The 57,671-nt window shown below is 59.3% G+C and carries 48 protein-coding genes and 4 pseudogenes (1 of these 52 running past the window's edge); 33 read left to right on the top strand and 19 right to left on the bottom strand.

Annotation, left to right across the window (positions count from 1 at the left end; all coding sequences use genetic code 11):
• From RHIBR816_RS0129600 to RHIBR816_RS38920, 3 genes and pseudogenes are all read left to right on the top strand, one after another.
• The coding region (locus tag RHIBR816_RS0129600; protein WP_018240201.1) for a putative zinc-binding metallopeptidase at positions 1-402 on the top strand (402 nt) is incomplete at its 5' end.
• 126 nt (positions 403-528) lie between these two features.
• Positions 529-735 (top strand): CsbD family protein, encoded by a 207-nt coding sequence (locus RHIBR816_RS0129605; protein WP_018240202.1) that lies wholly within the window; start codon positions 529-531, stop codon positions 733-735.
• A 28-nt stretch (positions 736-763) separates the two neighbouring features.
• Positions 764-1,655, top strand: a pseudogene (locus RHIBR816_RS38920) (sulfate/molybdate ABC transporter ATP-binding protein); the annotation flags it as partial.
• Positions 1,656-2,011: 356 nt separating this feature from the next.
• Here RHIBR816_RS38920 and RHIBR816_RS38630 read toward each other — a convergent pair.
• Together RHIBR816_RS38630 and RHIBR816_RS0129625 are read right to left on the bottom strand one after the other, a co-directional pair.
• Positions 2,012-2,128 (bottom strand): annotated as a pseudogene (locus RHIBR816_RS38630) (carboxymuconolactone decarboxylase family protein); the annotation flags it as partial.
• A 162-nt stretch (positions 2,129-2,290) separates the two neighbouring features.
• Positions 2,291-2,992 carry a type 1 glutamine amidotransferase domain-containing protein gene (locus tag RHIBR816_RS0129625; RefSeq protein ID WP_018240207.1) on the bottom strand — a complete coding sequence of 234 codons (702 nt, stop codon included), beginning with the start codon at positions 2,990-2,992 and terminating at the stop codon, positions 2,291-2,293.
• 213 nt (positions 2,993-3,205) lie between these two features.
• Between RHIBR816_RS0129625 and RHIBR816_RS0129630 the strand changes: the two genes are divergently transcribed.
• On the top strand, positions 3,206-3,709 hold the full coding sequence (locus tag RHIBR816_RS0129630) for a TetR/AcrR family transcriptional regulator (RefSeq protein ID WP_026187580.1): 504 nt from the start codon (positions 3,206-3,208) through the stop codon (positions 3,707-3,709).
• Between the two features lie 175 nt (positions 3,710-3,884).
• Positions 3,885-4,097, top strand: coding sequence for a carboxymuconolactone decarboxylase family protein (locus RHIBR816_RS36585; protein WP_245262763.1), 213 nt, complete (start codon positions 3,885-3,887; stop codon positions 4,095-4,097).
• A 77-nt stretch (positions 4,098-4,174) separates the two neighbouring features.
• Here the strand turns inward: RHIBR816_RS36585 and RHIBR816_RS0129640 are convergent, their stop codons facing one another.
• The 3 genes from RHIBR816_RS0129640 to RHIBR816_RS35370 all read right to left on the bottom strand — a co-directional run bounded on the left by RHIBR816_RS0129640 (position 4,175) and on the right by RHIBR816_RS35370 (position 6,014).
• Positions 4,175-4,507, bottom strand: a complete 333-nt coding sequence (locus RHIBR816_RS0129640) for a cupin domain-containing protein (protein WP_018240211.1) — start codon at positions 4,505-4,507, stop codon at positions 4,175-4,177.
• A gap of 70 nt (positions 4,508-4,577) precedes the next feature.
• Positions 4,578-5,069, bottom strand: coding sequence for a FadR/GntR family transcriptional regulator (locus RHIBR816_RS37690; protein WP_052522759.1), 492 nt, complete (start codon positions 5,067-5,069; stop codon positions 4,578-4,580).
• A gap of 249 nt (positions 5,070-5,318) precedes the next feature.
• The gene (locus tag RHIBR816_RS35370) at positions 5,319-6,014 is read right to left on the bottom strand and encodes a GntR family transcriptional regulator (RefSeq protein ID WP_198294191.1); all 696 of its coding nucleotides are present in this window, start codon (positions 6,012-6,014) and stop codon (positions 5,319-5,321) included.
• Positions 6,015-6,365: 351 nt separating this feature from the next.
• On the opposite strand from RHIBR816_RS35370, the gene RHIBR816_RS0129655 reads away from it, so the two are divergent.
• The 8 genes from RHIBR816_RS0129655 (at position 6,366) to pyc (ending at position 16,879) form a co-directional block, all read left to right on the top strand.
• A complete protein-coding gene (locus RHIBR816_RS0129655; protein WP_026187581.1) occupies positions 6,366-7,367 on the top strand; it encodes a dioxygenase in 1,002 nt (333 codons plus the stop codon).
• A 110-nt stretch (positions 7,368-7,477) separates the two neighbouring features.
• Entirely contained in the window at positions 7,478-8,302 is an 825-nt protein-coding gene (locus RHIBR816_RS0129660) for an alpha/beta fold hydrolase (protein ID WP_018240215.1), read from the top strand.
• Between the two features lie 29 nt (positions 8,303-8,331).
• On the top strand, positions 8,332-9,408 hold the full coding sequence (locus RHIBR816_RS0129665; RefSeq protein ID WP_018240216.1) for a substrate-binding domain-containing protein: 1,077 nt from the start codon (positions 8,332-8,334) through the stop codon (positions 9,406-9,408).
• A gap of 10 nt (positions 9,409-9,418) precedes the next feature.
• Positions 9,419-10,945: a sugar ABC transporter ATP-binding protein gene (locus RHIBR816_RS0129670; protein WP_018240217.1), complete on the top strand. Its 1,527-nt coding sequence runs from the start codon at positions 9,419-9,421 to the stop codon at positions 10,943-10,945.
• The gene (locus RHIBR816_RS0129675) at positions 10,942-11,931 is read left to right on the top strand and encodes an ABC transporter permease (RefSeq protein ID WP_018240218.1); all 990 of its coding nucleotides are present in this window, start codon (positions 10,942-10,944) and stop codon (positions 11,929-11,931) included. The genes RHIBR816_RS0129670 and RHIBR816_RS0129675 overlap by 4 nt, the downstream gene beginning before the upstream one ends.
• Before the next feature lie 70 nt (positions 11,932-12,001).
• A complete protein-coding gene (locus RHIBR816_RS0129680) occupies positions 12,002-12,889 on the top strand; it encodes a fumarylacetoacetate hydrolase family protein (protein WP_018240219.1) in 888 nt (295 codons plus the stop codon).
• Positions 12,890-12,918: 29 nt separating this feature from the next.
• Positions 12,919-13,326 (top strand): RidA family protein, encoded by a 408-nt coding sequence (locus RHIBR816_RS0129685; protein ID WP_018240220.1) that lies wholly within the window; start codon positions 12,919-12,921, stop codon positions 13,324-13,326.
• 94 nt (positions 13,327-13,420) lie between these two features.
• Positions 13,421-16,879, top strand: coding sequence for a pyruvate carboxylase (gene pyc, locus RHIBR816_RS0129690; RefSeq protein ID WP_018240221.1), 3,459 nt, complete (start codon positions 13,421-13,423; stop codon positions 16,877-16,879).
• A 112-nt stretch (positions 16,880-16,991) separates the two neighbouring features.
• Here pyc and RHIBR816_RS0129695 read toward each other — a convergent pair whose 3' ends face one another.
• Positions 16,992-17,954 (bottom strand): LysR family transcriptional regulator, encoded by a 963-nt coding sequence (locus tag RHIBR816_RS0129695; RefSeq protein ID WP_052522760.1) that lies wholly within the window; start codon positions 17,952-17,954, stop codon positions 16,992-16,994.
• A gap of 249 nt (positions 17,955-18,203) precedes the next feature.
• Here RHIBR816_RS0129695 and RHIBR816_RS0129700 point away from each other — a divergent pair, with 249 nt between their 5' ends.
• The 6 genes from RHIBR816_RS0129700 (at position 18,204) to RHIBR816_RS0129725 (ending at position 23,721) form a co-directional block, all read left to right on the top strand.
• Positions 18,204-19,049, top strand: coding sequence for an ABC transporter substrate-binding protein (locus tag RHIBR816_RS0129700; protein ID WP_026187585.1), 846 nt, complete (start codon positions 18,204-18,206; stop codon positions 19,047-19,049).
• 106 nt (positions 19,050-19,155) lie between these two features.
• Positions 19,156-20,100: an amino acid ABC transporter permease gene (locus RHIBR816_RS0129705; RefSeq protein ID WP_018240224.1), complete on the top strand. Its 945-nt coding sequence runs from the start codon at positions 19,156-19,158 to the stop codon at positions 20,098-20,100.
• Positions 20,097-20,894, top strand: a complete 798-nt coding sequence (locus tag RHIBR816_RS0129710; protein ID WP_018240225.1) for an amino acid ABC transporter ATP-binding protein — start codon at positions 20,097-20,099, stop codon at positions 20,892-20,894. The genes RHIBR816_RS0129705 and RHIBR816_RS0129710 overlap by 4 nt, the downstream gene beginning before the upstream one ends.
• Before the next feature lie 39 nt (positions 20,895-20,933).
• Positions 20,934-22,154, top strand: a complete 1,221-nt coding sequence (locus tag RHIBR816_RS0129715) for a MalY/PatB family protein (RefSeq protein ID WP_157628266.1) — start codon at positions 20,934-20,936, stop codon at positions 22,152-22,154.
• Between the two features lie 144 nt (positions 22,155-22,298).
• Complete coding sequence (locus tag RHIBR816_RS34720) at positions 22,299-22,721, top strand: RidA family protein (protein WP_052522761.1); 423 nt, start codon at positions 22,299-22,301, stop codon at positions 22,719-22,721.
• Positions 22,722-22,749: 28 nt separating this feature from the next.
• The gene (locus RHIBR816_RS0129725) at positions 22,750-23,721 is read left to right on the top strand and encodes a 1-aminocyclopropane-1-carboxylate deaminase/D-cysteine desulfhydrase (protein WP_018240228.1); all 972 of its coding nucleotides are present in this window, start codon (positions 22,750-22,752) and stop codon (positions 23,719-23,721) included.
• A 118-nt stretch (positions 23,722-23,839) separates the two neighbouring features.
• Here RHIBR816_RS0129725 and RHIBR816_RS36590 read toward each other — a convergent pair whose 3' ends face one another.
• Positions 23,840-24,610, bottom strand: a complete 771-nt coding sequence (locus tag RHIBR816_RS36590; protein WP_026187586.1) for a helix-turn-helix transcriptional regulator — start codon at positions 24,608-24,610, stop codon at positions 23,840-23,842.
• A 373-nt stretch (positions 24,611-24,983) separates the two neighbouring features.
• Between RHIBR816_RS36590 and RHIBR816_RS36595 the strand changes: the two genes are divergently transcribed.
• The 3 genes from RHIBR816_RS36595 to RHIBR816_RS34735 all read left to right on the top strand — a co-directional run bounded on the left by RHIBR816_RS36595 (position 24,984) and on the right by RHIBR816_RS34735 (position 28,191).
• The gene (locus RHIBR816_RS36595; RefSeq protein ID WP_084811348.1) at positions 24,984-25,826 is read left to right on the top strand and encodes a helix-turn-helix transcriptional regulator; all 843 of its coding nucleotides are present in this window, start codon (positions 24,984-24,986) and stop codon (positions 25,824-25,826) included.
• Between the two features lie 291 nt (positions 25,827-26,117).
• Positions 26,118-26,846: a siderophore-interacting protein gene (locus tag RHIBR816_RS34730; protein WP_018240233.1), complete on the top strand. Its 729-nt coding sequence runs from the start codon at positions 26,118-26,120 to the stop codon at positions 26,844-26,846.
• A 136-nt stretch (positions 26,847-26,982) separates the two neighbouring features.
• Positions 26,983-28,191 carry an MFS transporter gene (locus tag RHIBR816_RS34735; RefSeq protein ID WP_052522762.1) on the top strand — a complete coding sequence of 403 codons (1,209 nt, stop codon included), beginning with the start codon at positions 26,983-26,985 and terminating at the stop codon, positions 28,189-28,191.
• Between the two features lie 678 nt (positions 28,192-28,869).
• Here RHIBR816_RS34735 and RHIBR816_RS0129760 read toward each other — a convergent pair.
• A complete protein-coding gene (locus RHIBR816_RS0129760; protein WP_018240235.1) occupies positions 28,870-29,160 on the bottom strand; it encodes a hypothetical protein in 291 nt (96 codons plus the stop codon).
• A gap of 116 nt (positions 29,161-29,276) precedes the next feature.
• Positions 29,277-29,357: pseudogene (locus tag RHIBR816_RS39095) on the bottom strand (XRE family transcriptional regulator); the annotation flags it as partial.
• Positions 29,358-30,283: 926 nt separating this feature from the next.
• Between RHIBR816_RS39095 and RHIBR816_RS0129765 the strand changes: the two are divergent.
• The 3 genes and pseudogenes from RHIBR816_RS0129765 (at position 30,284) to RHIBR816_RS0129770 (ending at position 31,666) form a co-directional block, all read left to right on the top strand.
• On the top strand, positions 30,284-30,889 hold the full coding sequence (locus RHIBR816_RS0129765; RefSeq protein ID WP_026187587.1) for a hypothetical protein: 606 nt from the start codon (positions 30,284-30,286) through the stop codon (positions 30,887-30,889).
• Between the two features lie 55 nt (positions 30,890-30,944).
• Positions 30,945-31,115, top strand: a pseudogene (locus tag RHIBR816_RS37700) (transposase domain-containing protein); the annotation flags it as partial.
• Positions 31,112-31,666 (top strand): UPF0149 family protein, encoded by a 555-nt coding sequence (locus tag RHIBR816_RS0129770; RefSeq protein WP_018240238.1) that lies wholly within the window; start codon positions 31,112-31,114, stop codon positions 31,664-31,666. The pseudogene RHIBR816_RS37700 and the gene RHIBR816_RS0129770, both read left to right, overlap by 4 nt.
• A gap of 360 nt (positions 31,667-32,026) precedes the next feature.
• Here RHIBR816_RS0129770 and RHIBR816_RS0129775 read toward each other — a convergent pair whose 3' ends face one another.
• The 9 genes from RHIBR816_RS0129775 to RHIBR816_RS0129820 all read right to left on the bottom strand — a co-directional run bounded on the left by RHIBR816_RS0129775 (position 32,027) and on the right by RHIBR816_RS0129820 (position 46,220).
• On the bottom strand, positions 32,027-35,167 hold the full coding sequence (locus tag RHIBR816_RS0129775; RefSeq protein WP_018240239.1) for an efflux RND transporter permease subunit: 3,141 nt from the start codon (positions 35,165-35,167) through the stop codon (positions 32,027-32,029).
• A gap of 5 nt (positions 35,168-35,172) precedes the next feature.
• Positions 35,173-36,237, bottom strand: coding sequence for an efflux RND transporter periplasmic adaptor subunit (locus RHIBR816_RS0129780; protein ID WP_026187588.1), 1,065 nt, complete (start codon positions 36,235-36,237; stop codon positions 35,173-35,175).
• A gap of 857 nt (positions 36,238-37,094) precedes the next feature.
• On the bottom strand, positions 37,095-38,111 hold the full coding sequence (locus tag RHIBR816_RS0129790) for an AraC family transcriptional regulator (protein ID WP_018240243.1): 1,017 nt from the start codon (positions 38,109-38,111) through the stop codon (positions 37,095-37,097).
• Positions 38,112-38,457: 346 nt separating this feature from the next.
• Entirely contained in the window at positions 38,458-39,897 is a 1,440-nt protein-coding gene (locus tag RHIBR816_RS0129795; protein WP_026187589.1) for a glycosyltransferase, read from the bottom strand.
• A 33-nt stretch (positions 39,898-39,930) separates the two neighbouring features.
• Entirely contained in the window at positions 39,931-40,671 is a 741-nt protein-coding gene (locus RHIBR816_RS0129800; RefSeq protein WP_245262766.1) for an HAD-IA family hydrolase, read from the bottom strand.
• On the bottom strand, positions 40,641-41,888 hold the full coding sequence (locus RHIBR816_RS0129805; RefSeq protein ID WP_018240246.1) for an aminotransferase class III-fold pyridoxal phosphate-dependent enzyme: 1,248 nt from the start codon (positions 41,886-41,888) through the stop codon (positions 40,641-40,643). Before RHIBR816_RS0129805 ends, RHIBR816_RS0129800 begins: the two co-directional genes overlap by 31 nt.
• Before the next feature lie 12 nt (positions 41,889-41,900).
• Entirely contained in the window at positions 41,901-43,385 is a 1,485-nt protein-coding gene (locus tag RHIBR816_RS0129810; RefSeq protein WP_026187590.1) for a GMC oxidoreductase, read from the bottom strand.
• A complete protein-coding gene (locus RHIBR816_RS0129815; protein ID WP_018240248.1) occupies positions 43,382-44,749 on the bottom strand; it encodes a condensation domain-containing protein in 1,368 nt (455 codons plus the stop codon). Before RHIBR816_RS0129815 ends, RHIBR816_RS0129810 begins: the two co-directional genes overlap by 4 nt.
• 514 nt (positions 44,750-45,263) lie before the next feature.
• Positions 45,264-46,220: a sulfotransferase gene (locus RHIBR816_RS0129820; protein WP_018240249.1), complete on the bottom strand. Its 957-nt coding sequence runs from the start codon at positions 46,218-46,220 to the stop codon at positions 45,264-45,266.
• 1,291 nt (positions 46,221-47,511) lie between these two features.
• Here RHIBR816_RS0129820 and RHIBR816_RS0129830 point away from each other — a divergent pair.
• Positions 47,512-48,909: an insulinase family protein gene (locus RHIBR816_RS0129830; RefSeq protein ID WP_018240251.1), complete on the top strand. Its 1,398-nt coding sequence runs from the start codon at positions 47,512-47,514 to the stop codon at positions 48,907-48,909.
• Positions 48,906-50,249: a pitrilysin family protein gene (locus RHIBR816_RS0129835; RefSeq protein WP_018240252.1), complete on the top strand. Its 1,344-nt coding sequence runs from the start codon at positions 48,906-48,908 to the stop codon at positions 50,247-50,249. The genes RHIBR816_RS0129830 and RHIBR816_RS0129835 overlap by 4 nt, the downstream gene beginning before the upstream one ends.
• Before the next feature lie 197 nt (positions 50,250-50,446).
• Here the strand turns inward: RHIBR816_RS0129835 and hemN are convergent, their stop codons facing one another.
• Entirely contained in the window at positions 50,447-51,799 is a 1,353-nt protein-coding gene (gene hemN, locus RHIBR816_RS0129840) for an oxygen-independent coproporphyrinogen III oxidase (RefSeq protein WP_018240253.1), read from the bottom strand.
• Positions 51,800-52,412: 613 nt separating this feature from the next.
• Here hemN and RHIBR816_RS0129845 point away from each other — a divergent pair.
• From RHIBR816_RS0129845 to RHIBR816_RS0129875, 6 genes are all read left to right on the top strand, one after another.
• Positions 52,413-53,495 carry a hydrogenase small subunit gene (locus tag RHIBR816_RS0129845; RefSeq protein WP_018240254.1) on the top strand — a complete coding sequence of 361 codons (1,083 nt, stop codon included), beginning with the start codon at positions 52,413-52,415 and terminating at the stop codon, positions 53,493-53,495.
• 23 nt (positions 53,496-53,518) lie between these two features.
• Complete coding sequence (locus RHIBR816_RS0129850; protein WP_018240255.1) at positions 53,519-55,309, top strand: nickel-dependent hydrogenase large subunit; 1,791 nt, start codon at positions 53,519-53,521, stop codon at positions 55,307-55,309.
• An 11-nt stretch (positions 55,310-55,320) separates the two neighbouring features.
• On the top strand, positions 55,321-56,040 hold the full coding sequence (cybH, locus tag RHIBR816_RS0129855; protein ID WP_018240256.1) for a Ni/Fe-hydrogenase, b-type cytochrome subunit: 720 nt from the start codon (positions 55,321-55,323) through the stop codon (positions 56,038-56,040).
• A gap of 4 nt (positions 56,041-56,044) precedes the next feature.
• Positions 56,045-56,650, top strand: a complete 606-nt coding sequence (locus tag RHIBR816_RS0129860; protein WP_018240257.1) for a HyaD/HybD family hydrogenase maturation endopeptidase — start codon at positions 56,045-56,047, stop codon at positions 56,648-56,650.
• Positions 56,651-57,179: 529 nt separating this feature from the next.
• Positions 57,180-57,476 (top strand): HypC/HybG/HupF family hydrogenase formation chaperone, encoded by a 297-nt coding sequence (locus RHIBR816_RS36600; RefSeq protein ID WP_084811349.1) that lies wholly within the window; start codon positions 57,180-57,182, stop codon positions 57,474-57,476.
• A gap of 125 nt (positions 57,477-57,601) precedes the next feature.
• On the top strand, positions 57,602-57,671 hold the beginning of the coding sequence (locus RHIBR816_RS0129875) for a hypothetical protein (protein WP_018240260.1). Its footprint extends 371 nt past the window's final position; the window shows 70 of its 441 coding nt (coding positions 1-70); the start codon lies at positions 57,602-57,604; its stop codon lies beyond the right edge, outside the window.

Raw genomic sequence — 57,671 nt, forward strand, 5'->3', positions numbered from 1 at the left:
CATCATGGCGAGGGACCTGCTGCGGATTGGCAGCAAAGCTTCATTTCGGCCTATGCGGGCTGCCATCCGGCCGAGGATTTTGCGGAGTGCTGGGCGCACTTCTTCCATATCGTCGATACGCTGGAATCCGCACGCGCTTTCGGCCTGTCGATCGAGCCCTTCCGGCATAGCGATCTCGAGGCCGAGGTGACGTTCGATCCGTACCGCGCCGACAGCGCCCGGCAACTTGTCGACGCCTGGGTTCCGATCAGCTTGGCGCTGAACACGTTCCAGCGCTCGATGGGACAAGGCGACATCTATCCCTTTGTTCTGGCGCCGCCCGTGATCGAGAAGCTGGACTTCATCAACAGGCTGATCAAAGCCGCACGGGAAGCCAGCTCGTCGATAGCTGGAGGAAAATGAGCGGAGAGGGAAGGAGGCTTGTCGTTTGTGCTGAGGCCACAGCAGTCAATTCATGCCCGGCAAGGGTGAACCAAATCGGCGCTGGCGAGTTCAGAAGAACATACAGTAATCGCAGGAGGATCCGCCATGGATTGGAATCGCGTCGAAGGCAACTGGAAGCAGATCAAAGGCAAGATCAAGGAGCAGTGGGGTAAGCTCACTGACGATGATCTCGACCAGATCGCCGGCAACCGTGACCAGCTCGAAGGCAAAATCCAGGAACGCTATGGCATCGAAAAGGACCGAGCGCACCAGGATCTCGACGACTGGTGTAATCGTCAGACCTGGAATTGAACACGCCGCGACGGGCCTATGGAAGTAGGAATTCGGCGGCGTAAAAGCGCTCGCCGATGTAAGTCTTGAGATTCGCTCCGCGAACTGATCGCGCTGCTCGGTCCCTCCGGCTCGGGCAAGACGACACTGCTCCGGCTCATTGCCGAGCTCGAGGGTCCAACCGGAGGCATGATCTTCTTCGACGCCGAGGATGCGTGGAAGAGGACGGTGCAGGAAAGAAATATCGGCTTTGCCTTCCAGCAGACTACGCTCTTTTCCGACACATGACCGTGCTCGAAAACGTCTCCTTCGGCTTCGAGGTCAGGCCATCCAGCCGGCGGCCGCCGGCGGCCGAGATCCGCCGCCGTGCCCTCGATCTCATCGAACTGGTACAGCTTTCCGGCCTGGAAAAGCGCTATCCAGCCCAGCTTTCCGGCGGGCAGCGCCAACGGGTGGCGCTGGCTCGTGCCATGGCGGTCAAACCCAACGTGCTGCTGCTCGACGAGCCCTTCGGCGCGCTCGAGCAGGTCGGCACGCCCGACGAGATCTACGACCACGCGATTTCGCCCTTCGTTTACGGCTTCATCGGCCAGTCGAACGCCCTGAAGGTCACGCTTGCAAGCGGCGAAATCCGCTTCGCGGGCCGGCCGATCGGCCTGCGTGCAGCCAACGAACCGGACGGGCCGTCAATCCTCTATTTTCGTCCGCACAACGTCGAGCTCTTCGACGGCGCCGGCGGCTGTCTCTCCGGCCGGGTCACGGCAAGCCGGCGGGTCGGGGGCACGCGCCACCTCGAATTGGACATCGGCGAGGGACAGCCTTCGGTCGAGATCGAGTTGTCGCCCGAACGCGCATCCTCGGCCGACCGCGCCCGTATCGCATTCCGACCCACCAAGTGGAAGCTGTTTCCTGGCGAGGAGAACCCGAAGGCGGTTCGGTGAGGACGGGGCCAATGTATTCGTCGGGCCCGTTCGTTTGTTGAGCAAGCAATTAGGCGGTTTCTAAATGACGTTGAACATCCCGAAATCTTTCTTGCGGATAATCAAGACCCAGAAGAAGTTTCGACGCCTCGTCGAGACGTCGCTGCTGCGGCTTGCACGCGCTCTTTCCAACCTCTATCTATCGAAAGATAGGTGATCCTCGGCGCGTGGCCAAGCCCACTTGTGCACGAAGAGAGTGACCGGCGACGAGAGCCAGCCATTGCCCGGATCCCAGGCTCTGGCATGCGGGTCAGGGCAAACACATCAGGGTCCAGGCCATATGCGGGGCGAGGCCGGATAACCGGCCCTCGTTGTCGTTACCCTTTCGGCAGGCTCGCAATCGTATCGAAGACGCGGGCCGTATAGGTCAACGCCGCACCGGCATTCAGAGCGATCGCGGTGCCCAAAACCTCGGCGATCTCGCCGTTTGTGGCTCACTTTTTCCATTGTCGACAAGGCGTTGAGCCGCGGAGTGTCCGGTTTCGAAGGTCGATCGGAACTGTTCGCCACGGTCTTCTACAAGACCAGGCGGCCGCGCCCCGGCACGCAAGGATTGCTCGCTCTGGGGCGCCAAGGAGCGCCCCAGAAACTTGAATTTACGAAGTAAGGCGCTCCGACAGAGCTTCGGCGAGCGGTACCGCGGACGCCGGGCTCTGGCCCGTCATCAAGATGCCGTCGACGACGACGTTCGGCTCCCAGTTCGCCTTGCTCTGGTAGTTGGCACCGCGGTTCTTGAGCTCGTCTTCGAGCGAGAACAGCAGGTGGTGGAGCAGTTCAATCTCGGTGTCCTCGGCGTTCTTGAAGCCGGTGACGTTGAGGCCGTTTACGAGATACTGGCCATCGTCCTTCTTGACATCGCGCAGGATCGCGGGTGCATGGCACACCATGGCGATCGGCCGGCCGGCCTTGTGGAAGTCACGGATCAGCTTGATGGCGAAGGAGTCGGAGGCGAGATCCCAGAGCAGACCGTAGCCACCCGGGAAGAAGACGGCATCGAACGAGCTGTAGTCGATGTTGCGCAACTTGCGGGTGTTGCGGGCGGCGAACATCGCGACCGGGTTGGCCAGGAAGCGGTCCGTATATTCGGTGGTAAACGGCGCCTTCATGCTGAGAAGATCGATCGGGGCCTCGCCGCCCTCGGGAGAGGCGAATACGACCTCATGACCGGCGCCGGTCAGGATATAGTAGGGCGCGGCCAATTCATGAAACCAGGTGCCGGTCTGCTTGCCACTGAGGCCCATCTCGTCGACCGACGACATGATGAGGAGGATGCGCTTTTGCTTATTGCCAGTGCTCATTAGATCTTTCCTTTCCCGTGGTCTTGTGACCAAACCCATAATGTCAGTTGCTATCTATCTAGCGATAGGTAGACGCCTGATACCTAGTCGCATCAAACGGATCTTGCAAGACCTATCTATTGATAGATCAGAATATTTTTTCGGCGGTCGCGCCGGTGTTGCTATTCTCCTCGGAATACCCTATCTACTGATAGATTGAGAAAGGCCATAGCAGTGAGCGACACGACAGAGGCAATCATGGACGCCGCCGAGGAGCGGATTCGCCGGGCGGGCTACAGCGGCTTCAGCTTTCGGGAAATTGCCGCAGACGTCGGCGTGAAGAGTGCGAGCGTGCACTATCATTTTCCGACGAAAGAGAGGCTCGCGGCGGCCGTCGCCCGCCGATACACGGACCGCTTTCTCGAGGCGGTGGATCATCAGCTCGCCGGCGGCGAGGATATCGTCGAGGCCTGGCGGCAGGTCTTTCGTGTCGCCCTGCAACGCGACGGAAGAATGTGCCTCTGCGGCGCCTTGGGGGCGACATCGCAAGATTTGTCGAGTGAAGTCAGGGAGGAAGTCAAACGGTTCTTTCTGCTCGGGATCGACAATCTCACCAAGGCGGGACTAGCCCGAAACAGCGCGCTGCACGTGCTTGCCGCCCTGGAAGGCGCGATGCTGACGGCGAACGTCCTGGAGGATCCATCTCTGTTCGACAAGGGAACTGCCGCCCTCGCGTGATCCTATTCTCGCTCCCCGTGCGTCCGTGAAAAGCGTGATCAAATGGGCGGGCTGCCTGATGATCTAGGCGCGCACGTCGATGCAGAGGGAGAGGACATGAGCAATATTCAGGACTCAAACGCCTATCGCGACGCTCTCATCGGCCGCGTCAGCGACTTCGCCAAGGAGCTCGGACGTGCTGCGCGGCCTTCATGCGATCGAAGATAGCGGTGCTAATATAGGCAGGCGCGTGCCAACGATGCGCGACCTGATCGCTCTCGCTGTCGCCGTAACAACGCGCTGCTGCGGCTGCATCGCTGTGCATGCGAAGAAGCGGCAAATTCGGGCTTCGACGGAGGAGAGTGACGAGGCGCTCGGCGTCGCGATCGAGGCGCTGCCGATCACGTGATCCAGGACGGCGAGGGCGCGTGCTTTCGCGGCCGCACCCGCCATTTCCTTGTATGGGGGCGCAGGTACACCCCGCTGTTATTGCTTTTGCAGAAAGTCGTCCCGGCGCGGATTAAACGTATCGATCAGAAGGCCCTGGGTTACAGCAACCACCCCATGAACGAGGTGCGGCGCGACGATAAAACTGCTCCCCGGGCCGAGGCGGACGGTCTGCCCGTCGACAGTCACATCGAAGGTGCCCTCGGCCACGTAGCTCACCTGGGTGTGCATGTGAGAGTGTAGGGGGCTGATTCCGCCTTCCTCGAAGCGAAATGCGGCAAGCATGAGTTCTGGACGCTCGCTGAGTATGGCTCTGCGGTTGCCCGGCGCGACTTCGATCCATTCGAGGTTTTCTGGAAGCGTATAAAACATTAAATCCTCACTCTTTCGGTAAACGTGCGGTGGGAGATGCAAATCGCAATCTGAAACCCACCAATCTTTATCAAGGCTGTTTCTCGATCACTTGCTCTACGACTGCCGACGCGCTGTCGGCGTCCCTGGCCTCGATCGAATTTAAAAGAGACGACAGGCATGCAGTGCGATCAACCAACATCCAGCTTTCCGAGACGCCAAGCTCTTGATCATTTCGAAGCGCTGCTGCGAGGCTCATGTAAAGATCGACGAGCATCTTGTTTCCCGAGCTCGAAACTATTTGACGGTGCAAATCGGCAGCATGGGCTTCGCGGTCGGCGGGATCCGTTCCCAATCGATGCGGCTTCGCGAGAGCACTTCTGATTTCCTCAATCTGGGAAGGTGTCGAGTGCCGGGCGGCCAAACTGACTGCCTGTCTGTAGATCGCGCCAAGCACTTCCCGCTTGTCGCGCAGGCTGTAGTGTCTGAGGTTTTTCTCGAAAGGAGCCGCTGCAGGAGAACACACATAGGTCCCCGAACCCTGGCGCGTCTCGAGCAAACCTTCGGACACGAGAACCCGCACAGCTTCTCGGATCGTTCCCGGCTTACCGTCAACGTATCGGCGAGAACAGATTCATTTGGAAGGCGCGTCCCGATCGGCCACTTGCCGCCGCTCACCTCGGATCGCAGCATGTCGGCAGCAGTCTCAGAAATGTTTCTACGACGGATCGGACGCACGATTGTTCCCTACGCCTTCCGGCCGGTCAGCGTTGTAGCGGCAAATGAGTCTCGCAAGATGTCTTGGACGGCTACGGCAGCAGCCGTTTGAAGATTAGGAGACAGGCTGTCGAGCCGACAGCTTTGATCGCGTCTTCGGTTTTTCTTGTGCGGCCTGGAAATGCTCCAAAATCCGGTCACGCTGCCGCTCGATGTGATTTCTTATCGTTTCGGACAAGCCTGCCAGGTCGCGGCGCTTGAAGGCATCGAGAATGGAGCGGTGCTCTTGGACGATGACCATCGAACATTCCGGATAGCGGTCGTAAAGGTTTTCGAACCAGTCCAGGTAGACATCGCAATCGCGCCCGACTTCGTTCACCGCTTCATTGCGGCAAGAATGCCGGATCTTGAGGTGGAATTTGTGGGAGACGCTCTTATAGGTCCTGACATCGTTCTGTTCGACAGCGGTGGCCATCTGTTCGGCGTATCGCTCAAGCTCGTCGACGTCGTCCTCACTCGCTGACAATGAGGCGAGATAGGTGCGACCGACATCGACGATCCACCACAGTTCGAACTTCTCTCGAATCATCTCAAGGCTTGGGACCGTTATCTTGCGATCCCGCATCCCGGACCGTTGGGTAAGCCCGGCACGCTCCAGTTCCGCCAGCGCCTCGCGGGCCGGAGAGCGGCTGACACCGTAGGTTTCGGCCAGTGCCTCTTCCGAGATGGGACTACCTGGAAGCAGTTGTCCTTGCAGAATGTCGTTCTTGACCATCGAGTATAGCTGGGAAGAGAGCTTGGATCTCTGCATTTGGCGCTTCGGAGCGGACTCTGAAACCATTCGTATTCATCCTTTAAAAGTTCATCTCGGCAGGCGCGGCTGCGCCTCCTGAAAACATAAGTCGCTTGGGTCCGCACGCCACGAGCTCCCAGGGCACATGCACATCGGCCGTTCTCCCCGTTTCGCGCGTCAGCTCAACCGTCTGACCAAATCGTTATCTGCGATCATAAACCACTTGCAATCGCTTGTCACGTATGTATCCTGAATCCCGTATTCTGTATCCGAAAGAATGCTGATTAAGTTGGCGCCCATTCGCCGCCGGCAAACCGCGTCATCGGGCCGTTGACCGGCTGAACGAACGCATCAATGAGGAGGAAGTTAATGGCTGAAGTTGTTTGCGCCCTGAGCATGTCCCATGCCCCCGGCGTCCTTGGATGGGCGGACGCGCCATCCGAAGCGGTTAAAAAGAGCATCCACGAAGCCCATCAAGAATGCGCTCGGCGTCTCGAGGCGGCACGCCCCGACTTGATCATCGCCTTCCTGGACGACCATTTCGAAAACCATTTCCGCAACATGATGCCGGCCTTTGCCGTCGGCATCTCGGCGTCCCATAGCGGTCCCGCCGACTATATGATGGAAGCTCTCAAGTTCGACGAAAAGGTCGTGATCGAGAGCAATGTCGAGCATGCGGAGACATTGCTTCGTGGGCTCATCAAGCGCAACTTCGATGCGGCGCGCATGGGGGAGATCGAATACGGCAACAACCTTCTTGTGCCGTGGAAGCTGATCCGACCGCAATACGACATTCCCGTCATTCCGATCTACACGAACGTATTCTCGCCGCCGCTGCCGAGCATGGCGCGTGCATACGACATGGGTGCAGCGGTGCGCGATATCGTTGAACGCGAATTGCCGGCCGGCCTTCGGGTTGCGTTCCTGGCCACCGGCGGCCTGTCGCATTGGCCCCCCGTCTGGACCGAAGGTGCGCCGGAAGACGACCAGTTCCTCCAGCGCATGAAGCGCTATCAAAGCGAGGGGAAGCATGTCGCGGAGGAGGATCCGACGCTCTATTCCGACCTGGCCGCCTACGAGATCGAAATGGCCGACAAAATGCAGTGGCCGCTGCGCCATCAGCACCCCCTGGTCAACGCGGCGTGGGACCGTGAAATCATCGAAGCCTTCGGAAAAGGCGACATCGAATACCTTCGAAGCTGCACCTACGAAAGTGTGGAAGAGGGTGGCGGACACGGGGGTCACGAGATCCTCAACTGGATGGCCGTGATGGGCGCCATGCGCGGGGCAAAGGCTGACGTCATCGGTTATGAGCCGGTTGTCGAGTGGATCTGCGGTATGGGCTACATCGCCTACGACGCCGCAGCATAACTGCAGTCAACCACCACGTTGCCGAACCCCATGAGCCCGCACCGGCAAGTGCGGTGCGGGCTCATGCGTCCCGTTCGACAAGACTCTAGCTGGCGTTTCTGGAGATAGGCATGCCTCATTTTGAAGACCGAGAGTTCTCGATTGACGGCCACCGGGTCGCCTATATCGAAGGCGGCAAGGGTTATCCCCTGCTGATGATTCACGGATCTGGTCCCGGCGCCTCCACATTGGGAAACTGGAGCCGGGTCCTCGGGCCCTTGTCCGAGCGATATCATGTCAATGCAATGGATCTGATTGGTTTCGGGAAGTCGGATCGTAAGAAATCAGAGCCCTTCTTTGATCTCGATCTCTGGGTTCGGCAATGCAAGGCCATGCTGGCAAAGATCCCCGGTGAAAAGGTCGGCATCATAGCTCATTCCATTTCAGCGTCGCTCGCCCTGCAGGTCGCCGCTTCTGAAAGCCGCGTCGGTCAGGTCCTGACCACCGGGGCCATGGGCGCGAAATTCACTGTCAACGAAGGAACAGTGGCCTGCTGGACGTTTCCGGAAACCCGGGCGGATCTGCAGAAAGCGATCGGGTTCCTGATCAACGACAAGTCGCTGATCGACGACGCCTATCTGGACGCACGGGTAAAGGTCCTCCATGAGGATCCCAGCTACAAGGACTATTTTTCGCGCATGTTTGCCGGCGACCGGCAGCGCTATGCGGATCTCGCCATCATCGACCCTTCGGTGCTGGCCCGTATCAAGTGTCCAGTGACGATGCTGCACGGGAGAGTGGACGAACCGTTCCCGCCAGCGACCACTCTCAAACTCGCCGACCATATACCGCAAGCGGACGTCGTCCTGCTCGCAAATTGCTCGCACTCAGTGGCGCTTGAGCGAACGGACGCCCTGTTGTCCGCCGCTCACACGCTGTTCCCGCAACCACAATAAAATAACAACACCTCAGAGGGGTTTGACCAATGGTTACCGGAATTTCGAAATACACACTCAGCGTCGCCCGCATCGCCTGTGCTGTCGTCGTTGGATCACTTTTCGCGTCGCATTCCACCTTGGCCGAGGAGCCTGACCGGCTGGCTGGAATTGTCGAGCCGGTCGTCGCGACGAAGCCGCTCAAACTCGGCGTAACGCTGGTCCATCTCAACGACGATTTCTGGAAAGGCATCGCCTACGGGATTGCCGACGAGGCAAAGCGAAGCAACGTCACGGTCGCCCAGATTTCGATCGCCGGCGCATACGGTAATGTGACGCAACAATTCTCGCAGATCGAAACCTTGCAAAGCCTTGGTGTCGACTATGTCGTGCTCGGCGCTGCTGCTTACAAAGGCTATGATCCCCAGCTCAAGCGGCTGAAGGATGCGGGCATCGGTGTCATTGCCGCAGGCATCCCGGTCGACAGCAAGAACGTCGATTTCGGTGTCACGCAAGATGATGGAGCAATCGGTGTTGGGCTGGCCAAGGAGATCTGCGGGGCCGCCGGATCGGACAATACCGGCGTCATTGCGCTACCGGGACCCGCTGGCGCTGAATGGGCGCGTTTGCGGCTCGATGGTTTCGAGCAAGGCCTCAAAGCCTGCCCGAACGTCGCGTTGGCCAAGGGTGCTGTTACCGGCGGGCTTGAGCTGGAGCAGGGCCTCACCCAGGCATCGGATATGCTTCAGAAAAATCCGGACACCAAGTTCATTTTCACGCCCGTGATACCGCTTGGACTTGGTGCGGCTCAGGCAGCTCGACAGAGCGGCATCCAAGCCCAGGTGGTTTCGGCGACGATCGTCCGGGAGGCTCTCCCGTTGATCAAGAACGACCGCTTGTTGGCGCTCACGTCGGAGCCCGGCATCCTGATGGGCCGTCTGATCGTACAGTTCGCCATTCGAGATCATGAGAAGCTCTCGAAAGGTGACGAGTTCAAGTCGCAGGGCATGGCCTATCCGACGATCTTCACCAACAATGCCGTGATCACAAAGACGAATGTCGATTCCTACGGTTACGATGTCTACGACCTTCCGCCGAAGGATTGGTCTTTGAACATCAAGCAGTGAAGGTGGCCTGATGACACCACTCCTGCGACTAGTCGACGTCAGCAAGTCCTTCGGAGCGACAAGGGCGCTCCGGGGGGTCTCCATCGATATTTTCCCGGGTGAGATTCATTGCATCATCGGGGAAAACGGGGCGGGCAAGTCCACGTTGGGCAGAATCTGCGGGGGCTTTGTCCGGCCAGATACCGGCAGCTTCTGGTATGGCGGCAAGGAAGTTCCTTTTTTCAGCCCAGAAGAAGCGCGGGCAGCCGGCCTGGCGATGGTTTTCCAAGAGCTTTCGCTGGCACCAGACCTGAGCATTCAAGACAATCTCTTTCTGGGCGCTGAGCCGACACGCAACCCTCTTCGCGTGCTCAGACGCTCGCGAGAGCGGTCGGAATGCCAGAGCGTTCTGGAAGCGGTGGGGCTTGGCAGGATCGAGATCAGGCAGCCAGTCGGCCAACTCCCGCCTGGTCAGCAGCAGCTTGTTGAAATCAGCAAGGCCCTGGCGCGTAACCCGAGAATTCTCGTGCTCGATGAACCCTCGGCCATGCTCAGTCTGGCCGAGCGCAAACACCTGCACGGGATCGTGGGCGAACTTAGGGCCAACGGCACTGCGATCGTGTTCGTTACCCACCATGTATCAGAAGTCGCCGAGCTCGCCGACCGCGTCACCGTCCTTCGCAATGGCGCTCTGGTTGAGAGCATTGCCGGGCGCCAGACCGTCGATCAGATCGTTGAGCGTCTCGGCGGCGGCGGTATTCCCGCGGTGCAGCGGCCACAGCGCCGGGTCGTTCAAAATCCCGACAATGGCACGGCCGATTTGCTGTCGATCGTGGTGCCGCGTCTGAACGGTGGCACCGAAGCAATCCGCGTGGCGCCTGGCGAAGTCGTCGGCCTCTATGGCGTCATTGGCTGTGGTAGCGAGCGGATTGCCTCAATCGTATCGGGCCAAGCATCGGACGCTGCATCCGTGGCGATGGAGCTCGAGGGGCAAAAGATCGCCGTCAATACGCCTGTTCGGGCGCGTAGGCTCGGAATAGGGCACCTTCCAAACGGCCGGGCCGCGAACGGGATTCTCCCGACGAGAAGTATAAGCGAAAACCTCTATTTGCGTCCCCGCAGCCGCAAGCAACGGGCGTCGCTCGCTCCGACGGGTGGAGATCCTGACAAGGAACTGTCGGAAATCGGTGTTCGATACGGCAATGCTAAGGACCCGATTACGAGCTTGAGCGGCGGCAACCAGCAGAAGGTCCTTATAGGTCGGCTGCTCGGATCCGACCTCCGTCTGCTCCTGCTCGAAGAGCCGACGGCCGGAATCGATATCGCCGCAAAAGCGGACGTTCACAATCTGCTGCGCAAATGCACAGGCAAGGGATGGGGGATCCTTCTTGTGTCCAGCGATCTCGAAGAAGCGATCGCGCTCAGCGACCGCATTCACACGATGTTCGACGGACAGTGCGTGCGCACTTACAGCGCCCCGACCACCGGCGACATGTCGTCGATCTCGGCGGACGTGGTTGGCGCGACACATGCAAAAGACAGGGAGGAAGTCCTATGAGTTCGCAAAGCAGCATCAACCAGGCCAGTCCTCCGAAGGTGCGGCATCTGTTCGGACACATCGGCTATGCCGATTTGATGTTGCCGTTGCTTATCCTATTGCTGGCGCTCGTCGCAGTGATGATCGAGCCGCGATTTCTTTCAACGAACAACCTGCTCAATCTCCTTCGGCAATTGACGCCATTGCTGATATTCGCAGCCGCCCAAGGCATAGTGATCATGTCCGGCGGGCTGGATCTTTCGCAATCATCCGTCTTGTCCGTGGCCGGGGTCGCAGGCGTCCTCGTGATGCCGCAGCTCGGTATTGGCGGCGGCGTTTGCATCATGATTGCTGTTGGCGCTTTTTGCGGGCTGTTCTCGGGCTTCGTCGTCGCCGCTACGGGGGCTAGTCCGCTCATCGTCACCCTATCCGCCCTTTCCATCACACAGGCGTTCGCTCTCATTTTGGCGAATGGCGTGCCGATCTACGACGTTCCCGGTGAATATACCGATCTGGTCGGCTTCACCTCACTTGCCGGAATTCCGGTGATGGTTTTGATCGGCCTGGCGGTCTTGGCTTGCTGTTGGATTCTGCTGCGCTTTACCGTCTTCGGACGGTACGTGTACGCGATGGGTTCGAACTATTCTGCGGCTTTGCATTCCGGCGTCGATGTCCGCTTCTATACGGTGCTCGTCTATGTTTTGAGCGGCACCTGCGCCGGGATCGGTGCGGTCGTCGTGACCGCCTGGACAAGCGCTGCCCAACCGATTGCAGCACCCAATCTCGCTTTGCAGGCCCTTGCCTCCGTCGTTCTTGGTGGGGTGGCTCTCAAGGGCGGCAGCGGTGGAATGATCCATGTGGTGTTCGGTGTCGTCACGCTCGGAATGCTTTCGAATGTCCTGAACATGATTGGCGTGTCCGCCTATTTCCAAACGCTGGCAGTCGGCCTCGTCATTCTGCTGGCAGTCTGCCTCGACCGGCTCCGGCAGCGCTCGGCTCGCCGATAAAAGTCCCCGATCTCGCATCCAACATGGGTGGTGCAGTGCCCACCCATCCCCTCAGACAGGAGTAAAATTGATGAAGTTTGTTACATTCCAGCATCGGGGCAATAGCGCCGTCGGCGTTCTGGTCGACGACGGTTCTCGCCTGGTCGACCTTACCGCAGCGGGCCTCGCAACAGATATGCAGGATCTGATCGAGAACTCCGATCAGCGCACTGCCCAGATCGAAAAACTTGTCCAAGAGAGAGCCAGCGCATTGCAGCTCTCCGAGGTGGAGCTTCTGGCGCCGATCCCCACCCCTCGCCGGAACATCTTCTGCGTGGGCAAGAACTATCATGAACATGCTGCAGAGTTCGGTCGCAGTGGTTTCGACGCCGGGTCGATCGGCGGCTCCGAAGTTCCGGAATATCCGATCATCTTCAGCAAGCCGCCGTCATCGGTGATCGGCCCCGGCGCAACGATCGAGTGGGCAAATGATCCCTATCAGTCGGTGGACTACGAAGCCGAGCTTGCTGTCATCATCGGTCGTTCCGGCCGCGTCACCGAAAACGATGACCCGATGGATTTCGTCTTCGGCTATACCATCATCAACGACGTGACCTCGCGTGAACTGCAGAAGCGCCACAAGCAGTGGCTGCTCGGCAAAGGTATCGACACCTTCGCGCCGATGGGGCCGGCGATCGTCACGCGGGAAGCAATGGGCGACATTTCTTCCAAGGGCATTCGCTGCCATGTGAATGATGAGCAGCGTCAAAATGCCCGGATTGGCGACCTGATCTTCGACATTCCGACTCTGGTTCGAACGATCGGTCGCTCGATCTCGCTGGTGGCCGGCGACATCATTGCCACGGGTACACCTGTTGGTGTCGGCATTGGATTTAACCCGCCGAAATACCTCAACCCGGGCGATCGCGTTCGCGTCGAAATCGACGGAATCGGCACGATCGAGAACCCCGTCGGATAATCATCGCACATCGAAGCTAGGAGTATAGAATGGCCGACATCAATATTTACAACCCGGAAAAGCTTGGCCCCCCAATGGGTCAGTACACGCATGTCACCCGCGTGAAGGCGAACGAGTTCCTGTTCATCGCGGGGATGCTTTCCGGTGACTCTGCTGGAAACGTCATCGGCGAGAGTGACTTTGACACCCAGACCGCGCAGGTTTTCAAAAACGTGGAAGCCGCATTGGAATCTGCCGGGGCGTCCTGGAGCAATGTCGTACAATTCACGACCTATCTGGTCCACTCACAGGACATCCCGAAGTTCATGGAATTTCGTCTGCGTGAGTTTCCCAAGATGTTCCCGGACGGCAAATATCCGCCGAACACTTTGCTGATGGTCGACCGGCTGGTGAAGGAGCCGTTCCTCGTAGAGGTCCAAACGATCGCAGCGCTCTAAGCGCGAATACCTTCTCCGATAATCGAAGAGAGTAGGCTCAGCCAAGCAGGCGAGGGCCTGCTCTCGGCCACCTGGTTTGTGAAGAAAAGTTGCGATGCCCATCTCAAAGATCCTTGTTGCCAACCGTTCCGAAATTGCCATCCGCGTCTTCCGTGCGGCCAATGAGCTGGGTTTGAAAACGGTCGCGATATGGGCTGAGGAGGACAAGCTCTCGCTGCACCGGTTCAAGGCCGACGAGAGCTACCAGATCGGCCGCGGCCCGCATCTTTCCCGCGATCTCGGGCCGATCGAAAGCTACCTTGCGATCGACGAGGTGATCCGCGTCGCCAAGCTGTCGGGCGCCGACGCCATCCATCCGGGCTACGGGCTGTTGTCGGAAAGCCCGGAATTCGTCGATGCCTGCGATGCCGCCGGCATTACCTTCATCGGTCCGCGACCGCAGACCATGCGCCAGCTCGGCAACAAGGTCGCGGCGCGCAACCTCGCCATTTCCGTCGGCGTGCCGGTCGTGCCGGCGACCGATCCGTTGCCGGACGATGAGGCCGAAATCCATCGGCTGGCCGACGCGATCGGCTACCCGGTGATGCTCAAGGCCTCCTGGGGCGGCGGCGGCCGCGGCATGCGGGCGATCCGCGACCCGAAGGACCTGATCCGCGAGGTGACCGAGGCCAAGCGCGAGGCCAAGGCCGCCTTCGGCAAGGACGAGGTCTATCTGGAAAAGCTGGTCGAGCGGGCCCGCCACGTCGAGAGCCAGATTTTGGGCGACACGCATGGCAATGTCGTGCATCTGTTCGAGCGCGACTGCTCGATCCAGCGGCGCAACCAGAAGGTCGTCGAGCGCGCCCCGGCCCCCTATCTCAGCGAGGCGCAGCGCCAGGAGCTCGCCGCCTATTCGCTGAAGATCGCCGAGGCGACCAACTATATCGGCGCCGGCACGGTCGAGTACCTGATGGATGCCGACACCGGCAAATTCTACTTCATCGAGGTCAATCCGCGCATCCAGGTCGAGCACACGGTGACCGAAGTGGTCACCGGCATCGACATCGTCAAGGCGCAGATCCACATCCTCGACGGCTTTGCCATCGGCACGCCGGAATCGGGCGTGCCGAAGCAGGCGGACATCCGCCTCAACGGCCATGCGCTGCAGTGCCGCATCACCACGGAAGACCCGGAGCAGAACTTCATTCCCGACTATGGCCGCATCACCGCCTATCGCGGCGCCACCGGCTTCGGCATAAGGCTCGATGGCGGCACTGCCTATTCCGGCGCGGTGATCACCCGCTATTACGATCCGCTGCTCGAAAAGGTCACCGCCTGGGCGCCGACCCCGCAGGAGGCGATAACGCGGATGAACCGGGCGCTGCGCGAATTCCGCATCCGCGGCGTCGCCACCAACCTGACCTTCCTCGAGGCGATCATCGGCCACCCGAAGTTCAAGGACAACAGCTACACGACCCGCTTCATCGACACGACGCCGGAGCTGTTCCAGCAGGTGAAGCGCCAGGACCGCGCCACCAAGCTGTTGACCTATCTCGCCGATGTCACCGTCAACGGCCATCCGGAGGCGAAGGGCCGGCCGCAGCCCAGCGACGATATCGCCGCGCCGGTGGTGCCGTTCATCAATGGCGAGGCAAAGCCCGGCACCAAGCAGAAGCTCGACGCGCTCGGGCCGAAGAAATTCGCCGAATGGGTGAAGGCGCAGCCGCAGGTGCTGATCACCGACACGACGATGCGCGACGGCCACCAGTCGCTGCTGGCGACGCGCATGCGCACCTATGACATCGCCCGCGTCGCCGGCACCTATGCAAGGGCGCTGCCCAATCTGTTTTCGCTCGAATGCTGGGGTGGCGCCACCTTCGACGTGTCGATGCGCTTCCTGACCGAGGATCCGTGGGAGCGGCTGGCGATGGTGCGCGAGGGCGCGCCGAACCTGCTGTTGCAGATGCTGCTCCGCGGCGCCAACGGCGTCGGCTACAAGAACTACCCCGACAATGTCGTCAAATACTTCGTCCGCCAGGCGGCCAAGGGCGGCATCGACGTCTTCCGCGTCTTCGACTGCCTGAACTGGGTCGACAACATGCGGGTGTCGATGGACGCGGTCGCCGAGGAGAACAAGATCTGCGAGGCGGCGATCTGCTACACCGGCGACATCCTCAATGCGGCCCGGCCGAAATACGACCTGAAATACTATACCGCGTTCGCCGCCGAGCTGGAAAAGGCCGGCGCCCATATCATCGCCGTCAAGGACATGGCCGGGCTGTTGAAGCCGGCCGCCGCCCGGGTGCTGTTCAAGGCACTGAAGGAGGCGACCGACCTGCCGATCCATTTCCACACGCACGACACGTCCGGGATCGCCGCCGCGACGGTGCTGGCGGCGGTCGAATCCGGCGCCGATATCGTCGATGCGGCGATGGACTCGCTCTCCGGCAACACCTCGCAGCCCTGCCTCGGCTCGATCGTCGAGGCGCTGTCCGGCTCCGAGCGCGATCCCGGCCTGAACCCGGAATGGATCCGCCGCATCTCCTTCTACTGGGAGGCGGTGCGCCATCAATATGCGGCCTTCGAAAGCGACCTCAAGGGGCCGGCCTCGGAGGTCTACCTGCACGAAATGCCGGGCGGCCAGTTCACCAACCTGAAGGAACAGGCGCGTTCGCTCGGGCTCGAGACCCGCTGGCACGAGGTGGCGCAGGCCTATGCCGACGCCAACCAGATGTTCGGCGACATCGTCAAGGTGACGCCGTCGTCGAAGGTGGTCGGCGACATGGCGCTGATGATGGTTTCCCAGGACCTGACCGTTGCCGACGTCGAAAACCCGGCGAAGGACATCGCCTTCCCGGACTCGGTGGTGCAGATGCTGAAGGGCGACCTCGGCCAGCCGCCGGGCGGCTGGCCGCAAGCGCTGCAGAAGAAGGCGCTGAAGGGCGAAGCGGCCTATACGGCCGTGCCGGGCTCGCTGCTGCCGCCGGCCGATCTCGATCAGGAGCGCAAGGTGATCGAGGAGAAGCTCGGCCGCAAGGTCGACGACTTCGAGTTCGCCTCCTACCTGATGTATCCGAAGGTGTTCACCGACTATGCGCTCGCCGCCGAGACCTATGGTCCGGTCAGCGTGCTGCCGACGCCCGCCTATTTCTACGGCATGGCGCCGGGCGAGGAGCTGTTCGCCGACATCGAGAAGGGCAAGACGCTCGTCATCCTCAACCAGACGCAGGGCGAGATCGACGAGAAGGGCATGGTCAAGGTGTTCTTCGAACTGAACGGCCAGCCGCGGCCAATCAAGGTGCCGGACCGCAACCGCGGTGCCTCCGCCGCCATCCGCCGCAAGGCCGAGGCCGGCAATGCTGCCCAGCTCGGCGCGCCGATGCCGGGCGTCATCTCGACGGTCGCCGTCCATCCCGGCCAGCCGGTCAAGGCCGGCGACGTGCTCTTGTCCATCGAGGCGATGAAGATGGAGACGGCGCTGCACGCCGAGAAGGACGGCGTGGTCGCCGAGGTGCTGGTCAGGGCCGGCGACCAGATCGATGCCAAGGATCTTCTGGTCGTCTATCGTTCCTAAACCGCCTTCTCCCAGGCCGCGAACGCTGCCTTCCTTCGCCCGGTATCACAGTGCCGGGCGCTCTTTTTGGAGATTGTCCTGCGATTGACCAGTCGCCAACAACTGTCCGGCCTTAGGGATGAGCGATGATTTGATGAAGGGACGCCCGCTTCTTCTCCTCGCATGCCGTCACAATGGAGCGAATGCAGCTTCTCAACCAGATGTGCCCTGCATCTGTCTGTTTTGTTCGGACATAGATCAGCGAGATCCGAACATCGGGCAAGGCCAGGGGGGGGCGCGTGACGAGAATCTCGCTGCTATCATCGAGTAGCGACAGCATTCCATCCGCAAACGCCGCGATCATCTGCGTGCCTTTCAGCACTTTTGGAGCGACCATGTAATAGGGGATCGTTGCGGCAACCCGGCGCGACAGTCCGATCGTCGCCAGTGCTTTGTCGCTTACACCGGATTCATCGCCGTCTGGAGAGATTTGCAGATGAGGCATTGCCAGATATTTCTCCATTGTGAGATCCATTATCACCGGGTTCCCGCTCCAGGCCGCACAGAGCATTTCATGCCGCGCCAGAACCGTCTCCACGATATGGGATTCCCGGATGATCGGATTTCCGATCAACACGCAATCGAGATCCGGATCGCTGAGCAATTCTGCGGCCTCGTAAAGATAGACCGGAACGATGCGAAGCCTGGCATTGGGAGCCTTCGAGTTGAATTCTTCGAGCAGCGCAGCCAAGTACAGCGCGCTGGTGTAGTCGGTCACGCCGATCCGAAATTGACGATGGCTCTCATTAGGTTTGAAGTTGATGCGCTGGGACACTACCCCTTGGATATCCGAAAGTGCCTGCGTGATCACGGTTGCCAATTCCCGTGCCTGCGCTGTCGGATTCATGGAACCGGCATGCTTGACGAACAACTCGTCACCAAAAATCTCGCGCAACCTGTTCAGCGAATGGCTGATCGCCGACTGGGTACGACCGGCGCGGTCCGCTGCGCGCGTGACACTACGCTCCTGCATGAGCAGATCGAATACCCTCAACAAGTTGAGGTCAATCTGGTTTAGAGTGAAATCACTTCTCATGCGGAGGCCCTCTCTTGAAATTTTCGCCCCAGTATAATGAATCAGGCTCATATTAACATTATGAATATTCATTCGCAGTCTGGATAACCTGCAGCTATGTTTTCTTTCGCGGGTGCAGAGAGGATGCATCCCGAAAAGCCCGTTATCGCGCCGCTCTTCAACGGAGATGCAAAGTCACGCTTGCGTCTCCCATTGGCGAAATGCGCGCAAAACGCGGTCATTAAGACAACGCGAAAAAGGGAACCTGAAATGACTGCCATTAAATCTGCAATACTTTCAACAGTGGCGCTCGTAGCGAGCGCGACTGTTTCGCTCGCTGGCGAGATCGCGCTCCCGTCCTACGTGAAGGACAGCGGTAAGCTGCCAATCGCGACCACCATCTATGCTCCCTTCTCTTACATCGATGAGAGCGGCAAGCAGGTCGGTCTCAGCGTCGAATTGGCTCAGGCAGCTGCAAAAGTGCTTGGCGTTGAGCTGACCATCGACCAGGTCCCATTCACATCTCTCATTCCGTCTTTGAGTGCTGACCGGATCAAAATCGCCTGGCTCAATGCATCGGTAACTGAAGAACGTCTCAAGCAAGCGGATTTCGTCGCGTGGATGGAGGACGGCACCATCGTTTCGACCCTCCCCGAAAACAAAGACAAATACGCGAAGCGCACGGCACTGTGTGGCGGCACCGTCGCTGTTCAGTCCGGCACGGCAGCCGACTTTTCCGCGGATCAGTTGAACAAGGAGTGCAAGACCGCCGGCCTTCAGGAATTCAAGAAGGATATCTACCCGTCGCAGCAGGACACTGTGCAGGCCGTGATCACCGGACGTGCGGACGCTTATCTGGATGACTCTACGTCAGCCGGATACTATTCGCAGGTCAGCAAGGGAAAGCTTGTTCTGACTGGCGAGGTCTTTCACAAGAAGCCAATCGGCCATATCATAAAGAAGGGTGATGCTGAAACCGCCAGCATGCTTGCTGACGCAATTCAGAAATTGATTGACGACGGCACCTACAAGACCATCCTCGACAATTACGGCATGTCTTCGTCAGCAATTGCGAAACCGATCGTCTACACGAACGTATCCCAGCTCAAAGACTGACCGCCAACCCCGCTCTGCCGGGTCCGGCAGAGCGGGGTAATCAGGCAATTAGGCCGCAACCCGTTTGCGAAAAGTCATCATATCACCCGAAGAAGGAGTCGAGGACTTGAACGTTCTCCCCCTCAAAGACGATAGCGTCGCCGCCAAGCGCGCGCAGTTCACGGTGGTGCCTCTCCGTCATCCCTGGCGTTGGGCTGCTGCTGCAATCGTCGCAATTCTTCTGCTCTTGCTGCTGCAGGCAGTCGTCAGCAATCCAAATCTTCAGTGGCCCGTGGTCGCCTCCTACATCCTCAACCCGATCATCTTGCGGGGTCTTTGGGTAACTGTCGGCTTGACCCTGGTCATCATGTTTTTTGCCAGCGTCATCGGCATGATCGTTGCTTTGATGATGCTCTCGCCGAGCAAAATGCTGTCACTCCCAGCCGCGGGGTTTATCTGGTGGTTCCGCGGCACGCCGGCACTCGTCCAGCTTATCCTGTGGTATAATCTGTCGCTCATCTTCAAGGACATTACGCTGTGGTTGCCGGGGCTCGGTACCGTCTTTTCGGTTCCCACGAACACCGTCATGACGCCGTTGGTAGCGGCCGTCGTTGCCCTGTCCCTTCACGAAGCGGGATATATGGCGGAGATCATTCGAAACGGGTTGAAATCAGTGAATCGCGGGCAGACAGAAGCTGCGCTCTGTCTCGGGATGAAACCCTCTCTGCTGCTGCGGCGGATTGTCATTCCCCAAGCGATGCGCGTCATTATTCCTCCAACAGGGAACGAGACGATCAATCTGCTCAAAACGACCTCGCTCGTCAGTATCATTGCCGTCGGCGACCTGTTGTACTCGGCGCAGGCGATCTACGCCCGGACGTTCGAAACCATCCCGCTCCTGCTCGTCGCCACCTTCTGGTACCTGGTCGTCGTCTCCATCATGACCGTCGGTCAAGGCTACCTTGAACGTCATTATTCCAGGGATGAAGCCGGACACGATCCAGCTCCGGGGGGCTTTTCGCGGCTGGGTTCGATTCTCATGATGCGCGAAAAATGGAGAGGTGCGCAATGAAGACCAATCATTTTGAACGGTTCGCTATCTCTCCGTCCGTCATGATACACGCGTCAGATGTCAGGAAGTCTTACGGCAGTCTTGAAGTTCTGAAGGGCGTGAATATTTCGGTGCCGAACGGTTCGGTCGCCTGCATTATTGGGCCGTCCGGCTCGGGCAAGAGCACATTTCTCAGATGCATCAATCATCTCGAGGAGATCAACAGCGGGCTGCTGCTGGTCGATGGGGATTTTGTTGGGTATCGCCTGAAAGACGACAAACTCCACGAATTGAGAGCGTCGCAGATTTGTGCTCGACGCGCCGAAATCGGCATGGTCTTCCAGCATTTCAATCTCTTCCCGCACATGACCGTGTTGGAGAACCTGATCGAAGCCCCGATCAAAGTACGTGGGGAACATCGCGCCGAGGCGCGGCTGCACGCTTTGGAGCTGCTACGCCGCGTAGGGCTGGCGGAAAAGGCTACTGCCTTTCCAAGACAACTATCGGGCGGCCAGCAGCAGCGAGTTGCAATTGCGCGCGCGCTTGCCATGCGCCCTAAGGTGCTGCTGTTCGATGAGCCGACCTCGGCGCTCGATCCCGAACTTGTCGGCGAAGTCCTGTCGGTCATGAAGGATCTCGCGCGCGATGGCATGACGATGGTTGTGGTGACGCACGAAATCGGATTCGCCCGGGAAGTCGCCGACCAGTTGATCTTCATGGACGGGGGAACTGTCATGGAACAAGGCGATCCGCGCGAGATGATCGCCAATCCCCAGTCGCCCCGAACGCGCGAGTTCCTGGCCAAAGTCCTCTAGCCGCGTTGCAACGACCAGAAAGATATTCGGAGAAATATGATGCACGATTTGCACCGGGCGCCGGCTGACGCCGCCGCGGAGACGACCGACTTTGACGAAATTCTCGACCGCTCGACGCTGAGCACCGTCAAATGGGAAATGGAAATAGACCGTACCGGAAACAAATCCCTGCTTGGATTTGGTACCGCAGACATGGACTTCCGCTCTCCAAAGCCGATTGCCACAGCTCTCGAACGCACCGCTCGCCTCGGCCATTTTGGTTATCCTTACAAGCCGAACAGCTACTACGAAGCTCTGATCGGCTTTTATAAGAGGCATTTCGGGTGGGAGATCAAGCGCGAGTGGATCGCCCACAATGTCGGCATCTACCCCTCCATGCGACCGTTGATCGATCGCCTCAGTGTCGAGGGGGACGCGATCATCTACCAGCCCCCGGTTCACTTCCAATTCAGGAATATCGTTGCCGCCGCCGGACGTGTGCCCGTCGCAAATCCCCTGGTTCTTCGCAACGGCCGCTATGAGTTCGACTTTGATCAGCTTTCCCACTGCGTTAGTAGTCGCACAAGGCTGCTCTTGCTTTGCAATCCTCACAACCCCGTCGGGCGGGTGTGGTCGCGAGACGAGTTAGCGCAGCTTGCGGAGTTTTGCCAGCAGCACAACATCGTCGTCGTTTCCGACGAGGTCTATTGTGGCCTGCTGCACGACGGCTTTCACTTTACGCCTTTTGGAAGCGTGTCGTCAGATGCGCTTATGAATTCGGTAAGCCTCCTTTCTGCCAGCAAGATGTTTAACCTCACCGGGCTGAAGCACTCCCAAGTCATTGCCGCAAATCCCAGGCTCATGCACGAATATCTCGAGGGGTTGAAGCGCGATACCTCGGGCTACGGCGGTTCTCTGTTTGGCCACGCCGCGACCGAGGTGGCTTACCGGGATTGCGATGGGTGGCTGGCCGATCTCATGAAGTATGTTGCCGGCAACTATGCCTTTGCCGAGGCCTTCTTCAAGGAAAGACTGCCGCGCATTCGCATACGCCCGACAGAGTCCACCTACTTCATGTGGCTTGACCTTTCGGATTACGGCATGTCGCACCAGGAGATGCTCGACTTGTTCGAAACGAGGCATGGCCTCGTCCTCAACTACGGTGAAGACTATGGGCCGGGCGGTGAAGGACATATCCGTCTGAATATCGGCACGCCGAAGTCTATTCTTGTTCAAGGAATCGGCCGGATGGCGCAAGCATTATCCAGCCAGGAAAGGTGATCGTGGCCTTCCAGGACTATTCCTTCCCTGGCTCCCACCCCGACGAGATGTCGGCGCGATCATGTGCCGACAGACGCTCCGCTCATATTCGAAAAGCCGTGATGCATCCCATCAGACGGGCATCTCCAACTCCTGCGAGGAAACATGGAAATCTCGACCCCTAACGCACCTGCAGCTGTCGGCCCCTACAGCCAGGCCAGACGTCACGGGAACCTGCTTTTCGTTTCGGGCCAGCTGCCACTCGACCCCACGACAGGGACAATGGCCGGCGATGCGGAAGAGCAAATGCGCCAGGTGCTCGCAAATATCGAAGCGATCGTGACAGCGGCGGGGGCAAAGATGTCCGATGTCCTCAAGACGACCGTGCTCGTGACCGATCTTTCGAAGTTCAAGCAGTTGAACGAAATCTACGCTGCGGCGTTCCCGAAGCCCTGTCCGGCACGCGCGACCTATCAGGTGGCGGCGCTGCCGATGGGCGCTCAAGTCGAGATCGAGGCGGTGGCCGTCATTCCCGGTGAAGCTGACTACGCTTGTAAAGGTTCCTGCGCGGCGGCAGCCTTGTCGTGAAAAACCAATAGCCCGAGAGGTTAGTGCGATGACAGATCACCTGGATTCGGTCCGACTTGGCTTTTTTCCAACCCCGATCGACAAGTGGGACAATCTTGGGCGTGAACTCGGCATTTCACTGAGCGCCAAACGGGACGATCTCTCCGGTCTGGGCGGCGGCGGTAACAAAATTAGGAAGCTCCAATATCTTCTCGCCGAAGCCAAAGCGGAAAATGCAACGACGCTGATCACGGCTGGGGCGGCGCAATCAAACCATGTTCGGCAAACCGCGGCTGTTGCGAGAAAACATGGCATGCGGCCTTTAGCCCTGCTTCGCGGGCAACTGCCGCCGCGCGCCTCGGGAAACCTGCTTCTCGACGAGCTTTTGGGCGCGAAGCTGGAATTTCACGATCGTGACGACTTCAACGCCGTGGTCGTGGACCTGATGCTGGACCGCAAGGCAGAGCTGGAAGCCTCAGGCGAGCGCGCCTATGTCATTCCGATCGGCGGGTCGAGCCCGTTGGGAGCTCTTGGTTACGTCGATTGCGCCAAAGAGATGCGCGAACAGTTTGATGCGCGGCGACAGAGACATCCAGACTATATCGTTGTCGCAATGGGCTCGGGCGGCACCTACGCCGGTCTCGTCGCAGGATGTGCGCGTCATCTGCCCAACACCCAAGTTTTCGGTATCGTTATTACGACGGCGGCCTTTGCTGCGCGCGAATGCGCGGCTTCATTGTTAAATGACACGGCTCGACTTGCCGGTGTCGATCGGCGCTGGGATGCGGAAGATCTGTTGCTGAATTATGACCATATCGGACCCGAATACGGAATCGCCAGCCAAGAAGGCAATGCCGCAATCCGCAAAGTGGCAGAAGCCGAAGGGGTTTTTCTGGATCCGACTTATACGGGAAAGGTCTTCGCCGGATTGATTGCCGCTATCGGAAAAACGATCCCTACAGGTAGCGATGTGATCTTCGTGCACACGGGCGGAAGCCCCGCGCTCTTTGCAGCACGGTGACGTGCCCGTTCAACCAAAAGTCAGATCGAGTGTCGACCTTACGCGATCGTCGGCCTTGAGGCGACAGCGAGCCGTCGGGTAAGACGTTGAAGGCCGGCGCTCACGTAGACTGGGCGGCTCACTTGAAGAACCGGGCGGGTGTTGTTCCGAAAGTTTCGCGGAACGCCGCGACAAAACTGGAGGCGGATTCATAACCGACATCGAAGGCGACATTGGTAACAGCTTCTCCGTATGCCAGAAGTTCGAGGGCGGTCAGCAAGCGGAACCGTTGACGCCATGCGCCGAAAGCAAGATGGGTTTCTCGGACGAAAATGCGCTCGATCGTCCTTGAACTTGCCCCCACGCGTGCGGCCAATGAGGCGAGAGGTTCGCGACTTGCGGGTTCGCGCTTGAGCATTTCCACTATGCGCAAACCTCGTGGATCAGTGGGAACGGTAAGATCGACAGGCGATCGGTCGAGCGTCGCGATCTGATCGAGCAAAACCTCGCAAAGCCGAGCTTCCTTCGACCCCGGTTCGTAATTCCACGGCAAAACCGCGCATGACGAGATCAACTCACGTACCAGCGGTGTCACCTCCACAACAACGCAAGACGGCGAGGCAGGAGCGCAATCAACAGCCGGATCGATGTAAAGAACGCGAATTTCGGCTGCTCTCGCAACGCTCAATTTATGGTCCGTATTGGCGCGTATCCACAATGCCCGTGTGGGAGGCAGCACCCATCTACTGGCTTGTGTCGACACATTGATCACACCTTTTATCGCGTAAATGAGCTGGTGGCGCCGGTGATTGTGGAAAGCTGCCTCTGTTGACGACCAGCTTTCGACCCGGCCCACAACAGGAGCGGAGGCGAAATCAGGATCGGGGTCGTTTTGGCGAATGCGCAACATCGAGGCGGATTATATCGTTAAATCGTCGCACAATCCATCCGCTTTGACGGCGCGTTCTTAAGGCGCGGACAGCGGATCTGGCCATAGCGGTGTCGTGTCATCAACACATATTGGCCGGCAGCAGATATTTACGCGCGGCATCGACTGGTATTCTGCCTCACGGTTTCCGGCAATAGATGTAACGCGCGGTCCACTGAAGAACACGGCGCTGCTATTGTTGTGCAATGAATCATATCGAGCACGTGATCGGTGTCGGGACTGCCAGATTGCAGACCTGGACAGTGTGTGCGTGTGGCCAAAATCTTGGAGAGGATAGAAGCAGATTATTCCGAAGAGTTGTTCCCTTTCGCATACGGCGCCAGGGAGTGTCGCAATGGATCATGATCCCACGATTTCAGTGGCGAACGCGACACCTGACATCCTTGATGATGGCGATGAGGCTCTTGGCGATCCGCGTGTCATTTTCCGATGGCATCATTACCCGTCGGCGCACGTGGTGTCCCGTCATCTTCACGCCCGTGTCCAGCTTGTTTGCGTCTTTGCCGGCGTGGTCGTTGTGGAAACGGACGACGGGCGCTTCATGACACCACCCGGGCATGGCCTTGTGGTGCCTGCGGGGCTGCCGCATTCTCACATCGTTCTAAGCGATGTAGCGATGGTTTCCGTCCATTTGAACCCGGCAGAAGCTGTCGGGCGCCAAGAGCCCTTTGTTTTTGAGGTGACGGATCTCGCTCGTAGCCTCTTGTTGGAAGCCGTCAAACTTAGTGAAGCTGCCATCGCGAACACAAGGTCTTGTCTCGTGCAGGAACTTTTGATCGAAGAGATCACGAATTTGGAAGAAAAACATCTCGTCCTCTCGTTCCCGTCAGATGTGAGGCTGGCAGGACTATGCCGCGGTTTTTTGGAAGCTCCGACGCCGAACGATCATATCGATGATTGGGCGGGAAAGCTCGGAATGAGCCGCAGAGCCTTCACGCGATTTTTCCGCCGAGAGACTGGGGTAAGCTTTCTGAAATGGCGCCAGCAGGCGATAGTGTTTTCAAGCTTGCCCCGTCTTTCAGTGGGGGAGCCGGTAACATCAGTCGCGCTTGAGGCGGGCTACGGCAACATCGGCGCCTTCACTACGATGTTCCGTCGGGTCATGGGCCTTCCTCCAAAACAGTATGCCGAAAAGGGCAAGTCCTTTGCCAAGCGTGATGTGGAACCCGAGGCTTGATCCGGCGACAGGCGGCAATGGTGGCTGATCCACCATCGGCGAATGAGTGCAAGATGAGCGCTCGACCTCGGAAGCGCGCAATGGCTTTTGCCCGGCGACGAGATCCTTGAAAAGCATGGCGTTCGTGGTCGCAAGAAGCTCAATAAGGGCCAGAAATCGGTAAACTGGTTGGCGATGTCAGGATATCGCTAAAGGCTGTCCGTTCCTCAATATCGGTCGCCGTACAAGTCCTTTAAGCGTTCTCCGGAACGCTTGGTGAAACCAGGACAAGAGCGACGAGGTCGTGCAGACATGAACAAAGCGGACGTAAATCCTCCCTACGACATCTTTAGCGTGACTGTGAAGAAAGCGATCCTGATAACCCCGTTCTTGAAGCGTATAAGCGTGGATGCGCGGGAGGTATCGGGACTGCGACCAGATTTGCCCGGTCAATACCTGAAAGTCTTCGTTCGCGACGCCGATGGATTCCGGCAGCCTGGGCGCGCTTATACTGTTAGGCGATTCAATCCCGGGACGGGTGAACTTGAACTCGACTTTGTGCTGCACGGCGACGAGGGCAACATATCAAGGTGGGCGTCCCGAGCAGAAATCGGTGATAAACTGGAAATAAGCAGGCCTAACACGCGCAGCGGGATCTCGATCGATCCGGAAATCAGGAACTACTTTCTTTTCGCCGACGAGACCGGTTTGCCAGCTGTCGCCGCGATCGTGGAGGCGCTCCCTGCAGCGGTGGAAGCACGCGTGTTCATTGAAATCGCGAATGCTAAAGAGATGCAGCCCGTAAAGGGAGAGGCGGCAATTTCAGTGCGCTGGCTTTGCCGGGAACTCGGCGAGCGACTGGTTGATGCTGCCAAAGATCTGTCCATCCCATCGGGTTCCCTGGTTTGGGTGACAGCGGAATCAGGCCAGGTTTCGGCGATTAGGACAGGGCTGAAAAAACAAAAATCGCTAGGGACCTGCGCGGTTCATGCGAGCGGGTATTGGAAGAAGGGCGTGGCCGATCATCGCGATCCCGACTGACGCTGCCATCGGTAACGCTGGATCGACGGTCGCCACGTGCTTGACGGAATAGCGACATAAGTCGGCATTCTATCGAAAACTCGTTCTCTGATCAGAGGTTACATGGCTGGACCGAAGAAAAACAAAAGATAGGTCCATGACAAATCCGAATTTGAAGCTGGCACGCCGAGATGCTGCGACCCATCCCGATACCGATATGACGTTGCGAAACAGTAAGCGCGCAACGCGGCTTTCCTTCTTCATCTCAGGCTTCGCGCTGGCATGCTGGGCGCCGATGGTGCCATACGCGCAAAGCCGCATTGACGCAGATTCCGCGACCCTAGGATCGGTCCTTCTGTGCCTTGGCTTGGGTGCGGTCGTAGGCATGCCGACTGCAGGTATAGTGTCCAACAAAGTGGGAAGCAGGCCAGTCCTGATTGCTGGAGCGATTGGTCTGGCCACGGTGCTGCCGCTCATGGCGGCGCTGGCAAATCCGATAACCCTCGCAATCGCACTTCTTCTATTTGGTTGCTCAATTGGCGCGATTGATGTCGCCACCAACATGCATGGAGCCGAAGTTCAAGACCTCGCAGGCGTGCCGCTGATGTCAGGGTTTCACGGCGTCTACAGTATTGGCGGGCTGGTCGGCGCGGCAGGTATGACTTTTCTTGTCGCGGTTGGGCTCGGGGTCCTTGCCGCTTCCGGGGTGGCATCATTGGTTATGATCATTTGCATAGTTTGCGCGGTACCCGGATTTCTTAAGACGAAGCCAGCTTCGGATGGGGCGTCTTTTGCCATTCCCAGAGGAGGCGTGCTCCCGGTCGGTTTGCTTTTGATGGTCATCTTCTTGGCGGAAGGCGCGATGCTCGACTGGGGAGCCATTTTGCTAACCTCCAAGAAACTGGACGTCTCATTTTCCGGTAGCGGCTATGCTCTCTTTGCGATTGCGATGACCATCAGTCGATTTGTGGGCGACAAGGCGGTTGAACGCCTCGGCGAGTCCAGGATGCTCTTTGCCGGCATCTCAGTGGCTGCTTTGGGTATCATCTTCGCCGCCTACGCCGAGACGGTCTTGATGACCTTGACAGCCATCACTATCGCAGGGCTGGCCGCGGGAAATATTGTCCCGATCCTGTTCTCGCTCGCCGCGGTACAGCGATCAATGCCGGCGCCTCAGGCGATCGCCGCGACGGGGACGCTTGGTTATGCTGGAATTTTGATTGGGCCCGCACTCATAGGTCACGCCGCCGAACTGGTTGGGCTTGCAAATGCAATTGCTGGCGTCGGCATATTGGCAATCGTCGCCCTCCTTCTCATTCCAGCGATCTCTTTTCGCCAATCGACGATTGCTGCCTCCCCGCAATGAGAGATCTGACAATTTCCGCTCCTTTTCCGCTGCGTGCTCTCCACGTCGGGCACTGCCCCGCTACGGGCCAGGCCAGTCTGTCGAGCCGCAGACCCTGGACGAAATAGCCGAGCGTCGAGGCATCAGTTCCGTCTGGCAGAACGAAAGGTTAGATGCTTGTTGTCTCCAAAGACATCGTGCTGCGGCGACCAAGAGTTCGCCTGGCAGGACGATCCGGGTGTCAGCTGGAACCTTTTCACCTGCCAGCGCGCGCGAAGCATCAGACGAGCGCCTGACGAACCGAGATCACTCAGGCGGCGCTCCTGCGGGGAGGGGACGGGAGCGGTGCCTATCAGGTCGACTCCGATGGATAACGTGGAGGGAGGATCCCGCGATGTCGCTCGGAAGCGTCTGGGTTTAGTGTCGCGGCGGGATAGTCCACCGCTCTTGCCGCGCCGCCAGGCTCGCTGGAGCGAATCGCGCGGTCGATCCGAGAGGGGAAAAGGCGATTGGCTTCACCTTCGCGAGCACCGTCCAGAGGGTCCTGAAGCTGTTCACGGAGTAACTTTTCAGGCGGTTGACAGGTGTTCGACAGCCCTCTCGCCTTATGACTCTTCTTTAGCTGACTTGCAAAAAAAGTGGGGCCACTTTTGAAGGTGGCCCTTTTTTTGTTGTTGCAACGGCTCTGCAATGCAACGCTCACTGGACGGCTTGGCGCTGCAGCTCTTCGGCATAGCCGTGGGCGGCCGGCCTTGGCATGAACGCATAGACCAGGTCATCGCAGCCGAGCCCGCACCGCTGATGTTCCGCCGGGTGCGTCCAGCGATGGCAGTTGCGGCCGATCGTGTCGATGAAATCGCGGATCAGCGTATCGGCGCCATGCGCCTCGATCAGCCGAGCGACGTTGTAGCGGCCGCAGCGGCCGTGCGAGCAGTTCAGGATCATTTGCGGCAGGGTGAATTCGGCGAGCGTCTTCAGTGTTTCCGGCATACGTGATTCTCCTCGTTCGAGGTTGCCGGTATCCCGCATGTCATGGATGGCGCGCCGCCAGCGGCAGATGCCCTTGCCTACTTCGAGACTGGGCTTGCGAAGGGCAAGGCATATCGTTACTTCACCAGGAATGTGGAGGTTGGCACTCGAAGTGCAGCGGCGATACGCCTGAGCCTGCCGGGATCGACATCAGCACCGTGGCGGGACACTTCCATTTGCGCAACGTCACGCGCCCGCGCTCCTGTCGATGATGGTCCGCGTCTCTTCGGCCTCGTTCTCGAGGCGCCTTGCGATCCAGGAGCACATCACGGAAGACGACGACCGAGCGGGGCCATGTCACCGTGCTTCTCCGAGAACTGCGCCTGCTTGCCGTCAAAGGTCATACGTGGGTAGTTTCGGCCGCTAGCGCCGAGTCCTCCGATCTAAGCTTCTAAAGTCTTTGACGTTTCGCCAAGCGGCAAGCCTCTCCAACTATGGAACGTCGCGTTGGTTGCTCAGACACAGCGGTCTGCAGGCGCCTCAGCCGAATAGCGGCAGATTTGTTGACTCGGCCAATCACTCGGTCGAAAAGAGACGTCCGCTTAAAAAGGAGATCATCCGTTGGCTGACGAGAACAATACAGGCCTTAATGCCGGGGTCGTCGAGACGGACGCCGCGGCAAATACACCGGAGTCCAGCAGGATGCTGTCGAACGTGTTCCAGCCGCATCAGGAAAGATGACTGTGCAAGCGAAAACAAATCCGGAAAACGGAACGGACGAGCGAGCGGAAGGAAGCCCAAGCCTGTCGAGGCGACAGTCATTGATGGCAAGAGCGTTCGAGAGCGCCGGAAGGACGAAGACGGCAAAGCCTAATGAGCAAGCGGCAAAGACTTCTGTCCTTTCAATCGATGGGATGGAAGGTTTTGCTCAGCTCGAAGATCTGGCGGAAAAGTCGCGCCAGGAAAATGCCACGTTGCGAGGCGGCTCGGTCTTGACGGATCGTCGAGCGGGGCAGGTGGGAGGCCCTGGGTCAGGTGCAGAAGGGATATCCGCCGCTGCACCTCGTGGAGCGCGCCGAAAGGCGTGTCAGGAAACGATAGCTGCAGCGGGACCGCAGTCCAGCTTGCTCAAGGTTGGAACACTATGAAAACACCGTGGAAATTCCTTGTTCAATTGACCTCGCGGCGACCGTCGGCGAAAGCGCAAGAGATGTCGATTGGGCATGACAGCGATCCCGAGGCTCTCGCGAGCGAAGCGGAGGAAACGTCGAAACTTCCGTCCGATGCGGCGGAAGCTGCCAGTCCACCTCATCGTGATGAGGACGTATCGGTTGACCACGTGTCAGTCGCACCGGTTATGCGGAAAGCCGATGACGATGTCGCGCAGGCATTAAAGCCGCCGATTGCTATTGAAGAGGCTCAAACAGCTGCGCGCAACGAAGCCGATCATGCGGGTGCCGAAGCGAATTCGTTGGTGCCGGAAAGCACGGCAAGCACACAGTCGCAAAACAAACCGCGGATCAAGCGTCGAGAAGGTCGGAAGAAAGCCAAAGCCCGCGTGGCTGTGCAGAACGCTGTCGCCCCGAAGGAAAAGCGAAGTGTGCAACCCGCGTCTTCGAGGGATCTGTTCTTCCATGACGTGGCAATCCTCGACGAGGAAATCAAAATGCTGAGAACCCAGCTGGCTCAAAAGCTTTATCTGCAGAACGTCCAGCTCAAGGAGATGCTTGAGCGGTTCGACGTTTGGTGAGCTCGGCTCTCTCTACAGCTTTGTGCGTCTTTTCAGACGCACAAAGCACGCTGTAGCACTTTTGAATTTCTGCAAGTTATGCGTGGATCCTGAAGTCTTTCCTTGCCGATGTGCTGGAACGGATCGTCTCCGGCAAAGCGAAAGCCAACCGATGGAAAGCCTCTTGCCGTGGGCTGGGAAGGCCGAACGCGATGACATTGCAGATCAGGAGCGACGGGCGGCATGACACAGAACAGCCAAGGGACGACGGCACGACCGAAGCTCGATGACGAGGCGTTCGAGGCCTTCATCAGGGCACGTCGTCCAGTGTCGCCGATCTGGTCGATGAGTGGCCTCGACGGCTATCTCACGGCTCTCATCATCGGCCCGAGATTTATCGACCCACGTCAGTGGATCCCGGAGCTGACCGGTCCAGAGGCCTTGAATATGCCGATGGAAACAACCGAGCATCGGGCCGTGCAGACCATCGTTGCGGAATACAACCGGATATCGGCGAGCCTCGCCGAAACGCCGAAAGACCACCGGCCCAGGTTCACCAGGATCGATGAACTAACCTTTGATGCCATGGACTGGGACGTCTGCTTTCTGATAGGAACGGGGTTCGCGCCCAAGCTGTGGCGGCCCGTCATTCGCGGCCATGCTGTCACCGGCGATATCATCGCGCCGATCCGCAAACTCAGCGAGACCAAACGGCCCGCCACCCACCAGGATGCTGCTGCCGTCGCCGAAGCGCTCGTCAATATCCGAAGCTACTTCCTGCCAAAGCGCGCGAAGTAAAAGTTCTAAAAGAGCGCTGTCGCCATTCCGTCAATGCCGAAAGCCGTGGGGTGCTCGCCGCGCTCACGCTGAAGCGGCTCGAGAAGGAGCAACCCACCCCGCTCATGACTAACAAGCTGGCTTGTGGAACGCACACCGTTTCCCCACTCGGCAGATGACAATGGGCAAGGCTGTATTTGGGTATCTGCGGTGTCCACGAACTTGTGGCCGAGATCTAGCGCGGCTCGTTTCCATGATTGGGCACGCTGATGCATTGCAAAGTTGGTTCGTTTCTAAGGATGGAGTGGATCAAACGCGCGCCGCACGCCTCTGCCAGATTGCGTTTTATCAACTTGGCAGGTAGTGGCCGATGAGTTTTAGTCATTTCTGGCCAGAGCCTCGAGTCGCAGGGCTACGTTTGAAGGCGATCGGCTCGCAATTATTGAACGCATTCATTTCCTGCCCATCTGCTTCGTTGCATAGCCCGGTCGGGCGTGCGATCCGTTTCAGTGCCTGAAGGAGGTCATCGACGTACGTGAAGATGATGGGGATAACGATAAGGCTGAGGAGCGTCGACGTTATTACACCGCCGATCACCACAATGGCCATTGGCTGCCGGAAACTTGAATCGCCTCCCGTCAGGCTGAGAGCAACCGGAAGCATGCCTGACGCCATGGCGATGGTCGTCATGACAATGGGACGCCCGCGCTTGTGGCAGGCATCCACGAGAGCATCGAACCGCCCCATTCCCTGGCGGCGCGACACGATCGCGTATTCGACGAGGAGAATCGAGTTCTTCGTCACGACGCCCATGAGCATCAGCAGACCGATGACGACTGGCGCCGAGAAGCTGGTTCCGGTCGCCACCAGCGGCAGCAGCGCCCCTCCGAGCGATAGGGGCAAGGCCATCAGGATAGTGAACGGTTGCAGGAAATCGTGAAATAGCAGTACGAGCACGGCATATATGCAGAGTACACCGATTGCCATGGCAAAAGCGAAGCTTTGGAACAGTTCCGAGCTGCGCTGAAGTTCGCCTTGCTTCACGAGCGTGACGCCCGCCGGCAGGTGCTCAAGAGCTGGCAGCGCCTTTGCCTCGCGATAAACGTCGCCAAGAATGCGGCCGTTGAGCTCGACGGAAAGAGTGGTATTGCGCATTCGATCGATGCGGTTGATCTCGGAGGGACTTCCGCCGATACGGATGTCGGCGATTGATCCGAGATCGACGCCGCCATGGGCTCCTGCCACCCGTATGTTCCGGATGTCGTCGAGATTTGTGCGCGCCTCGGGCGTGAAGCGGACGACGATGGGGATTTGCCGCTGAGACAGATCGAGCTTTGGCAGGGCCGAAGTGTAGTCGCCATGTGTGGCAACGCGCACCGCTTCTGCGATGGCGCTTGAGGTTACCCCCAGTGCGGCTGCGCGTGAAAGGTCCGGCGTGATCTGAACCTCGGGCGCCTGCCTCGAGGCGGTCGAAGTCACCGCTCCAATACCTTGCAGGGTGCGGAGCTGCTCCTCAAGCGCTTCGCTCGCCTGGTCAAGAACATCGGAGTCATCGCTGGCAAGGCTGAGGACGAGGTGCGTACCGTTGCCGCCACTACCGACCGCAACCCGCACTCCGGGGAGCACGGAGAGGGCCGAACGGATATCGTTTTCGATCTCTGACTGCCTACGGTCGCGCTCGTTCAGCGGCGTCAGCATGACGTCAAGCGTAGCCGTCTCGATACTGGCTCCGGGGCTATCAGCCGACGATGCCGAGCCGATGGAAGAGAAGACATGTGTCACATCGCGAAGCTTGCTCACGATGTCTGCCGCCTTCTTGGTCGTCCTGTCCATTTGGTCGATGCTCGCGCCGGGCTGCTGGACCAGCCTCACCTGGGTCCGCGCATCGTCGGCAGCAGGCAGAAAGCCCGATTTCAGGAAGGGGATGGTGGAAAGCGAGAGCGCGACAAAGATCGCGGTCACGAAAAACGTCTTGTTCCTGTGGTACAACGACGCCTTCACAACCGCCATGTAGGCGCCCATGATTCGGCCATCCTTTACCTCGGTGGAATGCGGCTTCATGAAATAGGCAGCCATCATGGGTGTCAGCAGGCGCGCAACGACGAGAGAGGCGAGTACGGCGACTGCGGCGGTGATGCCGAACTGGCGGAAGAGCAGCCCTGGTATGCCACCCATGAATGCCGTCGGCAGAAAGACCGCGACGAGCGCGAGCGTAGTCGCAATAACTGCCAACCAGATCTCATTGGCCGCGTCGAGGGCGGCATCGATCGGCCGTTTGCCCATCTGGAGATGGCGAGCGATGTTCTCGATTTCGACAATGGCATCGTCTACAAGAATGCCGACCACCAGCGACAGTGCAAGCAGAGTTATGATATTGAGGCTGAAGTCGGCGAAGTACATGGCGAGGAAGGTTGGTATGACGGACAATGGCAGTGCGACGGCCGACACGAGCGTCGCGCGCCAGTCCCGTAGGAAGAACCAGACGACCACAACGGCCAGGATCCCCCCCTCAAACAACATGTGCATCGAACCCTGATAGCTCTCGAGGATCGCTACGTCTCTGCTGTAGATTTCATCGATCTGCACGCCGGGATGTTCGGCGGCGAACTGCTGCATCGCCTTCGCGACGTCGGCGGCAACGCCTGTGTCCGAGAAGCCGTTTGAGCGCTTGACCGCGACAGCGATCACGGGCTGTCCGTCGAGATAGGCCAGCGAGGATCGGTCCGCGAAGCTGTCATTGACGGATGCGACATCGTCTAGACGGACCTGTTGGCCGTTGGCTAGCGGAATTTGCAATCCCTTGAGGTCTTCGACGGATGCAACGGCACCGAGCGTCCGCAACGTCTGGCGTGTGCCGCCAATTTCGCCAATTCCACCCGACGTATCTGCCTGGACCGATTTCAACTGTTCTGAAACAGCGGCTGCCGTGACCCCGAGGGAGGCCATTGTCCCCGGATCGAGGTCGACATGAACCTCGCGGTCAATACCGCCGAACCGGCTCACCTGTCCCACGCCCGGTACCGACAGAAGTGCCTTCGTCATATCGTTGTCGACAAACCACGAAAGCTCAGTTTCGTTAAGACTGGACGAACGGACCGCGTAGGTGACCAGCGCGGCGCTCTGCATGGAGATTTTGGTAACGCGCGGCGTCTGCATCTGCGCCGGCAGATCTGGTTTTACATTGTCAACGGCATTGCGGACTTCATTCAAAACCTCGTCGCTGTTCCTTTCCAGCTCGAAAGTGACGTCGATCGATACCGTGCCATCGGCGATCGTCGTTGCGATGTGGTCGAGATTGCTCAGCGACGCCAGTCGGTCCTCGATAACGCGGGCCACCTCAGTCTCGAGCTGCGTCGGCGCCGTGCCCTCGAGTGTCGCGGTAATGCTGATCCTCGGAAGGTCCATGTCGGGGAAGTATTGGACCGGCAACCGCTCGAAGGCCAAAAGCCCACCGATGGTGAGCATTGCGAAGAGCAGTATCGCCGGTATGGGATTGAGAATCGACCAAGCGGAGAAATTCATCAACCCTACTCGGCGATATTCACGAGGTTGTTGTCCGACAGAAACGCTCCGCCCGATGCCACGACCCTCGATGACGGATCTATGCCGGAGACAATCTCGACTTCGCCGTTCTTGCGGCGGCCCGTCTCGGCTCGGACTCGTCGGACCCGTCTGTCGTCGCCGACCGTAAAGACGTAGCTTATCCCGTCGCGGAACACTATCGCCGTCTCCGGAACAGCGAGGGCCGATGTCGTCTTTATTTCGATGCTGCCGGTGACATAAAGACCGACACGCGGATGTACGTCGGTGGGAAGCGTGACATAGACGATCGCGCGGCCGGTCTCGGTGTTGACCGACGGGCCTACAAGCCTAACCTTGCCCTGGATGGGGCGCTCATCCGGGCCGTTGACCTCGACGCTCAGTCCCTCCGAAATGCGGGAGAGATAGCGCGCCGAAATTTCAGCCTGCCACTCTACGCGCTGCTGACGGACCAGGCGGAACAGCTCGGTGCCGGTGGAAACGACTGCGCCCAGATCGGCCGTGCGTGACGTTATCAGCCCGTCGTCGACGGCAGTGACAGTCGTCTGAGCGAGCTTGATCTTCTGGTTGTCGAGCGCGGCCTTTTGGGATTCGAGGCTTGCTTTAGCCATCTGCTCGTCCGTTAACCGCTCGGCGATCTTCTCGTCTGAAATTGCTCCCGAGGGGCGAAGCTGCCGGGCTCGGTCCGCGTTCGCCTTGGCCTTTGCTAAATTTGCCTTGGCAGTCTCGACGGCCGCGGCTTGCTTTCGAAGGTCCGCCAACACGCTCTCCTGGGAAAGCCGGATCAGCGTCTGCCCTTTGGTCACGACCGACCCGACATCGACCAGAACGTCGGTTACGCGAAGGCCGCTCGTCTCGGAGGCGATGACCGCCTCCTGCCAGGGTTTGAGCCATCCGCTTGCAGGAACCGTTTCCGCCCAGTCCCGTCGTGCCGGCGTGATCAGTGATACCGTAAGGGCAGGTGCTGCCGGCTGATCCGCCATGGGACTTCCGAAGGGGAGTAGTGCTGTGCAGACGAGGACGATGGCGAGTGAAATAAACGGCTTTCTCAACTATAAACCTCGTAGGTCGCGGCAGCACATTGCCCATCCGCGCCAGCGCCATGGAGTTGTTCTTTCGCTTGATCGCGGTCGAATGAGACGTGACCTTGATGCCATGTCCGATGTCGCCGTGTTCACGAGGAGCCGGCCAAACGACAAACAGGCATTAAGAGCGCTGCAGGGTCCCGGGCAGGCCGGGCAGCCTGTTGGATCGGACGTTGAGCGTCCGCAGCCCGACCGAGAGAGCGTCGGGCAGATTGGACAAACAATCATCGGCGGCGTTGTGCCACTGGAACCTGGCCGGGAGAGTCTCGGGTACGTGCCTCGCCCGGTCGAGGGCGGCGTCGAGCCACCGAAGCGAAGTTTTAACCGGGCCTGACCTGTGTTCACCATTGCCGTCTCTTCGGTGGCGTAATCAAGAGAGTGCATCCTAGTGCCCGTTGACCGCCCCTGCCATGCAGGTTGCTCCGCCTTCGGATCACGTCCATCTCCATGCAACACGCCACAGCATAATCACAATCGATTGTTTGGATGGAAGCCATCGATGCGATGGATAGAATGGCGAGATGTACTCCCTCCGTGGTCTGCGGTGCTCGAGCCACTCTTTCATGCAGGCCATAAGGCGCGATCTCGCCACCACCGTGCGCGGGTTGATCGAGGCATATGTCTGACGGCTCTCACCGCCATCGGAGACATCGCTATTTGCGATTCGCGTGCGGTCAGGATCGGCGAACAGGATGAGAGAACCTGGATAGGGATCCGATCGAGTCTTCGACAGGCGCCGCTGCTAATATCGCAGTCACGCAAATTTACGAACTTTCCAAGGGTTGTATTTCGGGTGGCGCGAGCATACCGAATATTCAACTGCTCTATCGTCTTTGGAACACCGAAAATGCCGATCGGTCCACGCGCTTCCTGGTGTCAGATGGCTTTTCCCCGTAGGTTGCTTTGTACGATGCTGAGAACCTTCCAAAATGAAAGAAACCCCATTTCAGGCAAATTTCCCTCACAGCTTGATTATTGGCGGGATCGAGCAGGTCCTGCCGCGCCGCCCGCAAACGAAGTATCATCAGATAAGCAGCAGGTGTTGTTTCCCTGAAGGCGCGGAAGCCGAGTTGTAGTGCTCGACTGGTCACACCAGCCGCTTCTGCCACCATCGGCATCGTGATCGGCTGATTGATATTGGCCTGCATGTATTCGATCGCGCGACGGACATGCCGAGGGGCGATCGAACAAGGCTTTTTGTCGAGCAAATGCGATAACCTATGGGGAATTTGGCGCACCACCAGATCGGCCAGCGCCTGCGTTAGATGTGTCATTGCTATTGGAGAGCGCAGCAGCGCGCCGTTGTCCCGCAGGCCGTTCATCATTGTTGATGCCAGATTGCCGATCATCTGGCCAGTTGGTGTGGCCAGCTCCAACTCCGGCAATAGATCCAGAGAGTCGTTGAGCGGCACCTCAAATGTTTGGCCGACAGCTTGCAGGATAACGGACCAATCCACCAACAACTCGTCTATTATATTTGATTGACCATGCATAATTACTCCGTCTGGTTCAAAATTATTATAGAGCAGCAGCTTCCCCCTTCCGGCCTCGGCCGTGCGGCCCCCATATCTCACCCCCATGCCGCCACTTCGAGGAATGACAATCGACAAATACTCTGCTGTTTCGGAGGTCGGCGCGATGCTGAATTGGAATTCGTTCTGGTGATAACCACTGAGCAAAACTGCATTGTCGCACGCATCAAGATTGATTCCCCAACGAAAGTCGCCAATTTTCCCGATTGGCTCGGCACTAAATGTACCGAAAGCCCCACCGAGAGCTTCAATCATGCCGTCGAAGGACGAACCACGAAATGAAAACTGCGGAGGGCCGTTTTCTGGCATTGTCGATTCCCCAATCCTGAAGTGCTTTTTTGCGTTCACGCGGATCAAGAGGCCGTGTTCGGCCAGCGTCCGACGTCATAATTCTATTTTTATTGGGTTTGCGTCCCTTCCGACGAACCATCGCGGATGGCCGCGCCACTGTATTCAGGAGTTGTTGCCGCGTCCCATCCGGTGCAAAGAGGTCTAAGCTGTTCCTGATGGGCCCAGGACATACCGCCTCCGCTTCGCCCTGTAGCTTTGCGCGCCGATGACCAGCAGTTTCTCGTCGCCGGTACGCTGTGCCACTGTCTGAAGTGTGCTGAGCCCTCGACGAGCAGCGGATCTTCACCTCCGCCCGCCGCCTGGCTCAGCTGACGTTTGGTTTGAACGGTTCCCGGACTTGAGCCCGGTCAAAGCTGGATAGAGCCGACCGAATCGAGTCATACCACTTTGGAATCTGCGAAATTTGCGTACTGGAGCGCAGGCAGCTTTCGCGCGCCGTTCTCGCCATCTCCTCGAAATGACTGTAATCGGCAATAAGGCGATGCATCATTTCTGCAGCTTTGACTTCGATGTCCGGCTCGTCGAGGACAACTCCATTCAGCCCATTTGCGACCTGCCTTTTCAGACCAAAGGCGGACGACACTATGACGGGTTTGCCACGGAGTAGAGCCTCAGTTACTGTCAGGCCGAAGCCCTCTTCGCGAGAGAGCTGAAATACTCCATGGGCGTTCTGCTGCAGCCGACCGACAATTTCGGCATTTGCGTCGCTGTCCTTCATCGAGATACAGGCCAGATATACGCGTTGGCGCACATCCTTGGGTAATTGAGAGCATAGTACTGCGCATTTCTCGAAATACGCGCGTCCTTCAGGATCGTCAGCAACATCTGAAGGATCGGGTCCCGCAATCACCAGACATGTATCGGAAGCTTCGTCGGAGGCCGTTCCCACAAAGCGCTCGAAAGCAGCGATGATCCGGTCAATGCCCTTCAGCCCATCCCACCTGGAAACATGCAGGAAATACCGCGAGCCGAGAATGTCCTGAAGGGATCGGTCGGGCTCGTCATGACGGTTGAACGAAACCGAATTCTCCAGCGCCTGGCCCGGTGGCCCTTCATAGTTGCGGTTCTTGCTCGAGAACGGGCTGATAGATGGCTGGATGACGTCGATGGGGTGACCGGCATCAAAGGCATATGCCTCGTCGCTCAGGACAATGCGCTGGAAGGGACGGAGGTATGCCTTCAGGAGCCCCCAGATTTTGTCGACTGTCGGAGTGCTCCTGGGATAGCCGATGTGGCATCGCCAGATAGCCGGGTGCGGGTGAGAATCCAGGAACTGAGCCGCTGCACAAAGTGGCTGCGGATCATGAATAACCAGGAAGTCATCAAGTCCGATCATTCTTTCCAGCTCCGCGGCGCCTTGCCGCGATGCCTCGAGATAATGCGGCAGCAGCTCATTCACCCCTACTGCGATGGCGTCGTGAAGAGAATTGTGAAGCGCTTTGGTGAACTGAAAAAACTGCTCGTCCTCCGGCTTGAAGATGAGCCAGCGCACATCAAAGCCAAGTTCCCGAAGGAGGCATATGTGGTGGGGAAGCATTTCGGCCACCCCACCGCCGAACGCGGTGGAATTTATATGCCAGATACAACGGGCGCCAATCTTGTCACGAGTCGCGTTGGACGAACGAAATAGTTCATCGAGAAGTTCCCCATAGTCCTCCCGCTCCGCAGTGTAATGCTCGAGGACCGAGCCTTCTACCAGCACCTCATCAAATAGCGGTGTGCACTGTTTCGTTGTTACTTTCAAATCGTTGCCCTCCTTGTCGTCTGGGAAGCAGGTTCAGCTCGGGCGGTTGGAAAGGACCGCGCGAAAATTCTCGATCCAGCCCTTGGTGTCCGTGTGACCACTGGCACTGGGGCCGACACCCACGCAGTCGCAGCCTGCAGCGGTTGCCGATTCAATCCCGGTTCGGGTGTCTTCAAACACCAAGCATCTTTCGGGGGGGATGTGCAGCATTCGCAATAGCGTTTGATAGGGTTGCGGATGCGGCTTTCCCTGACGGACGTCCTCAGCTGCAATCATGATCCTCGGGCGGGCGATTCCAGCCGCCTCGAGGCGGGCAAGGGCCGATACCCTTGTCGAAGAGGTGACGATGGATCTCCCTTCGACGGGGATCGAGCTATAGAACTCTGCAGCCCCCTGGATCGGTTGCAACAGCCTCATCGCTTGGATCTCATAGACCGCAATGCGAGCTGCTTCGCGTTTCGGCGAGAGGCCGGGCGCAATCGCCTCCACCAGCTCGACATCCCGGCGACCGGCCGACATCCGCATTGCGTAATCCGGACAAATCCGTTCCTCCAGCGCCCATCGACGGAGTGCGCTTTCGACTACAGCCTGCGAATCCACAAGGGTTCCGTCCAGATCGAAGGCTACGTGATCATAATCTTCAAGCTGAATTTCGATCATGACCCGTTCCAGAGGATTCGTACCATTGTGCGAATGGACTGTTGTAGTGTTCGTTTGCTCTTTCACGGTTTTGGCTCCGTGGATCAGCTCCAATAATGCTTGTTGGAAAGACATGCGTTCTCCGTGGCGTGGAACGCCTCTGCGCAGTATTCGACCATGGATGCGTCGGTGACCTGAGCAGTCATGTCCACGTCCTTGCGATAGTCTGCGAGTGCTCGCTCCAGTGCCGCCTGCAAAGCACTGAAAAACGCGCCATCCATGGACGCATTGCTCATGTATGTCCCTGGGTAGCCGGTGTAGATACCGTGTTGCAGACACCTCTGAACGAAGGCTCTTCCGTGCTTTTGCGAGGGCAGAAGGATATCGAACATGGTATCCCTTCCGGCAACGCGCGCAGGTATCTGGCTGCGCTCGAAGGAGGATTGGAACTGCCTCTTGAGCGCTGAGCCCCTCTCGGCGAGGCGAGCCATAATTTCTGCTTCCTCAAAGATTTCCTGTGTCAGGTTGCCCGCCACAAACGCCCGGTTCTCGCGCAGATACGTATTGCCGAGATAGGCCCTGTCGGCTCCGGTCATGGCATCGGCGGTGCCGGCGACCGCGGAAAGGCCGACGCCTTGTGCGATCCCCTTGGCCAATGTGATAACGTCAGGTTTCACATCGTGTTTTCGACAGTAGCCACCCTTGGCGTAACGAAGTCCGCATAGGACCTCATCAACAATCAGCAGGACTCCATGCAGTCTTGCCATGCTGGAGATTTCTCGGAGCAATTCCGGAGGAAAGACCGAGGGCTCAGGCGTGAAGAAAATACCTGCGACTTTCCCTTCGTTCCCGCCCAGCTGCTGTTCCAGAATACTGAGATCGTATTGAAAATCCTGGATGTGTTGATCCTTGGCCGGCGGATTGTCCGACCAGGGACGCTGTTGAAAGATGTCGTGCCATCCGTGGAAGCCGGCCGTCAGGATGACCGGCCGGCCAGTTCGGTGCCGGGCGATCCGAACGGCCGCTTCCGTTGCACAAGATCCGGTCCTCAAAAAGAACACTCTGGGAGTGTCTGGGAACATCTTAGACATTTTCCCGGCAAGTATCTGGCGTTGCGCGCTCACCGGCGATGGCAGAACGTCACTTTCTTGCTCCATCGCATGGGCAAGCCTGGTCTTGAATACTGTGTTATCACTGCCCAAGGGCGAAGCCCCGCTGCAGGACGTCATATCCAGATAGATCTTGCCGTGGATATCCTCCGCCATTGCGCCATTTGCGGAGCGGAATATGATGGATGACGGGGTTTCACGCTCCCACTCAGCCAAATGTCCGATAGCTCCAGGATTGAGCATCTAAATTACCCCTTACTCGAGTGACAGGGCCATTCTCCTCGCGTTGGCCATGATTGTGTGTGTCGGATTGCTGTTGCCCGCGAAATTCATAACGGAGCCATCCATGACATGGATGTTGGTGAACCCATGGACCCTGCCGCAGCTATCTACGACGGAGCTCCTGGGATCACATCCGGCGCGCATTGTGCCGTGCAGGTGGGAACTGCCTTTTGCGTGGGAAGAAGGCTCTCGCTCAATGCGGTATGCGCCCAGGTGGCGCAGAATTTCATCCGCGCGGTCGGCGAGAAAGCCTATTCGCTCACGGTCATTTTCCGAGTTCCGGTATTCGAAACGGATGTAGGGAATGCCCTCCCGGTCAGCGGCGTCGTCAAGCACTATGCGATTGTGCGACCATGGCTCGTCCCCGGCTATATAGTGCAGGCGTACGCGGCCGACGTTCTTGCTCGGCGAGTGGAAATTCGCTTCATAAATGAGGCCGCCAAATCTGCATGGTACGTCATTATGTTCGTAGAACTCGTCCGTATAAACGGTCGCATGCGGCCCCCAGTGCGAAGCCAATGCATCGGAACCGCAATCAGCGGGATCCACGTGGCCGACGGAGTAGCCGCTGATCTTGAAGGAGAGGCCCCGCCCAACAAGGTCAGATTCGTTTCCTATTCCCTGCGGTGCATGCCCACTCTTCGACCGAAGCATCAATGCCGCTGACTGTATCGCGTTTGCGCAGACCACGACCCTTTCAACCGGGATCCGGATCAGTTCCGATGAGAGCGGCACATAGCACTCCAGAGCTTCAGCCCGGCCGTTGCTGCGGATCTCAACCCGGTTGACAAAGCAACCATAGAAAACCGAGATCGTTCCTGGCAGGCCGGAGTCATCCAGGATGTTTCTTGCAAGCACTGATGCTCTCGCATCCGTAGGGCATACCAGTTCATCGCAAGCTGAACACTTGACGCATCCCCCGGGATTGCCTGGCGCCCGGATTGCCAGCAGGATATTCTTTGGCCCCATGCCGAGTTCCTGCATCGCTTCGGATAACATCACTCCACGGGGGCTGGCTGGGTATGATGAATGCCCGTTCGTGCCACCAATCTCCAGGAGATGCTCGATCTGCGAATAGCAGGGTTCGAGATCCCGAAGGTTAATGGGCCAATCAACCTCCATGTCGGTCCCAAGATATTGAGAAGCCGATAGATCTGATTGGCGGTATCTGAATGTTATTGCATTGTAAAATTGCATTCCGCCGCCGACGCAACACGCTGTCCACGGGTTACCGTCAGCGGGTCCATTCGATGTGAGTGCCTTGCTGTATGCCGCTTGATGAGGCTCATGCATGGCGCCAGGAGAAACCAGGCCACCATATTCCAGGACGGCCACGCGGCGGCCTTTCTCGGCAAGTGTTCGCGCGACGATCGATCCAGATGGCCCGGAGCCAACGATAACCGCGTCGAAGTTTGTGTAATCACAGGCGGCAGCTGCAATATGTCTGATGTCCGTCACTGGCGATGGTCTCCTGTCCGATGTGGAGTGCCGGGCCAGCAGGCGGTGCTCGCGACGGAGGCCACGATGTGCTTTGTACGGGCCATATAGTCGGGGACCGCGATGCCTGCCGGGCCGGAGGCAGGGTGGCGGTAATTAGCGGCGAGGCCGCCGAAGGTCCGCACGATCCAGAGGCATACCTCGTCCGGATCGGTGCTTCGGCTACGAAGGGTGAGAACTTGCCAAGTGTTCCAGTCGCGGGCGCCGGGGGTGCGGCGAAGGTCCATGTACGAGACCATGAAGGGGTCGCGGAGCGGCTGGCCAAGGAGATCCGCCACTCGGGGAATAGGTATCCTGGCCAGGTTCCTTGACCAGTCCAGGTTGGAGGCCGCCCGGTTCACCGCCTTAGAAAAGGAGTCGGTTGCGGCGAGCGGAAAGGCAACCGGGCCCATACCCACGTACCAGCCAATGGAAGACCGGAAGGGGGTTGTCCGGGTATGAAAGGGGACCATGGTACGAAATTCGCCCGAGCCGCTGATTTCGTGGCCTGCCTTGGCAAGGCAGGCGAGCAGACCGGAGAACGTGTCTCCCCCGGCCTTACGGCAGACGGTGTCGAAGGCGTGCGCGGCGGTTGCGTCGAGAAGCTCAATGTATCCGCTTGGCTGGGCGGCGGAGCTGCCGCTCACGTCGCTGACCGGTACCGGAAACTCCGGTAGGCAGCCACCCGCTTCGGCGAGAAAGTGCCGCCAGCGGGCGATGGATTCGTCGTCGGCGGTGAGCATGTCCGCCTCGGTTCGTTCGGCCTCCGCGAAATCGAGATAGCTGGCCGCGGGGGGAAGGGCAGGTGGGACGGTCTTGCCGTCGCGGGCGGCGAGTGCTGCGTCGTACAGAGTGTGGATCTCATACGCCGTTGTGCAAATGGAGTAACCGTCCATCAGGATGTGATCGGCGGCGAGACAGACGGTTGTGGCTTTCGGGCGGCTGATGGTGGCACAGATATATGCGGGCCAGCCGAGTGGCCCGACTTCGGCGTCGAAGAGGTCCTCCAGGTACCGCGCTAGTCGACGGCCGTCGGTGAAGTCCGCCGCCGCACTGCGGTGGATACTCACGGCTCGGGGCGGTAGCGTCCTGCGGTGGAGGCGACCGCCTGGTGTGGAGCGAGGGGGGAGACTGAGGTCGCTGCGCAGGGCTTCATGGCGGTCTGTCCAGTCGCACAGAGCCGCAGCAAAGGCGTCCGCATCGAGTTCGGCGGGCAGATCGAAGACGGTGCCCAGCCAGGACGGCGGCAGGGAGGCCTCACCGGCCGCCTCGAGTGCATTTGCGATGTGTGCTTCCTGGACGTGCGACGCCCGCCGCAGATCGGCTGCCCAAATGGCCTCGGACATGCGCGGGGCGCAAGCCCGCCAGACGGTGAGACGGCCCGGAGACAGACTGAGGGATGATATGTCAGTGAGCTTCATGATATGAGGCGCCTATCTGCGAGGAACGGAAAGGTGGTGCGGACAGGACAGGCCCAAGGCCCGCGCGCAGGACGGGCGAGCAACGCGCCGACGACACATCCCACCACAGCGCTGCCCGTGACTATTCGCGTCGCAGCGGCGGTCAGACTCAGCCCTCGATCACATACAGCAGGAAGACAGCGGAGCAGGCGCTGCAGCAAATAAATGAGCTTGCCGGTGGCGACGTGGTCCCGGCAAGCAGACCCAGCGGCAGGGTATGGGCTCCTCTGCAGGCGGCGCAGTTCACAGTCTCGAGCGGGCCTGGGTCGAGTAGTTCGGTTGCAGTCAGCGAGGCCGACGAAAATCACCTGGGATCCGACGAGGGAGACAGCCTGGCCCGCGACAAGAACGGAGAAGTTGCGCGGCAGCCGGCGTCGAGGCGCTTGTTGTGCCTTGTGCGTCACCCCGCGCTCCCGGGACCCGGCATCGACAGGTCGTAGCCCAGGCGCGCCAGTTCCTTCCCGGCGATCCGCTCGAACTTCTCGATTTCCGCGGGCGTGAGGTCCTGCAGGTACCGTCCCCTACGGCCGATGTACAGTGGTTTACCCGCAGCTTCCGCTGCGGGGTGGCCCCAGGGTTTGTCGAACAGCGCGTGCTCGTGCTCCGCGTGGTGCAGGACCGCCTCGTCCCATGGCAAACCGAGGTGCTCCAGCATCCGCTCCACCGTTTCGCGGGGGCGGGTGACCAGATCCTCATACCGCACTTCCAGATAGCGGCCGTCAGGAGAAGCCTGGCGGGGCCGGGTGACGATCTCCAGCCAGCCGTTGGCGGCTTCCGCGACAGTCCTGTAGCCCCAGTCGGGGACGGTCTTGAGGTGAGAGGCGGCCAGATCGCGGCCGTCGCGGATGATGTGGATGAAATGAGCTTGTGGCCAGACCGCGGCGTAGGTGCCGACGTCCTGGATCCTCCGCTGAAGCTTCAGACCCCATCGTCTGGCTCCCGTCTGTTCGCGTCGGAATTCGCCGATGGAGTCGATGAGCCGGCAACGGTCGTCGAGAGCGGACAGATCGGTACCGCGCTCCGCCATCAGGCCGGTCACCAGTTTCCGTACATCGTCACGGTCGAGACCGAAACGCTCGCACTGCACAACAAAGTGAGCGCCGTCGAACCACTCAGGGTCAACAGTGTCCTTCGTGGCACCGGCGAGCCGTGGGTCACGGCGGTCGATCATGTCGCACACCGCGAGGATGTGCGGACCGAGGTTGACGGGATCGGTGAAATCGATCTCCGGACCGACGACCAGACCGGGGTGCGAGTCGAGCACTACACTCAGCAGAGTGGTGCCGGAGCGGTTCTCGCCGCCGAGCAGGACCGGGTTGGAAGGCAGGACGAGAGGAGAAGGAACCAGACCGGACATGAATTTCCTGCGGGGCATGTGGCGTCGGTCAAAGCTGTACTGGCAAAAATCAAGTGTTGCTATTAATACAAACGCACCAGGGGCAGTTTATTTCGAAACCCGGATAGCATTTTCGCCAAATGTACATTTCGTTGCTTCTCTCCCGATGCGGATGTGCGATAGCGGTCGAATGGATTTTCGAAAAAAGGGAGCGTCTGATTGCTGTGATCTGCTATTGTTCCCTCTGAGACGATGGGCCGATAGCGCCGAGGAACCACTACTTGATCTCTGCCCGCCGGCTCCACTTTTGCAGACCGGATGTCTAGCTTGAGTCGATACTGCGCTCAGATTTTCCGGCGCTTTCACCCGTTTGCGAACGGAGCGCTGCGATGGCCGGATAGGCCTGATCGATATCCACTGTCGTGGCGTAACGTCGGGACAGAGTGACCCGAAGCCCGGTCGACGACGTCCGTCGGTGAATACAGATCGCGATTGTCGAAGAAGCGCAACTTCGCAACAATTCTGGTTGCGGAGATGGCCGGCTTGGAGTCATCAGCAATCTGCTTTTCCGCTGGATGGAGCCATCCGAGGCCGTGGAGTTGCCCACAGGTTCGCTGGCGCGACCGACAGTGCCGCTGCGGCTTTTCCGGCAGGACCAAGGCGGCCGCCAGAACATTCATCACACGGCAAGGTATGGAAAGGGACCCCGAAGAGCACGTGGACCGGTCGTCGATCCTCCGGCGACCCAGCCTGCAACCCGTCAAATATATGTCGAAATTGTTTGTCCGATCTACGACGATGTTAGAACAGCGACATCGCTGGTTCGGCTGATCACGCTGGATAGCAGCTTTTTTTCTTCGGCACGCCTATTGCTTCCCGGCATCTGCAGATGCGTCACGGAAAGATAAACGCGCGGAGATGTCGACATGTTACCACCAGCCTTTCGGACGGTGCCTTCGTCCGGCGACCCCACCACTGGACGCTCCAGATGCAGGAGCCGGAAGAGGCCGTGCGCGCCAAGCAATAGTCGAGCCCACGCTGCACGGGCGCTTCTGCTGCGGTTGTCCTCGCGCGGGCGCAGCGATCACTATGGTCTGCTTACCGACAATATCCCAGCACCGCCTTTCTGGTTGAACGGGCCGAAGCCTTTGTCTACCGCCGGACCATCCATCGGCGAGCACCAGTTCATGCTTGTCGATGCTGCCACCGGCGCGAACCTGCCGGCCTTCGATCATGCCCACCTGGCTGCGGTGCCTGATAAAATGAGTCGCAGCAGCTGCCAGGCCGACGATCTTGTCTCGGAGGGAGGCAGATGACGCGTGCCGTAATACATCCGTGTTTCCGTGCATTTGCCCTGACCATGCTTGCGCTGCAAGCGTTTATGACTTGGGAAGCGGCGGCCGCAGAGGCCCCGCGAGGCGAATCCGAGATCGGAAATTTCGTGCTGAGCAACGGCATGGAGGTGGTCGTGATACCCGATCACCGGGCGCCGACTGTCACACAGATGGTCTGGTACAAGGCCGGCAACGCCGATGAACCAAGCGGCAAATCCGGCATCGCTCATTTCCTGGAGCATCTCATGTTCAAGGGCACGAAGAAGCACCCGGCCGGCGAGTTTGACGCAAGGATCGCAGAGATCGGGGGGGAGGAGAACGCCTTCACGTCGTCCGACTATACCGCATTCTATCAGACGGTCACCCCCGAGGCGCTCGAGACGATGATGGAATTCGAAGCTGACCGCATGCGCCATCTCGTACTCAAAGACGCGGTGATCGTGCCGGAGCGCGACGTCATTCTCCAGGAGCGGCGCTCGCGCGTCGAGGACAATCCGGAGGAGCTTCTCGAGGAGGAGATGCGGGCGACCCTCTATCAGAACCATCCTTACCGCGTCCCGGTCATCGGCTGGATGCACGAGATGGAACAGCTCAGTCGGGGGGACGCCGTTGCATTCTACGATCGCTACTATGTCCCGAACAACGCCATACTGGTCGTGGCAGGGGACGTGGACACGGGGACGGTGTGGTGGCTGGCGAACAAGACCTACGGCGCGGTACCGCGCGGCCAAGACCTGCCTGAGCGGGTGAGGCCGCAGGAGCCGGAGCAGAACACCAAACGAACGGTCGTGCTTACCGACCCACGCGTGACCGTGCCGAGCTTCCGAAAGTCGTGGGTGGCGCCTTCCTACCGAACAACCGAGCCGGGTGAAGCGGAAGCCCTCGATCTTCTGTCGGAAATTCTCGGCGGAGGAACGCGCAGCCGGATCTATCAGGAATTGGTGGTGAAGCAGGGGATAGCCTCCTCGGGCGGCGCCTATTTCCAGGGAAGATCGCTCGATCCTTCGAGCTTCACGATCTATGGCTCGCCGCGGGGGGATGCGACCATCAAGGCGGTGGAAGACGCGCTCGACGCTGAAGTCCGGAAAATCATCGAGGCCGGTGTCACCGACGTTGAACTGGCGAAGGCCAAGAACCGCTTGGTGCGCTCGATGATCTTCGCACGTGACAGCCAGAGGGGAATGGCCAACATCTACGGGGAAGCGCTTGCGACTGGAAGTACCGTGTACGACGTACAGGTATGGCCGTTGAAGGTCTGCACGGTAACGGCGACCGAAGTGCAGGCGGTTGCCAGGAAATACCTTAATCCGGACCGATCGGTGGCGGGATATCTGCTGCCGCGGGAAACCGCGACCTCAGGAGACAAAAGCCGATGACAATGTTCAACCGACTGTCGTTCGGGGCCGCCAGGCCACTCGTGGCCGTGCTCGCATTGTTGGGTCTTGCCGCGGTACCCGGCCGGGCGGCCATGGCCATTCAGGAAGTCGAGACATCGGGCGGGATCAAGGCCTGGCTGGTGGAAGATTATTCGGTGCCGATCGTCACCGTTCGGTTCGCGTTCCGGGGCGGGAGCACGCAGGATCCTTCCGGTAAAGAAGGCCTTGCCAACCTCATGACCGCGTTGTTCGACGAGGGGGCCGGCGACCTTGACAGCGAAGCCTTCCAGGAGCGGCTCGACGATGCTGGCGCCGAGATGCGGTTCGGGGCCGGGCGCGATGCGGTCTACGGCTTCATGCGCGTGCTCGCCGATCAGAAGGATGATGCGTTCGATCTTCTCCGGCTGGCCGTCGAGCAGCCGCGTTTTGACCAAGCGCCAATGGATCGTATCCGCGCCCAGATCGTCTCGGGCATCATCGCGGAAGCCAAGGACCCGAACACGGCCGCACAGGTCGCATGGAGGAAGGCGCTCTATGGCGATCATCCGTACTCCCGACGGGACGAAGGCACCGAGCAAACCCTTGCCACTGCCACGACCTCCGATCTGAAGGCGCTTCATAAGCGGCTTTTCGCGCGGGGCAACCTTGCCATCGCCGTGACGGGAGCGATTGACGCCGGTGCACTCAAGCACGATCTGAATCGGATATTCGGCGGGTTGCCTGCCGAACCATCCATAATGCCGGTTGCGGAAACCGCCCCTAGGCTGGCGCAGGAAATTCGCATCCCGTATGACTTACCGCAGACTGGTCTGCGCCTGGCTTATCCGGGGATTAGCGACAAAGACCCACAGTTCTTCGCAGCCCATCTGATGAACCACATCCTCGGCGGGGGAGCGTTCACGTCCAGGCTCTGGAACGAGGTGCGCGAGAAGCGAGGACTCGCTTACCACATCGGATCTGCCCTCGTGAACAACGACCATGCCTCGGCGCTCGTTATCGCCACGGGGGCCCGCCCCGATCGAGCCGCAGAGACACTCTCCCTCATTCGTGCCGAGGTGCGGCGGATCGCGGAGAAGGGCGTCAGCGAGGACGAACTCGACGCGGCGAAGAAAAAGGTCATCGGCGGTTACGCGATCGACAATCTCAACTCATCCAGCGCGATCGCCGACACTCTGGTAAAAATCCAAATGGAAGATCTCGGCATCGACTATATCGAGCGGCGGAAACAGCTGATTCAGGCCGTGACCGTGGAGGACGTCCGGTCGGCCGCAAAACGGCTTCTGTCCGCCGACCCCGCCGTGATGATCGTCGGACCGCCCCTCGAGGATAGGAAAGGATAAAAGACCACTGGGAAAGCCCGCCCGTCTCGGCAGCGGCCGACCTTCTCCCGGCTGGTCAAACTGTAGCGCGCACACTCCCCGACCACGGCCGCTCAACAATCTCGCGGAGCCATCTACAGCGAGTTGCTTTTTGAGTTGTGTGTTTGGGCAGGGCATGATTCCGTTGCGCATCGCAGTCGCAGATGCGCCACTACGCGCTAGTAGGGGGAGCGGTCGAGATAAGCGTCAAATGCGGCAGCGACAGATCTAAGCACAAAACCATGCTCCTGCCGCACGCGTACGAAACCATTGTCAATATCCACGATCCCGTCCTCGGCCAAGGGAGTCAGGCGCTCAGCTCGATCCAGAAGGGGGATCGGATCAAATCCGTGAGCAGCGCAGATTGCGGGCACGTCCGCCTCTAAATTGCACATCAGCCGCTCTATGATTTCAGCTCGCACGCGATCTTCGACGGTGAGACGGTAGCCACGCGATGTCGCCAGGTGGCCAGCTGCGATGTGTCGGCTATACGAACTCTGTGCGACTTCGTTCTGGACATACCCTTTGCCGAGACGGCCAATCGCCGACGCGCCGAAGCCGATCAGGGTTGGGCAGGTGTCGGCCGAGTAACCCAGGGAATTGCGCCGCAGGCGTCCGGCTCTCTGCGCCAGCGCGAGCTCGTCATCCGGCAACGCGAAATGGTCGAGCCCGATCTGGCGATACCCCGCGGCAACCAGCGTGTCGGCCACGGCCGCTGCCTGTTCCGCGCGGGCAGCCGCGTCCGGTAGTGCCGTCTCATCGATGAGACGCTGATTCTTTCTATAGGAAGGAACGTGCGCGTAACCGAACACCGCAAACCGGTCGGGGCGCATCGCGATCGCCGTCGTTGCGCTCTGGACGCAGGACTGCACCGTTTGATGCGGGAGACCGTACATGAGGTCAAAATTGATGCGGCTTACTTTATGCCGGCGCAGGTTCTCGACGGCAGCCGTCACTTGCGCCTCGCTCTGGACTCGATTGATCGCCTTTTGGACAGTGAGATCGAAGCTCTGCACGCCGAGGCTCGCGCGGTTTACCTCGGCTACTTCAAAGGCTTCTGCCATTTCCGGCGTGAACGTGCGAGGGTCGATCTCGACAGCGACGGTGGCCGCTTTCTTAAAGACGAAGTGGCGGCGCAGAAGTTGCATCAGGGCGAGGAACTCAGCTGGCGGCATGATGGTCGGCGTCCCGCCACCGAAATGCACGTCGCTCACGGGCAGCGCCTGCGGCGCTTGCTCCGCGACCAAACGGATTTCCTCGCGTAGCACCGCAAGGTACTCGACGATCGACGCATCCCGACGAGTGATCCTGGTAGGAAAGCCGCAATACAAGCATATCGATCGACAGAATGGAATGTGGAGATAGAGGGAAACAGCCTCGTCAGTTGGCAAGCCCTTCAACCATTCCACGCAATCCTTGGCGCCGACCGCAGGGGAAAACTCCGGTACAGTTGGATAGATCGTGTACCAAGGCAGGCGGGCATCATAATGCTTTGCATGGAGAACGTCGGCGGGACGATGTCCAGATGCCATGGGGCCTCTTCCTTTGGATCGAATGCGATCGCGCCCGATACGCTTTTTTCGCCGTCAGCCATCACGGTTTTCCGCCATCTGAATGCCAGTCGGCAGTGCCCGCCGCATTCAACAAGGAGATTCAAAACTCATACCGATTCCCTTGTTTTTTCAGAAAATCAGATTATGCGAATTTATTAGCCGCGACTGAATAGGAGCTGCCAAGCAACCTTATGTCACGGATTGGACAAAACACGACAAATTGTGGGCAATCGCTTTCACCTGCATGCCCTGGCGACGATACCCGTTCGACAATATGCAAACGTAGGCGACAGTTGCCCGGAAGAGTGGGACAAGGTGATGTCCGCTTCGCCCGGATACACGCTTGAAGTGCCGAAGATGAGCCCGGTTGATGGCGAACACTCAATGCGCACCATCTGACATCTCGCATATCCTTAGATGACGGCGATCAAAATCGTTGCCACGCCAATCCGCTTCGCTTCTCCTCTCGACAATGCGCTAGCGACAATGTGGTCGGGGAACTCGAACTGGTCCGCTTCTTGCCTAATCTCCCTGTGACAAAGCCGGTTGCCAATCCGGACGTCGTCGAGGACGGGATTGCTGGAGGAGCACGATGGCAACTGCTGAAACCTTCTATGATGTCATTCGCCGCCAGGGGATTACCCGGCGCAGCTTCACCAAGTTCTGCAGCCTGACGGCCGCAAGCCTTGGCTTCGGTTCGGGTGCGGCGACCGCCATGGCCGAGGCGCTCGAGACCAAGGAACGCGTGCCCGTCATTTGGATGCACGGGCTCGAATGCACCTGCTGTTCGGAGAGCTTCATCCGTTCGGCGCATCCCTTGGTAAAAGATGTCGTGCTGTCGATGATCTCGCTTGATTACGATGAAATGATCATGGCCGCTGCCGGTCATCAGGCCGAAGCCATTCTCGAGGAAACCAAGGCGAAATATAAGGGCAAGTACATCCTGGCCGTCGAGGGCAATCCTCCGCTCAACGAGGACGGCATGTTCTGCATCGACGGTGGACGGCCTTTCGTCGAGAAGCTGAGGTGGATGGCAGAGGATGCGATGGCGGTCATCGCTTGGGGAGCCTGTGCCGCCTGGGGCTGCGTACAGGCGGCTAACCCGAACCCCACGCAGGCAACGCCGATTGACAAGGTGATCCACGACAAGCCGGTCATCAAGGTACCCGGCTGTCCTCCGATCGCCGAGGTGATGACCGGCGTCATCACCTTCATCACCACTTTCGACAAGTTGCCCGAGCTCGACCGTCAGGGGCGGCCGAAGATGTTCTACTCGCAGCGCATCCACGACAAATGTTATCGGCGCCCGCATTTCGACGCCGGCCAGTTCGTGGAGGAGTGGGACGACGAGGGCGCGCGCAAGGGGTACTGCCTCTACAAGACGGGCTGCAAGGGGCCGACGACCTACAACGCTTGTTCCACAGTGCGTTGGAACGAGGGCGTCTCATTCCCGATCCAGTCGGGGCATGGCTGCATCGGCTGCTCCGAGGAAGGCTTCTGGGATCAGGGTAGCTTCTATGACCGGCTGACCAACCTTCACCAGTTCGGTATCGAGGCCGATGCCGACAAGATCGGCTTGACCGCGGCGGGCATTGTGGGTGGCGCGATCGCCGCACATGCGGCGGTGACAGCCATCAAGCGCGTAACCACGAAGCGCGAAAAAGCCGATGCATAATGCTCAGGGCAGGAAATACCACCATGACGATCGATACTGCGAACGGCTTCACGCTGGACAATTCCGGGAAGCGAATCGTCGTCGATCCGGTCACCCGCATCGAGGGCCATATGCGCCTCGAGGTCAATCTCGATGAGAACAATATCATCCGCAATGCCGTGTCGACCGGCACGATGTGGCGCGGCATCGAGGTGATCCTCAAGAACCGCGATCCGCGCGACGCCTGGGCCTTCACCGAGCGCATTTGTGGCGTCTGCACGGGGACGCACGCCTTGACATCGGTGCGAGCGGTGGAAAACGCGCTCGAAATCACCATTCCCGAGAACGCCAATTCCATCCGCAACCTCATGCAGCTGGCGTTGCAGGTGCATGACCATGTGGTCCACTTCTATCACCTGCACGCCCTCGACTGGGTGGACGTGGTCTCGTCGCTTTCGGCCGATCCCAAGGCGACCTCGGCGCTCGCACAGTCGGTATCCGACTGGCCGCTCTCCTCGCCCGGCTATTTCAAGGACGTCCAGACGCGGCTCAAGAAATTCGTCCAATCGGGCCAGCCCGGTCCGTTCAGGAACGGCTATTGGGGCAACGCTTCCTACAAGCTGCCGCCCGAGGCAAACCTGATGGCGTTGACGCACTATCTGGAGGCGCTCGATTTCCAGAAGGAGATCGTCAAGATCCACTCGATCTTCGGTGGGAAGAACCCGCATCCCAACTGGCTGGTCGGCGGCGTGCCCTGTCCGATCAATATCGACGGCACCGGTGGCGTCGGCGCTATCAACATGGAACGGCTGAACATGGTCACGTCGATCATCGACCAGCTGATCGAGTTCAACGACAAAGTCTACCTTCCCGACATCATGGCCATCGGCTCCTTCTATAAGGGCTGGCTCTATGGCGGCGGTCTCGCCGGCAAGAATATGCTCGCCTATGGCGACGTGCCGGAGCACGCCAACGACTATTCGGATGCGAACCTAAAGCTGCCGCGGGGCGCGATCATCAAAGGCAATCTTGCGGAAGTGCATCCGATTGACCATGCCGATCCCGAGCAGATCCAGGAATTCGTGACACACTCCTGGTACAAATATCCCGACGAGACCAAAGGCCTGCATCCCTGGGACGGCGTCACCGAGCCGCATTACGAGCTCGGGCCCAATGCCAAGGGCACCAAGACCAGGATCGAGCAGCTCGACGAGGGCGCGAAATATTCCTGGATCAAGGCGCCACGCTGGCGCGGCCACGCAATGGAGGTCGGGCCGCTGGCACGCTGGGTCGTTGGCTACGCCCAGAATAAGGCCGAGTTCAAGGAGCCGGTCGACAAGGTGCTCAAGGATCTCGACCTGCCAATATCGGCGCTTTTCTCGACCCTCGGCCGCACTGCCGCCCGCGCGCTCGAATCGAGCTGGGCCGGCCACCAGATGCGTTATTTCCAGAACAAGCTGATCGCCAACCTCAAGGCCGGCGATTCCTCCACGGCCCATGTCGACAAGTGGAAGCCGGAAACCTGGCCCAAGGAGGTCAAGGGCGTCGGCTTCACGGAGGCGCCACGCGGTGCGCTCGCGCACTGGATCAAGATCAAAGACGGCAGGATTGACAATTATCAGTGCGTCGTGCCCACGACGTGGAACGGCAGTCCACGCGATCCGGCCGGCAACATCGGCGCCTTCGAGGCGTCGCTGATGGATATGCCGATGTCCGACCCCGCCCAGCCTCTTGAAATCCTGAGAACCATCCATTCCTTCGATCCCTGCCTGGCGTGCTCGACACATGTCATGAGCCCGGATGGTCAGGAAAGGACCAGGGTCCAGGTCCGGTGAGGAGGTTAGTCATGACTCTCCATGAAACTCTCCCCGCCGACACTCATGATGAGAAGGCAATCGAGCGCCCGAGCGTCTACGTTTACGATGCACCGGTGCGCATCTGGCACTGGGGCAACGCGGTCTCGATCCTGACACTCGCTCTCACCGGCTATCTCATAGGCTCGCCGCTCATTTCCGTGTCCGGCGAGGCGAGCGCCAACTACCTGATGGGCCGTATCCGCTTCATCCACTTCGCGGCGGCGCAGACCCTCACCGTGCTCCTGATCCTGCGGGTCTATTGGGTCTTCGTGGGTAACGTGCATGCCCGGCAGATCTTCTACGTGCCCATCTGGAGCGGCCGCTTCTGGAAGGAATGGTCGCATGAAGTGCGCCGGTACATGTTCATGACGCGCCAGACGAAGAAGTATGCAGGCCACAACCCGTTGGCGCGGTTCACCATGTTCCTCCTCTTCACCCTGCCGTTGTTCTTCATGGTGATCACTGGCTTTGCGCTCGAGAGCGAAGGCGCCGGCCGCGACAGTTGGGAATATGTGCTTTTCGACTGGGTGTTTTCGATCTGGCCGAATAGCCAGGATATCCACACCAATCATCATCTCGGGATGTGGGGAATAGTCATCTTCGTGATCGTCCACATCTATGTAGCGGTGCGCGAGGATATCATGAGTCGGCAAGGCATCATCTCGTCGATGATCTCGGGCGAACGGTTCTTCAAGGACATGGAGGATTAGACGGTTGCTCCCGCGTCAAACCGCCATTCGCCCCGCGCCGCGCATTCTCGTGCTCGGAATCGGCAATATCCTCTGGGCCGACGAGGGATTCGGCGTGCGTGCGGTCGAAGCCTTCCACAAGGCCTGCGAAGTGCCTGCCAACGTCACCATCCTCGATGGCGGCACGCAGGGCCTCTACCTGGTGCAGTTCGTCAACGAACACGACCGGCTCATCGTCTTCGACGCCATCGACTACGGCCTCGTACCAGGCACGATGAAGGTGGTGGAGGACGATGAAGTGCCGAAATTCACCAGCGCCAAGAAAATGAGCCTGCACCAGACCGGCTTCCAGGAAGTGCTGAGCGCGGCAGACCTGATGGGGCAGTACCCCGAGCGCCTGACCCTGATCGGTTGCCAGCCGCTTGATCTCGAAGACTGGGGCGGTCCGCTGACGGCGCCGGTCAAGGCCGTCATTCCGGCGGCCGTCGAAACCGCCGTCCGGATACTGCGGGACTGGGGCGTCGGGGTTGCCGCGAGGCCGGAGGGAGCAGTGGTTCCCCCGCTCCTCCAAAACGATATCGACCTGGAAAACTATGAGCGCCGTGCCGAACCGGCCGCATTGAACTCGTGAGGACCGTCCTATGGAATCCGCCGGGGCTGTGCCGGCTGACGCTACCGCGCATCAAGCACGGCCATGTCGGGCTGGCAGGTGGATCGAGCCTTCGGCTTCGGCGTCGTAGTGGCCGCAGCGTCATGGGCCCCTACGGGCTCCTGCGTCCGAGGGCGCGGACCGGGATCGCGCTGACGGTGCCAGTCGTCGGCTTTGTGGCAGGTGAAGGCTCAGGCGCCAATGGCACGAGTCGGGATATGCGCGCTCCATGGTCATTCCCATGGCACCGAGCTGCCGGAAATGACGCGTGTGGGCGGCCATATGGCCGGCTGGCGGCCGCGATTATCCTTCAACCGATCGGCATCGCGGTGGCCTCGTTCAGGTTCGGCAAAGCCGGGCAGGCCGCCGCCGCGGATGGTTGTCGCCTGTCGCGGCGCGGCCCTGCTTGTGGCCGCGCATCTCCCAAGGCCGGGGCCGCCAGGATTTGTACGGCAGACCTGTGCCCGCGCCTGCCGATCTTGCAGGATCGGAACGACGAAGGAGCAGCATCATGTGCATAGGCATTCCCATGCGGGTCGTCGCCGCTGCTGAATTCGTCGCGCAGTGCGAGCGTCATGGCGCAATATCCTCAATCTCCCTCTTGCTTGTCGGCCCACAGCCGTCCGGCACCCATGTCCTCACTCATCTCGGTTCCGCCATCCGCGTGCTCGACGCCGAAGAGGCCCGCGCGATCGACGACGCGCTTGCCGGGCTTGCGGAAGCCAGCGAAGGCCGCGCCTTCGAACGGCTGTTTGCCGATCTCGTTTACCGGGCGCCCGAATTGCCGCCGCATCTTCGCACCGAGTGAAAACAACAGGTCCAAACTGCCGCTTGCCTCGCTTACCATCAATGGAACCCAGCTTTCTTCAGTCTGGCACGCCGATTGCAACCCATCCTTCGGAACATTCTGCATGCTGATTTGTGGAGGAGACAGTGCCATCCATCCCTATCCGCCCCGTAAGAGCGCGGGGGCTATCCGTCGCCGATGAGACCAATATCGTTG

Source organism: Ensifer sp. BR816 (assembly GCF_000378985.1).
Lineage (GTDB): Bacteria > Pseudomonadota > Alphaproteobacteria > Rhizobiales > Rhizobiaceae > Sinorhizobium.

Coding starts and splice junctions, on each gene's coding strand:
- RHIBR816_RS0129605 (WP_018240202.1), top strand. CDS start 529: ATGGATTGGAATCGCGTCGAAGGCAACTGGAAGCAGATCAAAGGCAAG.
- RHIBR816_RS0129625 (WP_018240207.1), bottom strand. CDS start 2,992: ATGAGCACTGGCAATAAGCAAAAGCGCATCCTCCTCATCATGTCGTCG.
- RHIBR816_RS0129640 (WP_018240211.1), bottom strand. CDS start 4,507: ATGTTTTATACGCTTCCAGAAAACCTCGAATGGATCGAAGTCGCGCCG.
- RHIBR816_RS35370 (WP_198294191.1), bottom strand. CDS start 6,014: ATGCAGAGATCCAAGCTCTCTTCCCAGCTATACTCGATGGTCAAGAAC.
- RHIBR816_RS0129655 (WP_026187581.1), top strand. CDS start 6,366: ATGGCTGAAGTTGTTTGCGCCCTGAGCATGTCCCATGCCCCCGGCGTC.
- RHIBR816_RS0129660 (WP_018240215.1), top strand. CDS start 7,478: ATGCCTCATTTTGAAGACCGAGAGTTCTCGATTGACGGCCACCGGGTC.
- RHIBR816_RS0129665 (WP_018240216.1), top strand. CDS start 8,332: ATGGTTACCGGAATTTCGAAATACACACTCAGCGTCGCCCGCATCGCC.
- RHIBR816_RS0129670 (WP_018240217.1), top strand. CDS start 9,419: ATGACACCACTCCTGCGACTAGTCGACGTCAGCAAGTCCTTCGGAGCG.
- RHIBR816_RS0129675 (WP_018240218.1), top strand. CDS start 10,942: ATGAGTTCGCAAAGCAGCATCAACCAGGCCAGTCCTCCGAAGGTGCGG.
- RHIBR816_RS0129680 (WP_018240219.1), top strand. CDS start 12,002: ATGAAGTTTGTTACATTCCAGCATCGGGGCAATAGCGCCGTCGGCGTT.
- RHIBR816_RS0129685 (WP_018240220.1), top strand. CDS start 12,919: ATGGCCGACATCAATATTTACAACCCGGAAAAGCTTGGCCCCCCAATG.
- pyc (WP_018240221.1), top strand. CDS start 13,421: ATGCCCATCTCAAAGATCCTTGTTGCCAACCGTTCCGAAATTGCCATC.
- RHIBR816_RS0129695 (WP_052522760.1), bottom strand. CDS start 17,954: ATGAGAAGTGATTTCACTCTAAACCAGATTGACCTCAACTTGTTGAGG.
- RHIBR816_RS0129700 (WP_026187585.1), top strand. CDS start 18,204: ATGACTGCCATTAAATCTGCAATACTTTCAACAGTGGCGCTCGTAGCG.
- RHIBR816_RS0129710 (WP_018240225.1), top strand. CDS start 20,097: ATGAAGACCAATCATTTTGAACGGTTCGCTATCTCTCCGTCCGTCATG.
- RHIBR816_RS0129715 (WP_157628266.1), top strand. CDS start 20,934: ATGCACGATTTGCACCGGGCGCCGGCTGACGCCGCCGCGGAGACGACC.
- RHIBR816_RS34720 (WP_052522761.1), top strand. CDS start 22,299: ATGGAAATCTCGACCCCTAACGCACCTGCAGCTGTCGGCCCCTACAGC.
- RHIBR816_RS0129725 (WP_018240228.1), top strand. CDS start 22,750: ATGACAGATCACCTGGATTCGGTCCGACTTGGCTTTTTTCCAACCCCG.
- RHIBR816_RS36590 (WP_026187586.1), bottom strand. CDS start 24,610: ATGTTGCGCATTCGCCAAAACGACCCCGATCCTGATTTCGCCTCCGCT.
- RHIBR816_RS36595 (WP_084811348.1), top strand. CDS start 24,984: ATGGATCATGATCCCACGATTTCAGTGGCGAACGCGACACCTGACATC.
- RHIBR816_RS34730 (WP_018240233.1), top strand. CDS start 26,118: ATGAACAAAGCGGACGTAAATCCTCCCTACGACATCTTTAGCGTGACT.
- RHIBR816_RS34735 (WP_052522762.1), top strand. CDS start 26,983: ATGACAAATCCGAATTTGAAGCTGGCACGCCGAGATGCTGCGACCCAT.
- RHIBR816_RS0129760 (WP_018240235.1), bottom strand. CDS start 29,160: ATGCCGGAAACACTGAAGACGCTCGCCGAATTCACCCTGCCGCAAATG.
- RHIBR816_RS0129765 (WP_026187587.1), top strand. CDS start 30,284: ATGAAAACACCGTGGAAATTCCTTGTTCAATTGACCTCGCGGCGACCG.
- RHIBR816_RS0129770 (WP_018240238.1), top strand. CDS start 31,112: ATGACACAGAACAGCCAAGGGACGACGGCACGACCGAAGCTCGATGAC.
- RHIBR816_RS0129775 (WP_018240239.1), bottom strand. CDS start 35,167: ATGAATTTCTCCGCTTGGTCGATTCTCAATCCCATACCGGCGATACTG.
- RHIBR816_RS0129790 (WP_018240243.1), bottom strand. CDS start 38,111: ATGCCAGAAAACGGCCCTCCGCAGTTTTCATTTCGTGGTTCGTCCTTC.
- RHIBR816_RS0129800 (WP_245262766.1), bottom strand. CDS start 40,671: ATGTCTTTCCAACAAGCATTATTGGAGCTGATCCACGGAGCCAAAACC.
- RHIBR816_RS0129805 (WP_018240246.1), bottom strand. CDS start 41,888: ATGCTCAATCCTGGAGCTATCGGACATTTGGCTGAGTGGGAGCGTGAA.
- RHIBR816_RS0129815 (WP_018240248.1), bottom strand. CDS start 44,749: ATGTCCGAGGCCATTTGGGCAGCCGATCTGCGGCGGGCGTCGCACGTC.
- RHIBR816_RS0129820 (WP_018240249.1), bottom strand. CDS start 46,220: ATGTCCGGTCTGGTTCCTTCTCCTCTCGTCCTGCCTTCCAACCCGGTC.
- RHIBR816_RS0129830 (WP_018240251.1), top strand. CDS start 47,512: ATGACGCGTGCCGTAATACATCCGTGTTTCCGTGCATTTGCCCTGACC.
- RHIBR816_RS0129835 (WP_018240252.1), top strand. CDS start 48,906: ATGACAATGTTCAACCGACTGTCGTTCGGGGCCGCCAGGCCACTCGTG.
- hemN (WP_018240253.1), bottom strand. CDS start 51,799: ATGGCATCTGGACATCGTCCCGCCGACGTTCTCCATGCAAAGCATTAT.
- RHIBR816_RS0129845 (WP_018240254.1), top strand. CDS start 52,413: ATGGCAACTGCTGAAACCTTCTATGATGTCATTCGCCGCCAGGGGATT.
- RHIBR816_RS0129850 (WP_018240255.1), top strand. CDS start 53,519: ATGACGATCGATACTGCGAACGGCTTCACGCTGGACAATTCCGGGAAG.
- cybH (WP_018240256.1), top strand. CDS start 55,321: ATGACTCTCCATGAAACTCTCCCCGCCGACACTCATGATGAGAAGGCA.
- RHIBR816_RS36600 (WP_084811349.1), top strand. CDS start 57,180: ATGTGCATAGGCATTCCCATGCGGGTCGTCGCCGCTGCTGAATTCGTC.